The organism is Streptomyces sp. NPDC053048, assembly GCF_044547045.1.
GTDB lineage: Bacteria > Actinomycetota > Actinomycetes > Streptomycetales > Streptomycetaceae > Streptomyces.
Genome location: NZ_JBITZS010000015.1, coordinates 56,772 through 112,450, shown reverse-complemented (window position 1 = coordinate 112,450; position 55,679 = coordinate 56,772). Strand labels below are relative to the sequence as shown.

General features: G+C 68.4%; 57 protein-coding genes, 2 tRNA genes and 1 pseudogene (2 of these 60 cut by a window edge). 49 read left to right on the top strand and 11 right to left on the bottom strand.

Features of this window, described 5'->3' with window-relative positions:
* The 3 genes from ACIG36_RS31925 to ACIG36_RS31915 all read left to right on the top strand — a co-directional run.
* Positions 1 to 336, top strand: the 3' portion of a protein-coding gene (locus ACIG36_RS31925) for an aldehyde dehydrogenase family protein (protein ID WP_399935580.1). Its footprint begins 1,245 nt before the window's first position; only the last 336 of its 1,581 coding nucleotides appear in the window; its start codon lies beyond the left edge, outside the window; its stop codon occupies positions 334 to 336.
* Between the two features lie 92 nt (positions 337 to 428).
* A complete protein-coding gene (locus tag ACIG36_RS31920; RefSeq protein ID WP_399935577.1) occupies positions 429 to 995 on the top strand; it encodes a DinB family protein in 567 nt (188 codons plus the stop codon).
* A 57-nt stretch (positions 996 to 1,052) separates the two neighbouring features.
* Positions 1,053 to 1,643 carry a PadR family transcriptional regulator gene (locus ACIG36_RS31915; protein ID WP_399935575.1) on the top strand — a complete coding sequence of 197 codons (591 nt, stop codon included), beginning with the start codon at positions 1,053 to 1,055 and terminating at the stop codon, positions 1,641 to 1,643.
* Positions 1,644 to 2,224: 581 nt separating this feature from the next.
* Here ACIG36_RS31915 and ACIG36_RS31910 read toward each other — a convergent pair.
* The 3 genes from ACIG36_RS31910 to ACIG36_RS31900 form a co-directional block, all read right to left on the bottom strand.
* Complete coding sequence (locus ACIG36_RS31910) at positions 2,225 to 3,055, bottom strand: hypothetical protein (protein WP_399935572.1); 831 nt, start codon at positions 3,053 to 3,055, stop codon at positions 2,225 to 2,227.
* A 237-nt stretch (positions 3,056 to 3,292) separates the two neighbouring features.
* Positions 3,293 to 3,502 carry a DUF397 domain-containing protein gene (locus ACIG36_RS31905; protein ID WP_399935569.1) on the bottom strand — a complete coding sequence of 70 codons (210 nt, stop codon included), beginning with the start codon at positions 3,500 to 3,502 and terminating at the stop codon, positions 3,293 to 3,295.
* A complete protein-coding gene (locus tag ACIG36_RS31900) occupies positions 3,499 to 4,281 on the bottom strand; it encodes a Scr1 family TA system antitoxin-like transcriptional regulator (RefSeq protein WP_399935630.1) in 783 nt (260 codons plus the stop codon). Before ACIG36_RS31900 ends, ACIG36_RS31905 begins: the two co-directional genes overlap by 4 nt.
* 155 nt (positions 4,282 to 4,436) lie before the next feature.
* On the opposite strand from ACIG36_RS31900, the gene ACIG36_RS31895 reads away from it, so the two are divergent.
* On the top strand, positions 4,437 to 4,856 hold the full coding sequence (locus ACIG36_RS31895) for an ATP-binding protein (protein WP_399935566.1): 420 nt from the start codon (positions 4,437 to 4,439) through the stop codon (positions 4,854 to 4,856).
* 13 nt (positions 4,857 to 4,869) lie between these two features.
* On the opposite strand, the gene ACIG36_RS31890 is transcribed toward ACIG36_RS31895, so the two are convergent.
* Positions 4,870 to 5,844, bottom strand: a complete 975-nt coding sequence (locus tag ACIG36_RS31890) for a GNAT family N-acetyltransferase (protein WP_399935563.1) — start codon at positions 5,842 to 5,844, stop codon at positions 4,870 to 4,872.
* 52 nt (positions 5,845 to 5,896) lie between these two features.
* On the opposite strand from ACIG36_RS31890, the gene ACIG36_RS31885 reads away from it, so the two are divergent.
* Positions 5,897 to 6,490: a TetR/AcrR family transcriptional regulator gene (locus ACIG36_RS31885; RefSeq protein ID WP_399935561.1), complete on the top strand. Its 594-nt coding sequence runs from the start codon at positions 5,897 to 5,899 to the stop codon at positions 6,488 to 6,490.
* Here the strand turns inward: ACIG36_RS31885 and ACIG36_RS31880 are convergent.
* Both ACIG36_RS31880 and ACIG36_RS31875 read right to left on the bottom strand, forming a co-directional pair.
* A complete protein-coding gene (locus ACIG36_RS31880; protein WP_399935558.1) occupies positions 6,487 to 6,645 on the bottom strand; it encodes a hypothetical protein in 159 nt (52 codons plus the stop codon). The genes ACIG36_RS31885 and ACIG36_RS31880 overlap by 4 nt on opposite strands.
* Positions 6,646 to 6,851: 206 nt before the next feature.
* A complete protein-coding gene (locus ACIG36_RS31875; protein ID WP_399935555.1) occupies positions 6,852 to 7,220 on the bottom strand; it encodes a YbjQ family protein in 369 nt (122 codons plus the stop codon).
* Positions 7,221 to 7,425: 205 nt separating this feature from the next.
* Between ACIG36_RS31875 and ACIG36_RS31870 the strand changes: the two are divergent.
* Both ACIG36_RS31870 and ACIG36_RS31865 read left to right on the top strand, forming a co-directional pair.
* Positions 7,426 to 8,064 (top strand): annotated as a pseudogene (locus ACIG36_RS31870) (DedA family protein); the annotation flags it as partial.
* A gap of 575 nt (positions 8,065 to 8,639) precedes the next feature.
* Positions 8,640 to 10,415: a threonine/serine exporter ThrE family protein gene (locus ACIG36_RS31865; protein WP_399935553.1), complete on the top strand. Its 1,776-nt coding sequence runs from the start codon at positions 8,640 to 8,642 to the stop codon at positions 10,413 to 10,415.
* Between the two features lie 88 nt (positions 10,416 to 10,503).
* Here the strand turns inward: ACIG36_RS31865 and ACIG36_RS31860 are convergent, their stop codons facing one another.
* A complete protein-coding gene (locus ACIG36_RS31860) occupies positions 10,504 to 11,001 on the bottom strand; it encodes an inorganic diphosphatase (RefSeq protein WP_071962293.1) in 498 nt (165 codons plus the stop codon).
* 83 nt (positions 11,002 to 11,084) lie between these two features.
* Between ACIG36_RS31860 and dacB the strand changes: the two genes are divergently transcribed.
* The 6 genes from dacB (at position 11,085) to folE (ending at position 18,859) form a co-directional block, all read left to right on the top strand.
* Positions 11,085 to 12,557, top strand: a complete 1,473-nt coding sequence (gene dacB, locus ACIG36_RS31855; protein WP_399935550.1) for a D-alanyl-D-alanine carboxypeptidase/D-alanyl-D-alanine-endopeptidase — start codon at positions 11,085 to 11,087, stop codon at positions 12,555 to 12,557.
* A 317-nt stretch (positions 12,558 to 12,874) separates the two neighbouring features.
* Entirely contained in the window at positions 12,875 to 13,993 is a 1,119-nt protein-coding gene (locus ACIG36_RS31850; protein ID WP_399935547.1) for a zinc-dependent metalloprotease, read from the top strand.
* Positions 13,994 to 14,205: 212 nt separating this feature from the next.
* Positions 14,206 to 15,228, top strand: a complete 1,023-nt coding sequence (tilS, locus tag ACIG36_RS31845) for a tRNA lysidine(34) synthetase TilS (RefSeq protein ID WP_399935544.1) — start codon at positions 14,206 to 14,208, stop codon at positions 15,226 to 15,228.
* Positions 15,229 to 15,262: 34 nt separating this feature from the next.
* Positions 15,263 to 15,802 (top strand): hypoxanthine phosphoribosyltransferase, encoded by a 540-nt coding sequence (hpt, locus tag ACIG36_RS31840; RefSeq protein WP_004940393.1) that lies wholly within the window; start codon positions 15,263 to 15,265, stop codon positions 15,800 to 15,802.
* A gap of 253 nt (positions 15,803 to 16,055) precedes the next feature.
* Positions 16,056 to 18,086, top strand: coding sequence for an ATP-dependent zinc metalloprotease FtsH (ftsH, locus tag ACIG36_RS31835; RefSeq protein ID WP_399935541.1), 2,031 nt, complete (start codon positions 16,056 to 16,058; stop codon positions 18,084 to 18,086).
* A gap of 167 nt (positions 18,087 to 18,253) precedes the next feature.
* On the top strand, positions 18,254 to 18,859 hold the full coding sequence (gene folE, locus ACIG36_RS31830) for a GTP cyclohydrolase I FolE (RefSeq protein ID WP_399935538.1): 606 nt from the start codon (positions 18,254 to 18,256) through the stop codon (positions 18,857 to 18,859).
* Positions 18,860 to 18,932: 73 nt separating this feature from the next.
* On the opposite strand, the gene ACIG36_RS31825 is transcribed toward folE, so the two are convergent.
* Positions 18,933 to 20,042 carry an alpha/beta hydrolase gene (locus ACIG36_RS31825; RefSeq protein ID WP_399935535.1) on the bottom strand — a complete coding sequence of 370 codons (1,110 nt, stop codon included), beginning with the start codon at positions 20,040 to 20,042 and terminating at the stop codon, positions 18,933 to 18,935.
* Positions 20,043 to 20,213: 171 nt separating this feature from the next.
* Between ACIG36_RS31825 and ACIG36_RS31820 the strand changes: the two genes are divergently transcribed.
* The 6 genes from ACIG36_RS31820 to ACIG36_RS31795 all read left to right on the top strand — a co-directional run bounded on the left by ACIG36_RS31820 (position 20,214) and on the right by ACIG36_RS31795 (position 25,438).
* Complete coding sequence (locus ACIG36_RS31820) at positions 20,214 to 22,070, top strand: phosphatidylglycerol lysyltransferase domain-containing protein (RefSeq protein ID WP_399935532.1); 1,857 nt, start codon at positions 20,214 to 20,216, stop codon at positions 22,068 to 22,070.
* A gap of 151 nt (positions 22,071 to 22,221) precedes the next feature.
* Positions 22,222 to 23,127, top strand: a complete 906-nt coding sequence (folP, locus tag ACIG36_RS31815) for a dihydropteroate synthase (protein WP_399935530.1) — start codon at positions 22,222 to 22,224, stop codon at positions 23,125 to 23,127.
* Positions 23,124 to 23,621, top strand: a complete 498-nt coding sequence (locus ACIG36_RS31810) for a nuclear transport factor 2 family protein (protein ID WP_399935527.1) — start codon at positions 23,124 to 23,126, stop codon at positions 23,619 to 23,621. The genes folP and ACIG36_RS31810 overlap by 4 nt, the downstream gene beginning before the upstream one ends.
* A gap of 309 nt (positions 23,622 to 23,930) precedes the next feature.
* Positions 23,931 to 24,290 (top strand): dihydroneopterin aldolase, encoded by a 360-nt coding sequence (folB, locus tag ACIG36_RS31805; RefSeq protein ID WP_399935524.1) that lies wholly within the window; start codon positions 23,931 to 23,933, stop codon positions 24,288 to 24,290.
* Positions 24,287 to 24,880 carry a 2-amino-4-hydroxy-6-hydroxymethyldihydropteridine diphosphokinase gene (gene folK / locus ACIG36_RS31800; protein ID WP_399935521.1) on the top strand — a complete coding sequence of 198 codons (594 nt, stop codon included), beginning with the start codon at positions 24,287 to 24,289 and terminating at the stop codon, positions 24,878 to 24,880. Before folB ends, folK begins: the two co-directional genes overlap by 4 nt.
* A 63-nt stretch (positions 24,881 to 24,943) precedes the next feature.
* On the top strand, positions 24,944 to 25,438 hold the full coding sequence (locus tag ACIG36_RS31795; protein ID WP_399935627.1) for a DUF3180 domain-containing protein: 495 nt from the start codon (positions 24,944 to 24,946) through the stop codon (positions 25,436 to 25,438).
* Positions 25,439 to 25,645: 207 nt separating this feature from the next.
* On the opposite strand, the gene ACIG36_RS31790 is transcribed toward ACIG36_RS31795, so the two are convergent.
* Positions 25,646 to 26,791, bottom strand: a complete 1,146-nt coding sequence (locus tag ACIG36_RS31790; RefSeq protein WP_399935519.1) for an ABC transporter ATP-binding protein — start codon at positions 26,789 to 26,791, stop codon at positions 25,646 to 25,648.
* A 131-nt stretch (positions 26,792 to 26,922) separates the two neighbouring features.
* On the opposite strand from ACIG36_RS31790, the gene ACIG36_RS31785 reads away from it, so the two are divergent.
* The 4 genes from ACIG36_RS31785 to ACIG36_RS31770 all read left to right on the top strand — a co-directional run bounded on the left by ACIG36_RS31785 (position 26,923) and on the right by ACIG36_RS31770 (position 30,458).
* Complete coding sequence (locus ACIG36_RS31785) at positions 26,923 to 27,639, top strand: ABC transporter permease (protein ID WP_399935517.1); 717 nt, start codon at positions 26,923 to 26,925, stop codon at positions 27,637 to 27,639.
* Positions 27,639 to 28,334: an ABC transporter permease gene (locus tag ACIG36_RS31780; RefSeq protein ID WP_399935514.1), complete on the top strand. Its 696-nt coding sequence runs from the start codon at positions 27,639 to 27,641 to the stop codon at positions 28,332 to 28,334. Before ACIG36_RS31785 ends, ACIG36_RS31780 begins: the two co-directional genes overlap by 1 nt.
* Before the next feature lie 16 nt (positions 28,335 to 28,350).
* Complete coding sequence (locus ACIG36_RS31775) at positions 28,351 to 29,334, top strand: ABC transporter substrate-binding protein (protein WP_399935511.1); 984 nt, start codon at positions 28,351 to 28,353, stop codon at positions 29,332 to 29,334.
* 83 nt (positions 29,335 to 29,417) lie between these two features.
* On the top strand, positions 29,418 to 30,458 hold the full coding sequence (locus ACIG36_RS31770) for a hypothetical protein (RefSeq protein ID WP_399935509.1): 1,041 nt from the start codon (positions 29,418 to 29,420) through the stop codon (positions 30,456 to 30,458).
* A 44-nt stretch (positions 30,459 to 30,502) separates the two neighbouring features.
* Here the strand turns inward: ACIG36_RS31770 and ACIG36_RS31765 are convergent, their stop codons facing one another.
* Complete coding sequence (locus ACIG36_RS31765; protein WP_399935506.1) at positions 30,503 to 31,645, bottom strand: NADH-quinone oxidoreductase subunit D; 1,143 nt, start codon at positions 31,643 to 31,645, stop codon at positions 30,503 to 30,505.
* Between the two features lie 83 nt (positions 31,646 to 31,728).
* Positions 31,729 to 32,760 (bottom strand): SAM-dependent methyltransferase, encoded by a 1,032-nt coding sequence (locus ACIG36_RS31760; RefSeq protein ID WP_399935504.1) that lies wholly within the window; start codon positions 32,758 to 32,760, stop codon positions 31,729 to 31,731.
* A 121-nt stretch (positions 32,761 to 32,881) separates the two neighbouring features.
* Here ACIG36_RS31760 and ACIG36_RS31755 point away from each other — a divergent pair, with 121 nt between their 5' ends.
* From ACIG36_RS31755 to ACIG36_RS31630, 26 genes are all read left to right on the top strand, one after another.
* Complete coding sequence (locus tag ACIG36_RS31755) at positions 32,882 to 34,081, top strand: sensor histidine kinase (protein WP_399935500.1); 1,200 nt, start codon at positions 32,882 to 32,884, stop codon at positions 34,079 to 34,081.
* Positions 34,082 to 34,281: 200 nt separating this feature from the next.
* Positions 34,282 to 35,967, top strand: coding sequence for a recombinase family protein (locus ACIG36_RS31750; protein ID WP_399935497.1), 1,686 nt, complete (start codon positions 34,282 to 34,284; stop codon positions 35,965 to 35,967).
* Positions 35,968 to 36,139: 172 nt separating this feature from the next.
* Positions 36,140 to 36,472, top strand: a complete 333-nt coding sequence (locus ACIG36_RS31745; RefSeq protein ID WP_399935494.1) for a hypothetical protein — start codon at positions 36,140 to 36,142, stop codon at positions 36,470 to 36,472.
* Positions 36,473 to 36,969: 497 nt separating this feature from the next.
* Positions 36,970 to 37,040: transfer RNA gene (locus tag ACIG36_RS31740), tRNA-Ala, on the top strand.
* A gap of 5 nt (positions 37,041 to 37,045) precedes the next feature.
* Positions 37,046 to 37,118 (top strand) — tRNA-Leu (locus tag ACIG36_RS31735).
* A gap of 75 nt (positions 37,119 to 37,193) precedes the next feature.
* Positions 37,194 to 37,547, top strand: coding sequence for an HNH endonuclease (locus tag ACIG36_RS31730; protein ID WP_399935491.1), 354 nt, complete (start codon positions 37,194 to 37,196; stop codon positions 37,545 to 37,547).
* Positions 37,548 to 37,787: 240 nt separating this feature from the next.
* Positions 37,788 to 38,183, top strand: coding sequence for a phage terminase small subunit P27 family (locus ACIG36_RS31725; protein WP_399935624.1), 396 nt, complete (start codon positions 37,788 to 37,790; stop codon positions 38,181 to 38,183).
* Between the two features lie 40 nt (positions 38,184 to 38,223).
* A complete protein-coding gene (locus ACIG36_RS31720) occupies positions 38,224 to 39,786 on the top strand; it encodes a terminase large subunit domain-containing protein (protein ID WP_399935489.1) in 1,563 nt (520 codons plus the stop codon).
* 65 nt (positions 39,787 to 39,851) lie between these two features.
* Complete coding sequence (locus tag ACIG36_RS31715) at positions 39,852 to 41,213, top strand: phage portal protein (RefSeq protein ID WP_399935487.1); 1,362 nt, start codon at positions 39,852 to 39,854, stop codon at positions 41,211 to 41,213.
* Complete coding sequence (locus ACIG36_RS31710) at positions 41,176 to 41,793, top strand: HK97 family phage prohead protease (protein ID WP_399935484.1); 618 nt, start codon at positions 41,176 to 41,178, stop codon at positions 41,791 to 41,793. The genes ACIG36_RS31715 and ACIG36_RS31710 overlap by 38 nt, the downstream gene beginning before the upstream one ends.
* Positions 41,793 to 42,971, top strand: coding sequence for a phage major capsid protein (locus ACIG36_RS31705; protein WP_399935481.1), 1,179 nt, complete (start codon positions 41,793 to 41,795; stop codon positions 42,969 to 42,971). Before ACIG36_RS31710 ends, ACIG36_RS31705 begins: the two co-directional genes overlap by 1 nt.
* Positions 42,972 to 43,045: 74 nt before the next feature.
* Positions 43,046 to 43,411, top strand: a complete 366-nt coding sequence (locus tag ACIG36_RS31700) for a hypothetical protein (protein WP_399935479.1) — start codon at positions 43,046 to 43,048, stop codon at positions 43,409 to 43,411.
* Between the two features lie 9 nt (positions 43,412 to 43,420).
* Positions 43,421 to 43,852 (top strand): hypothetical protein, encoded by a 432-nt coding sequence (locus ACIG36_RS31695; RefSeq protein ID WP_399935477.1) that lies wholly within the window; start codon positions 43,421 to 43,423, stop codon positions 43,850 to 43,852.
* 10 nt (positions 43,853 to 43,862) lie between these two features.
* Positions 43,863 to 44,864: a phage tail tube protein gene (locus tag ACIG36_RS31690; RefSeq protein ID WP_399935475.1), complete on the top strand. Its 1,002-nt coding sequence runs from the start codon at positions 43,863 to 43,865 to the stop codon at positions 44,862 to 44,864.
* Positions 44,865 to 44,907: 43 nt separating this feature from the next.
* A complete protein-coding gene (locus tag ACIG36_RS31685; protein ID WP_399935472.1) occupies positions 44,908 to 45,336 on the top strand; it encodes an HK97-gp10 family putative phage morphogenesis protein in 429 nt (142 codons plus the stop codon).
* Positions 45,337 to 45,338: 2 nt separating this feature from the next.
* Positions 45,339 to 45,611 carry a hypothetical protein gene (locus ACIG36_RS31680; RefSeq protein ID WP_399935470.1) on the top strand — a complete coding sequence of 91 codons (273 nt, stop codon included), beginning with the start codon at positions 45,339 to 45,341 and terminating at the stop codon, positions 45,609 to 45,611.
* A gap of 275 nt (positions 45,612 to 45,886) precedes the next feature.
* On the top strand, positions 45,887 to 48,217 hold the full coding sequence (locus ACIG36_RS31675) for a phage tail tape measure protein (RefSeq protein ID WP_399935468.1): 2,331 nt from the start codon (positions 45,887 to 45,889) through the stop codon (positions 48,215 to 48,217).
* Positions 48,218 to 48,265: 48 nt separating this feature from the next.
* Positions 48,266 to 49,063, top strand: coding sequence for a hypothetical protein (locus ACIG36_RS31670; protein ID WP_399935465.1), 798 nt, complete (start codon positions 48,266 to 48,268; stop codon positions 49,061 to 49,063).
* Positions 49,064 to 49,113: 50 nt separating this feature from the next.
* The gene (locus ACIG36_RS31665) at positions 49,114 to 50,136 is read left to right on the top strand and encodes a hypothetical protein (protein WP_399935463.1); all 1,023 of its coding nucleotides are present in this window, start codon (positions 49,114 to 49,116) and stop codon (positions 50,134 to 50,136) included.
* A 136-nt stretch (positions 50,137 to 50,272) separates the two neighbouring features.
* Positions 50,273 to 50,929, top strand: a complete 657-nt coding sequence (locus ACIG36_RS31660; RefSeq protein WP_399935460.1) for a hypothetical protein — start codon at positions 50,273 to 50,275, stop codon at positions 50,927 to 50,929.
* 12 nt (positions 50,930 to 50,941) lie between these two features.
* Positions 50,942 to 51,184 (top strand): hypothetical protein, encoded by a 243-nt coding sequence (locus ACIG36_RS31655; RefSeq protein ID WP_399935458.1) that lies wholly within the window; start codon positions 50,942 to 50,944, stop codon positions 51,182 to 51,184.
* A 176-nt stretch (positions 51,185 to 51,360) separates the two neighbouring features.
* A complete protein-coding gene (locus ACIG36_RS31650; protein WP_399935456.1) occupies positions 51,361 to 53,022 on the top strand; it encodes a hypothetical protein in 1,662 nt (553 codons plus the stop codon).
* A gap of 86 nt (positions 53,023 to 53,108) precedes the next feature.
* Positions 53,109 to 53,876 carry a peptidoglycan-binding protein gene (locus ACIG36_RS31645; protein ID WP_399935453.1) on the top strand — a complete coding sequence of 256 codons (768 nt, stop codon included), beginning with the start codon at positions 53,109 to 53,111 and terminating at the stop codon, positions 53,874 to 53,876.
* Positions 53,877 to 53,983: 107 nt separating this feature from the next.
* Complete coding sequence (locus ACIG36_RS31640; protein WP_399935450.1) at positions 53,984 to 54,202, top strand: hypothetical protein; 219 nt, start codon at positions 53,984 to 53,986, stop codon at positions 54,200 to 54,202.
* Between the two features lie 63 nt (positions 54,203 to 54,265).
* Positions 54,266 to 54,829, top strand: coding sequence for a hypothetical protein (locus ACIG36_RS31635; protein ID WP_399935448.1), 564 nt, complete (start codon positions 54,266 to 54,268; stop codon positions 54,827 to 54,829).
* A gap of 173 nt (positions 54,830 to 55,002) precedes the next feature.
* Positions 55,003 to 55,679 carry the 5' end (the start) of a hypothetical protein gene (locus ACIG36_RS31630; RefSeq protein WP_399935445.1) on the top strand. 682 nt of this gene lie beyond the right edge of the window, so only the first 677 of its 1,359 coding nucleotides appear in the window; the start codon lies at positions 55,003 to 55,005; its stop codon lies off the right edge, out of view.

The window sequence follows — 55,679 nt, the reverse complement described above, 5'->3', positions numbered from 1 at the left end:
TCCCCGATCCTGGGGCAGGAGATCTTCGGCCCGGTGGCGCTGATCATCCCCTTCGACGGCGAGGAGGAGGCGGTCCGGCTGGCGAACGCGACGCCGTACGGGCTGAGCGGCGCCGTCCACACGGGGGACGTGGAGCGGGGCGTACGGGTCGCCAAGCGCATCCACTCGGGCATGGTGCACGTCAACGACGCCACGGTGCACGACGAGGCGATCGTGCCGTTCGGGGGCGAGAAGCACTCGGGGGTGGGCCGGCTGAACGGGGACTCGATGGTGGAGGCGTTCACGACGACGAAGTGGATCTCGATCCAGCACGGGAGGAGCAGATTCCCGTTCTAGGGGTGGCGATATAGGACGGGAACTGTCCGCCATGACTCCTACGGTGAACCCGTTGCTAGGGAACGGACCGACGAGAGAAACGGCGGAGCCTCATGCCTACTCATGTTGTGGAGAAGAACGTCGCCGACGAGTGCGGCACCCTGCTGGCCTTCCTCGACGCCCAGCGCGGCGGCGTCCGCCGCTCGGTGCTGGGGCTGACGGACGAGCAGGCCTCGACCCGGCCGAGTGCGAGCGAGCTGTCGCTGCGCGCGCTGCTCAAGCACGTGATCGGGGCCGAGCGCGAATGGGTCGAGCGGGCGCGCGGCATGGCGCCCGAGAGCTTCGAGGAGTCCATGGCGGGCTGGGAGGAGGGCTGGCGGCCGAGCGAGGAGGAGACGGTCGCGGTGCTCCTGGCCCGCTGGGACGAGGTGGCGGCGCGGACCGAGCGGTTCGTCCGCTCGGCCGCGCTGGAGGACACCTTCCCTCTGCCGGAGGCACCCTGGCTCCCGCAGGCCTCGCGGGTATCGATGCGCTGGCTGCTGCTCCACCTGATCGAGGAGATCGCGCGCCACGCGGGCCACGCGGACATCGTCCGTGAGTCGATCGACGGGAAGACGGCGTTCGAGCTGGTGGACGAGGAGGCGCGGGTCCGGGAGCGGGGGGAAGCGGGCCGCGTCTAGGCTGGCGCCAGGCACAGGGGCACACCCGGCGCACGAGGTCAAGGAGGCTGAGGCAAGATGTCGGCCATCCGGCTGCTGGTGCTGGGCGCGGTGCGCCGGCGCGGGCGGGCCCACGGCTACCAGGTCCGCGCGGATCTGGAGTTCTGGGGCGCCCAGGAATGGTCCAACGCCAAGCCGGGGTCGATCTACCACGCCCTGAAGGCGATGGCGAAGCAGGAGCTCCTCTTCGCCCACGACATCGCCCCGAGCGAGGCGGGCGGCCCGCCGCGCACCGAGTACGAGCTGACGGAGCCGGGGGAGCGGGAGTACTTCCGCCTGCTGCGCGAGGCCCTGTGCTCGGTCGACCCGAAGGCCGACGTCCTGACGGCGGGCGTGGGCTTCCTCGTCGACCTGCCGCGCGCGGAGGCGATCACCCTGCTGAAAAGGCGCCTGGCCGGCCTGGAGGACTGGCGCGAGGACATCCGCGCCCGCTGGACCCCGTCCGAGCACGAGGACTGGGGTCACATCGCGGAGATCGGCGGCATGTGGCTTCACACGGCATCCGCCGCCACGGACTGGACCCGCGGCCTCGTCGCCCGCCTGGAGGGCGGGGCGTACGTGATGGCGGGCGAGGGCGACCCGTGGGCGGGGTTCGCCGAGGGCGATTAGCGCGGATGTCAAGGCCTGCTGGCCGCGAGGGCTGGGTGGCGGTACGGTATGGCTCAACGGTCGCCCTTGAGGGGGTGCCGTGCTCGGCAACGCTTGCGGTTGGGTGGTCAACCACCGGAGGCGTGAGCAACCGAAAGAAGTGGCCCTCGCCGTGGCCGAATTCCATGACGAGGGCCTGAACCGTCAGGACGGCTCATTGACCGGGAGTCCTCAATCCTGCTGAGGACTGCCGGTCACCGTCCTGCGAACCACCCCCTCACTTTCTGCGCGATGCGCTTCCAGATCGACGGGCGGATCTTCCGGTGACGCCCCACGGGCGCCCCCCTTCATGCAGCGCGGCCAAATCCGGTGACCGCCACCGGAGGAACCCGGTATCGGGTCCTCCGCGAACCCGACGTCGTCGGCTCCTCTTTGAAGGGGGGCGCGCTCGGCGCGCCGTCGATGACTTTACACCCGTACTGCGGTGCTGCGAGTCGACATAGGTCTAAGCCAACTTAGTGATCTGGCAAGGCGGTTAAGGCGGCACAGTGTGTCGATTCCGGTCCGACTCCGACCGTTCCTGGCCACGTCGACGAGGGCGCCTAGGATCGTGCGCGGCGGGCGAGGAAGCGGGAACGGCCCGTGCGGTGGGCCGCCTTGGCGGCGGCGGCCTGGGCGCGGATGTCCACCGGGGTGGTCCGGTCGTGTGGATCCGGCGCGCCGTGGCAGAGGCGGCAGAGGCCGTCGGTGAAGGCTTCGGGGCGGCCCGGCGTGCCGCAGTTGATGCATTCCGGTAGGCCTACGGCCCGAGTTGCGGGCGAGCGGGGCGGCTCCGGAGGGAGCTTCTTGAGCAGGCGCCCGCGGGTGAAGGCCGCCGGGACGTGGACCTCGGCTGGGAGATCGGCCGTGAGGGCGTGGACGAGCTGCGCCTTCGGGATGCCGCGTGCCAGCCAGGCCGCCGCCAGCGGCTCCAGGTCCTCGCATTCCGCCGCCGAAAGCGGCAGGCGGGGGTCGGTACGGGCGACGGTCGCCAGGGCCTCGTAGGCCTCCGAATGGGGTGGTGCCGTTGAGACGGCCGTCTGCGGCTCTTCGGGTACGTCGCCCTTCAGGAAGCGCTTCCACCAGGCGTCGCTGCGCGGCGTGCGCGAGAAGTACGAGCGGAACACCCACTGCGTGCGGCCGTCGCCGACGGTTTCGCGCCTGCGGAAGAGGTGACCGGCCTGGGCGAGGGCGTTGAGCGCCGAGCGGATCGCCTGCTGGCCGTAGGCCGCCAGCTCCTTGGCCAGCGTCTTCACGTCGATCGCCGCGCCTTCGGGCAGACGGTCGATGTGGGCGGCGATGTGCGCTTCGCGATCGGGCAGGTGAGCGAAGGTCCGCCGGTCGCGGGGTGCCTGGTCCGGTGCGGAGCGTTTTCCGTAGCCGGGTGCGGCCATTGGGGGAGTGTGGGGGCGCGGGGCAACGATAGAGTTGGCGGCAGCCACGTGATCGAGTCCTGTTCGATCTAGATGGTCAGACCCCCGTTTCGGTGTTGGCGCACCGGCGGGGGTTGCTTGTTGCTGCGCACGCTACACGCCGAGCGCGCGCTGTCGCGACTCGGTTGCGCAAAGTCATCTGCGTGTGCTTGCGCGGGGGTTGGGAGGGTGGGTGGGGTTTAACCCACCGCCCATTCCTTAGAGAAGGCGCTCGAGGCCCGACGCCCGAAGCTCGGCTATGAACGATCCCCATGTTCTTGCAGGAACGGCTAGTTGGGGGCTGCCTCCCCGAAGCTCGAGCTTCGAGTCGCGGACGTGGGTGGTGCCCGATCCGGTTGCCACCTCGATGCAGTTACCGCCCTCTGTGCCGCTGTAACTGGACTTGAACCAAGCCAGCTTGGTGCTCATGTTTCCTCCGCCAGCTTTCTGATGAACCGTGCCGACTCGTCGGGGCTGAGGGCCTGCCGGGCGATCATGGCATGGCGCTGCATGACGATGCTGATCTTCTCGGGGTCTGCGAACAATGTGCCGGTCGTCTGGCCTTCTTCGTAGACGAGATGCTCGTGTTCCGGCGTCTCCAGCAGGACGAATGGGCCGTTGAGGCCTGAGTGCGCGCCGCCGTTCGGCATGACCTGGACCGTCACATTTCGTCGCTCCCCCTGGGTCAGGATGTGGAGCAACTGCTGCTTGTGAGCTCCGTGGCTGCTGAGGGGGTGGCGCAGTGGCGTCTCGCTGATCACGAAGCTGAACGATGTGGTCTGCTTCTCCAGCAGGGCTTTCCGTGCTTCTCGGGCCACGACTCGTTCGTCGATCGTTTCGTCGTCCAGCGGAGGCCAGTGAGCATTGAACAGTGTCCGCATCGACTCCTCGGTCTGAAGCAGGCCGGGAACGAGTTGGGTCTCGTATGAACTGTGGACGATCGCCTCGGCCTCGTACCTCATGAAGTCCAGCGAGAAGTGCGGAAACTTCTCTGGCTTCAGGTAATCGGCGGCCGCTGCCAACTTCCCATGCGCCCCGCACATCTCGTCCGCCACCTCGAGCAGCCGGACCGTCGGCCGTCGCCGCCCCTGCTCGATCGACTTGACCGTCTCGTACCCGTACCCGGCCTCCTTGGCCAGCTCCTCCCGGCTGACGCCGGCGTGCGTGCGCCAGAGCTTGATCTGGTTGCCGCAGTACCGCCAGGCCATCGGTGGCTGGGAGCTCTCGTTCGTCACCGCACTGCCCCTCCCGGTGCGTGGCGGGTACAAACCACGTCTGTACCCACGTCGTTACTCCCGATCCTGCGCGCGGACCAGCACGGTTTCAGCCTGAACGCCGAAACTCACCGCTTCCGAGGACGTCAATGAAGGCAGTACGACCCGGCATCCCGCTGAACTACGTCGGCTGGTGCTTCCCGTGTCACCCCCGCAGTGTCGGCCGTTCCCGCAGGTTGTTGCGGGAGGAGGTGCGGGGCTGGCCGGTCGCCGCCGGGACGGCGGAGGTGGCGGTGCTGCTGTTGAGCGAGCTGATGACGAATGCGTGCAGGGCGTCGCGGGTGTCGCGGGAACGCGAGATCAAGGCGCTGTGCACCGTCGACAGGGAGAGGCTGCGCATCGAGGTGGCCGACGCCGCGCCCGGCATCCCGCGGCTGCGGCGGGCGGGGGAGGACGAGGAGACCGGGCGGGGGCTGGCGCTGGTGGCGGCGCTCGCGGACGCGTGGGACGTGGACCTGCGGCCGCGAGGCACCGGCAAGACGGTCTGGTGCGAGCTGCGGCTCCCCTAGGAGCCGCTCCTTCCTAGGCCCTCGCGGGGGCGTCGTCGTCCCAGGCCAGGGAGGACATCCTCCAGCCCGCGGGGGTGCGCAGGAACTGGGTGGTCTTGTGGCCGCGGCCCTCGAACCACTCGCCGTTGTGGTAGCCGGACTTGCGGTACTCGCTGAACCGGTGGGCGATCGACCCGAAGATCTCGGTGCGCTCGGCCACCTCCCACTCGGAGAACTCCGTCAGGGTCCCGTCGGTGAGCATCTTCTGGCGTGGTGCGATGAAGCTGTCGAGGTCGTAGATCACGGGTTCGTCGCCGACGTTCGCGATGATCCGCCCCTGCGGTACGAAGACGTCACGGATGACGCCGAGGTCCGGCCGTCTGCCGCCGGTGTTGGTGAAGGCGCCCACGAACACACCCATCAGCCGGTCGAGTTCGGTGTGGACGGTGACCTCGGACGCGCCATCGCCGGTCGGCCACTCCTCGGCGAGGACCGACCACACCTCGATGTCACGCCGTTCGCCCCGGTGGACGGAGTGCCGCCGCAGCACACCGTCGCGGCTCATGCCGAGCCGGCGGGCGACCGCGATGCTGCGGGCGTTGCCCGAGGAGGCCCACCATTCGACCCGGCTCATCCCGCGCTGTGCGAAGGCCCAGTCGATCAGCGCCCGGCAGGCCCGCGTGACCAGCCCCTGCCCCTCTCCCGCCGGCTCCAGCCAGCAGCCGACCTCGCACAGCCCGGAGGTGTCGTCGAAGCGGGTGAACATGACGCCGCCGACGAGGGTGCCGTCCAGCCAGATGCCGTGGATCCGGGCGTCGTCCGTGGCCTGCCGGTCGGCGTAGCGCTGGAGGGTGGCCGTGGCGGAGGCGAGGTCGGTGCTGAGGGAGGCCCAGGGTATCCACGGGTCGACGGTGGCCCGTGCGCGGTCGATGTGGGCCAGGAACTCCGGCGCCTGCCAGGGTTCCAGGGGGCGGAGCTGAGCATGGTCGCCGAGCGGCAGGGTGAACATGGGGCCTCGCTCTCCAGGTGCGTAACAACTGTTCGGTACGTAAGCTAGCAGCATGCCGCCCGCACCTGGAGACCGTGAAGCCCGCCGCAAGGATGTGTCCGAGGCGGTGTGGCGTGTCCTCGCCGACAAGGGGTTCGGCGGGCTGACCCTGCGCGCCGTCGCCACCGTGATGGGCGTCTCGACCGGGATGCTCATGCACTACTTCCCGACCAAACGGGCCCTCGTTACGCACGCCCTGGATCTGCTGGAGAAGGACACTGCGCAGCGGGCCCGCAGAGCGCGCCCGGCGCCGGGGCTCGCGACCGTGCGCGCAATGCTCCTCGACATCCTGCCGCTGACCCCGGGCGACACCGCACGCAACCGCATTTGGGTCAGCTCCTGGGACCTCTCTCTCGCCGACGACGCCCTCGCCGCGGAGCAGGCCGGCCGTTACACCCGGCTGCGCTCGACAATCCGCCCCCACCTGGAAGCCGCGCGCGACGCGGGCGAGCTCCCCGCGACCGCCGACCCGGAGCAACTCACCGCCACCGCCGTCGCCTTCACCCATGGCCTCGTCGTCCAGGCCCTCTTCGACCCCGACCGCTTCGCCGTGGACGTGCAGACCGCGATGGTCGACTCCTTCCTCGCCTCGCTCGCCCGCCCCTAGTGACAGATGTGCCGCCGCGTTCCGTCCCGTACCTCGGTGATCGGGGTGACGCACCCGGCGGGGCACGGCGCCGGGACGGCGGCGGCGTTGATCCTGCGCTCCGGCGGGGCGTTGCACACGGAGCAGTACCAGGTGGGGCGTTGCCCTGGGGTCACGTCCCAGAACATGGGGTTCTGACACCGGCCGCAGTGCGCCATGGGCGGGTTTCCGAGCACGGCGGCATGCTCTCCGGGCGCCCGACTCGTCGTCCCGGCTTCGGCCGCGTGTTCACCCGTACGGAAGGGATCGCACGGTCAGACCTTGATCAGGTCGCGGAGATCGATCGGGATATCGCCCCGCCCGCTTCCCCCCCGACTCCCACTCACGCCTGCGGGGCGATCACCACAGCCGTGCCGTACGCACAGACCTCGGTGCCGACGTCCGCCGCCTCCGTCACATCGAAGCGGAACATCAGCACCGCGTTGGCTCCACGCGCGCGTGCCTGCTCGACGAGGCGCTCCATGGCCTGGTTGCGGGTCTGGACCAGGGTCTTGGTCAGGCCCTTGAGCTCGCCGCCGATCAGCGACTTCAGTCCGGCGCCGATCTGGCTGCCCACGTGGCGCGAGCGGACGGTCAGGCCGAAGACCTCGCCGATGACCCGCTCCACCCGGTAGCCGGGCACGTCGTTGGTCGTGACGACCAACACATCGGACTTCTCGTGCTGGCCGCCGCCGTACTCGTCGATGCCCATCGCATCCACCTCCGGTTGTCTGTGCAGTTTTGCCGTTCCTTGTCCGTGACGCACCCTGGGACGGTGGGGTTGCGCCGTTCGGGTGGAACCGAGGGACACGCGGCCGCGTTGATAGCTTTGGGCCGCACACCGCCCTTCCCCGCCTGTGGCGGGGCCTCGCACGAGCCTGTGCCCTCGACCCAGGAGCCTGTCACCCGTGACCCCCATGACCACTCTCGCGCTCGGGCCCCAGTGGCTGGACGCGAACTATCTGATCGAGCAATTCGGTCTGATCGGCGTGCTGGCCATCGTCTTCGCGGAGTCCGGCCTCCTGATCGGGTTCTTCCTCCCCGGCGACTCACTGCTCTTCACCACGGGCCTGCTGGTCACCACCGACCAGATCGACAAGCCGCTGTGGCTGGTCTGCACGCTGGTGGTGGCCGCCGCGATCCTCGGTGACCAGGCCGGCTACCTCTTCGGCCGCAAGGTCGGGCCCGCGCTGTTCAAGCGCCCGGACTCCAAGCTCTTCAAGCAGGAGAACGTGGAGAAGGCCCACGAGTTCTTCGAGAAGTACGGCCCGAAGTCGCTGGTCCTGGCCCGCTTCGTCCCGGTGATCCGGACGTTCACGCCGATCATCGCCGGCGTGAGCCGGATGAACTACCGCTCCTTCCTCATCTTCAACATCATCGGCGGCCTCCTGTGGGGCGCCGGCGTGACGATGCTGGGCGCGGCGCTGGGCAAGGTCGAGTTCGTCCACAAGAACATCGAGGCGATGCTGATCGCGATCGTGCTGATCTCGGTGCTGCCGATCGCCATCGAGTTCCTGCGCGCCCGCTCCAAGGCGAAGAAGGCCGGTGCGGACGCGGAGGCGGTCGCCGAGGCCGTTCCGGCCGCCCCCGCCGCCCCGGCCGCCCCGGCGGGCGGTTACGACGAATTCGGCTTCCCGGTCGCTCAGGGCGGCTACGGTCAGCAGGGCGGCTACGGCCCCCAGGGCGGTTACGGGCAGCAGCATCAGCACGGTGGCTACAGCCCCCAGGGTGGCTACGGTCAGCACCAGGGTGGCTACGGTCAGCACCAGGGTGGCTACGGTCAGCAGCAGGGCGGCTACGGCGACCAGGCCGGTCACGGCGGTCAGGGTGGTCAGGGGGGCTACGACGCCCCCGGCGGTTACGGTACCCCCGGCGGCTACGCCGACCAGGGCCACTACGACAACCCCGGCGACCACGCCCCCGACGAGGACGGCCACGGCGGCCACGGCCACGGCGGCCACGGATACCCGCCGCCCGGCCCGCCCGGCCCCCGCGGCCGTCACGCCCGCCGCTGAACCAGAACCAGAGCCCCAAAGCAACAGGCGCCGAACGGCAGCCCCCGCAGCCCCGCTGCTGAGGCTGCCGTTCCGCATTTCCGGCCCCCGGTGCGCGCCCGTAGGGCGCATCAGGCATGGTGGCCGTAACAGGAGGGCGTCAAGGGACTGGCGAGGAGCGCGCGGTGGCGGATCGGCAGTGGGGCGGTGGCGGTTCGAAACCGGCGAAACCTGTGAAACCTGCGGATTCGGCGGACCCGGCGGACCCGGCCGAGGACCGCAAGCCGCAGTCCGACGAGGCGCACAGCGCCTTCACCCCGCCGCTGGGCGTCCCGCTGCCGCCCCCGCCCGAGGACGAGCACCCCACCTCCGAGTTCGCGCTGCCCGAAGGCGTGGCCGCCGAGCCCGAGAGCGGGCCCGAGGGGTCGGCGTTCATTGCGCCGGGCACCGGGCCGCGTCCCGTGCCGCCGCCCGCGCCGCCCGCCTTCACCCCGCCCTACGGCATACCCAAGGTCAGCCTCATCAAGGAGGAGGCGCCCTGGCAGGACCGCATGCGCACCATGCTGCGCATGCCGCTCGCCGAGCGGCCGATCCCCGACCGTCCCGGCAAGCAGGAGGAGGAGACGGGCCCGGCCGTCCCGCGCGTCCTGGACCTGACGCTGCGCATCGGCGAGCTGCTGCTCGCCGGCGGCGAGGGCGCCGAGGACGTGGAGGCGGCGATGTTCGGCGTCGCGCACGCCTACGGGCTCGGGCGCTGCGAGCCGACCGTGACGTTCACGCTGCTGACCGTCAGCTACCAGCCGTCGCTCGTCGACGACCCGGTCACCGCCAACCGCACGGTCCGCCGCCGCGGCACCGACTACACCCGCCTCAACGCCGTCTACCGGCTCGTCCACGACATCACCTCGCAGGGGCTCACCCTCGAGGAGGCGTACGGGCGGCTGGCCGAGATACGCCGTAACCGCCACCCCTACCCGGGCTGGGCGCTGACGCTGGCGTCCGGGCTGCTCGCGGGCGCGGCGAGCATGCTGGTGGGCGGTGGTCCGGTGGTGTTCCTCGCGGCGGCCGTCGGGGCGATGCTCGGCGACCGGCTGGCGTGGCTGGCGGCGGGGCGCGGGCTGCCGGAGTTCTACCAGTTCGTCGCCGCCGCGATGCCGCCCGCGGCGATGGGCGTGGCGCTGAGCGCCCTGCACGCGTACGTGGACGTGCAGGCCTCGGCGGTGATCACGGGCGGGCTGTTCGCGCTGATCCCCGGACGGGCCCTGGTGGCGGGCGTGCAGGACGGCCTGACCGGCTTCTACATCACCGCGGCCGCCCGGCTGCTGGAGGTCGGCTACCTGATTGTCGGCATCGTCTGCGGTGTGCTCGTGGTGCTCTACGGGGGCGTGCACGTCGGCGGCGGGACGCTCAACCCCGAGGCGGCGCTCGAGCACCAGGACCGGCCCGTCATCCAGATCATCGCGGCGATGATGCTGGCCTTCGCCTTCGCGGTGCTACTCCAGCAGGAACGTCACACCGTGTGGGTCACCACGCTCAACGGCGGCGTCGCCTGGGTGATCTACGGGGCGCTCGCCACCACGATGGGCGCCGACCCGGTGCCGGCCACGGCCGTGGCGGCGGGGCTGGTGGGTCTCTTCGGGCAGCTGCTCGCGCGTTACCGGCACGCCTCGGCGCTGCCGTACATCACGGCGGCCATCGGTCCGCTGCTTCCGGGTAGCGCCGTGTACTTCGCCCTGCTGAACTTCGCGAAGAACGAGCTCAACACCGGCATCTCCAGCCTCACCAGGGCGGCGGCCCTGGCGCTGGCGATCGCCATCGGGGTGAATCTCGGGTCCGAGATGGCCCGGCTGTTCCTGAAGGTGCCCGGCGAGGCGGCCGGGCGCAGGGCAGCGAAGCGGACGCGCGGCTTCTGACCCCGTTCGGGGGAAGCCGCGCGTCACGCTTCACCCGGAGGCTCGCACCACGCGCGCGTGGTGCGAGCCTCCGGGCTCGGTGTCACACTCAGTGGTGCGAGCCGCCCGCGGCCTCGAGGCGCTTGTACGAGGCCTCGATCTCGGCCTCGGCCTCGGCGCGGCCGACCCAGTCGGCGCCCTCGACGGACTTGCCGGGCTCGAGGTCCTTGTAGACCTCGAAGAAGTGCTGGATCTCCAGGCGGTCGAACTCCGACACGTGGTGGATGTCGCGCAGGTGCTCCACGCGCGGGTCGTTCGCCGGGACGCACAGCAGCTTGTCGTCGCCGCCGGCCTCGTCCGTCATGCGGAACATGCCGATGGCGCGGCACTTGATGAGGCAGCCGGGGAACGTCGGCTCGTCGAGGATGACCATCGCGTCCAGCGGGTCGCCGTCCTCGCCGAGGGTGTTCTCGACGAAGCCGTAGTCGGCCGGGTAGGAGGTCGAGGTGAAGAGTCGGCGGTCCAGACGGATGCGACCGGTCTCGTGGTCCACCTCGTACTTGTTCCGCGAACCCTTCGGGATCTCGATGGTGACGTCGAACTCCACGGGTGGCTCCTTCATGATCAACACATACGTCTGGTGATTAAGTGTCCCCCACGTAGGTGTGTGGTGGCGAAAGGGGCTGGTCCGTGGTGCCTGAAGCCGGGCCTTGGCAGATCGGCTGGTGGCGGGACGCCCCCCGGGCGCAGCGCCGGACCGTACAGTTCGCCGCCGCGTCCGCCGTGGCCGGTGTGGTGATCGCGACCGGTGCGGTGGCGGCCGCCGGCCCCTGGGACGGAGGCCAGCGTAAGGCCGAACGGGCCCGCGCCGCCGCATGGGTGCGCCCCGGGAACGGTGAGGACGGCGCCGGGCGGGCCGGGCAGGAGGCCGGGGCGCCGCCGGTGCTGGGGGCGCTGCGGGGTGCCGGGGGCGGCGGCGCGGCGGCGCGGGGCGAGGGCCTGGCCGGGGCGCTGGAGCCGCTGCTGGGGGACTCGGCGCTGGGTTCGGAGCACGCCGCGTCCGTCGTGGACGCGGCCAGCGGGCGGCAGTTGTACGGGTCCGGGGAGGACACCTCGTACACCCCGGCGTCGACGATCAAGCTGGCCACGGCGGCGGCCGCGCTCGCCGCGCTGGGGCCCGAGCACCGGATCGAGACCACGGTCGTCGCCGGGACGGACGGGATCGTGCTGGTGGGCGGGGGTGACCCCACGCTCACCGCGCTGCCGCCCGGCAAGGACGGAGGGCCGCGCTCCGCGTCGCTGGCGGACCTGGCCGACGCGACGGCGCGCTCGCTCAAGGCGCGCGGGACCACCCGTACCCGGCTCGCGTACGACGCCTCGCGGTACTCGGGGCCCGCGCAGCACCCCATCGGCACCAACGACAACATCGCGCCCGTCAGCGCGCTCATGATCGACGAGGGCAGGCTCGACGACTCCGACCGCGGCCCAGCCGGGCGGACGTCCGATCCGGCGGGCGACGCGGCGCGCGCCTTCGCCGGCCTGCTGCGGGACCGGGGCGTGGACGTCGAGGGCGAGCCGGCCGAGGGCCGGGCGGACGGGAAGGCGGCCCGCGTCGCCGCCGTGGCGTCGCCGCCACTGGCCGACCTGGTCGAGCGGACGCTGACCAACAGCGACAACGACATCGCGGAGGCGCTGGCGCGCCAGACCGCGCTCGCCTCCGGGCAGCCGGCGAGCTTCGAGGGCGCGGCGAAGGCCGTCATGGGGCGGCTGGCTGGCCTGGGCCTGCCGATGGAGGGCGTGCGCATCGCCGACGGCAGCGGCCTGGACCGCGCCGACCAGGTCACGGCGCGCTTCCTGACCGGGCTGCTGGCGCGGACGGCGGCACCGGACGCGGCGCGGCTGCGGCCGGTGCTGACCGGGCTGCCGGTGGCGGGCTTCAGCGGCACCCTGCGGGACCGCTATCCGCGGGAGAGTGCCGGGCGGGCGACCGTGCGTGCCAAGACGGGCACGCTGACGGGGGTGAACACGCTGGCCGGGACGGCGGTGACGCCGTCGGGGCGGCTGCTGGCCTTTGCGTTCCTGGCGTCGGACACCAGCTCCGCCGACGCGGCGCAGCAGGCCCTCGACCGCCTGGCGGCGGCGGTGGCCGTTTCGGGCGGCTGACGGTCCTGGGGCGGGGCCGGGGCGGTGCCGGATCGGACGGGTGGCCCGGCACCGCGGTGCGGGGGCCGGTGCGGCCCGGTGGTCCGGTTGTGCCCACCCGTTCCGCCCTGCGGAACGACTGCCCACAACCGGCTGCGGGCACACCCCCGCCCGGGGCCCGGGGCGGAGCCCCGGAGGTTGTTCCGCCGGGGTGCTCAGCCCCCACGCAGTGGTCCGGCGGTGCCGAGCCGGCACCGGGGCCCGGGGCGGAGTCCCGGTGCCAGGTCCCAACGGGGAAGCCCTCTACGGAAGCTGTGCGCAGCACGTACGGTGAAGGCATGACGAGCGTCGGTGGCACGGAGATGGTCGACTGGAAGCTCGCGGTGGCGACCGCGACCCGGCTGGTACGGCCGGGGCCGGAGGTCAGCCGGGACGAGGCGCGTGCGGTGGTCGCGGAGCTGCGGCGGCACGCGCGGGCATCGGAGGAGCACGTACGGGGCTTCACCCGCATGGCGTTGGCCGAGCGCAGCGGAGACGGTACGCCCGTGCTCGTCGTCGACCGGGCGGGCTGGATCAAGGCCAACGTCGCCGGGTTCCGGGCCGTGCTCGGGCCGCTGCTGGCGAAGATGCAGGACCGCCGCGCGGGCGTGCCCGGCGGGGCCGTGCTGGGGGCCGTCGGCGGCAAGGTGACCGGCGTGGAACTGGGGATGCTGCTGTCCTTCCTGGCCTCCCGGGTCCTGGGGCAGTACGAGACGTTCGCGCCGATCACTCGCGACCTGCCCGGTTCCCCGGACGGCGGCGGGCGGCTGCTGCTGGTCGCCCCCAACATCGTCCACGTCGAGCGCGAGCTCGACGTGGATCCGCACGACTTCCGGCTGTGGGTGTGCCTGCACGAGGAGACCCACCGCACGCAGTTCTCGGCCGTGCCCTGGCTGCGGGACCACATCGAGGGCGAGATCCAGACCTTCCTCGCGGAGACCGAGGTCGACCCGGCCACCCTGCTCGAGCGCGTCCGGGAGGCGGCGCAGTCGCTGGCCGGGGGCAGGCCCCCGGAGGAGGGCCGCAGCATCGTCGAGCTGGTCCAGACGCCGGGCCAGCGGGAGATCCTGGCCCGGCTGACGGCCGTGATGTCGCTCCTCGAGGGGCACGCCGACTACGTGATGGACGGCGTCGGCCCCCAGGTGGTGCCGTCCGTCACCGAGATCCGGGAGAAGTTCCAGAAGCGGCGCGCCAGCGGCGCGGGCCGGCTGGACGCGGCCCTGCGCAAGCTACTGGGCCTGGACGCCAAGCTGCGGCAGTACCGTGATGGCGAGCGGTTCGTCCGGGCCGTCGTCGACGAGGTCGGCATGGACGGCTTCAACCGGGTCTGGACATCGCCGAACACGCTCCCGACCAAGAGTGAGATCGCCAAACCGGCGGACTGGGTCGCACGGGTGCACGGGCGGACCGACGCGTGACCCCGGCACGCCCGGTGCCGGATGAACGCTCCCGTAATCACCCGTCCGAGGGACCGTGTGCCAAGGGTGGGCGTGCGATGCTCGGGTAAAGGCTCGTCTCTGTCACCATCGACGCACACAGCGTGACGGAAACGGCTGATACTCGGAGTCGGCAAGGCCCCGGCGCCGGCTCCGGCACCCCCCTTTCGAATGGAACGATTGGACACACGGACATGGGTCCACACCCCGCGGTCGCGGCGATACGCCTGGCGGTCCGCCGCGTTCTCCACGACGTTCTCACCCTCGCTCCGCCCGCCTCCGTACCCACCGCGGCCGGCGACCGCCCGCCGCTCGTCCTCGCCGCCTGCTCCGGTGGCGCCGACTCCATGGCCCTCGCCTCCGCCCTCGCCTTCGAGGCCCCCCGTCTCGGAGTCCGGGCCGGCGGCGTGACCGTGGACCACGGCCTGCAGCCGGGCTCCGACCTCCGCGCCGCCGAGGTCGTCAGCCGCCTCACCGCCCTCGGGCTCGACCCCGTCGAGGCCGTGCGGGTCGACGTCGGACGTGAGGGCGGCCCCGAGGCCGCCGCCCGCGACGCCCGCTACGCCGCGCTGGACGCCGTCGCCGAGCGCCACGGCGCCGCCGCGGTCCTGCTCGGCCACACCCGCGACGACCAGGCCGAGACGGTCCTGCTGGCGCTCGCCCGCGGCTCCGGCGTCCGCTCGCTGTCCGGCATGGCCACCGCCTCCGGCGTCGGCGGCCGCTACCGCCGGCCCTTCCTCGGCCTCGACCGGCAGACCGCCCGCAAGGCCTGCATGGTCCAGTCCCTGCCCGTCTGGGACGACCCGCACAACGCCGACCCCGCCTACACCCGCTCCCGGGTCCGCCACGAGGCCCTGCCCGTCCTGGAGAAGGCCCTGGGCAAGGGCGTCGTCGAGGCCCTGGCCCGCACCGCCCAGCTCTCCCGCGACGACGCCGACGCCCTCGACTCCTGGGCCGCCGCCGTCGAGCCGTCCGTCCGGGACGACGCCGGCGACCTGGAGGTCGCCAAGCTCTTCGCGCTGCCTCCCGCCGTCCGCCGCCGGGTGCTGCGCCGCGCGGCCATCGAGGCGGGCTCCCCGGCGGGCTCGCTCTTCGCCCGGCACCTCGAGGAGGTCGACCGGCTGATCACCGGATGGCGCGGTCAGGGGGCCATCAACCTCCCCGGGCGCGTCGCGGTGCGCAGGCAGGGTGGCAGACTGGTCCTCCGGCAATCGTGAACGAGCGAGAGTGGCGCGGGTGGACGACAAGGACATGGGCACCGACCTGAAGTCGGTGCTCATCACCAAGGAAGAGATCGACGCGAAGCTGGCCGAGCTGGCCGCGAAGATCGATGCGGAGTACGCGGGCAAGGACCTGCTCATCGTCGGTGTCCTCAAGGGCGCGGTGATGGTGATGGCGGACCTGGCGCGTGCGCTGTCCAACCCGGTCACCATGGACTGGATGGCCGTGTCCTCCTACGGCGCGGGCACCCAGTCCTCCGGGGTGGTCCGCATCCTCAAGGACCTCGACACCGACATCAAGGGCAAGCACGTCCTGATCGTCGAGGACATCATCGACTCCGGCCTGACCCTGTCGTGGCTGCTGTCGAACCTCGGCTCCCGCGAGCCGGCGTCGCTCAATGTCGTGACGCTGCTGCGCAAGCCGGAGGCGGCGAAGGTCGCCATCGACGTGAAGTGGGTCGGCTTCGACATCCCGAACGAGTTCGTCGTCGGTTATGGTCTCGATTTCGCGGAGAAGTACCGCAACCTGCCCTTCGTGGGCACGCTCGCGCCGCACGTCTACGGCGGCTGAGCGCACACTGGTACGGCGGACGGGACTTTCCGGCGTGCGGGAACCGTTTTCGGTTTCCCGCCGTTGGAGCATGCGAGGGCGGGTTTGTTGACCGTCCTTGGCGGCGTCGGGTGACAATGCTGGGGTACCGTCCGAAGGTCAGTCTTTTCAATCTTTTCAAGGTCGAGCACGACACCGCACGCACAGGCACCCCGAACCGGGGTCGCCGTGCCTCACTGTGGCAGGAGGGACGGGGCGCTCGCGCCCCGTATGGATGGACGTGAAGCGCTACTTCCGTGGGCCGGTCATGTGGATCGTGCTGGCCGTCCTCGCCGTGGTCGTGTTGATGCAGGTCGTCGGCTCGTCCGGCGGCTACAAGTCGGTGGACACCAGCCAGGTCGTACACGCGATCGACAAGAACCAGGTGAAATCCGCCGAGCTGACGACCGGCGACGAGAACAAGATCAAGGTCGAGCTCAAGAGCGGCGTCAAGATCAAGGGCTCGAGCAAGGTCCAGGCGAACTACATCGGCGACCAGGGCGTCGAGATCTCCAAGGATCTCCAGGCCAAGGCCGATGACGACGACTCGAGCACGCTGCCCGACGGCTACAACGTCTCGACGTCGAAGCAGAACCCCTTCCTCGGGGTGCTGCTCTCGCTGCTGCCGTTCGTCCTCATCGTCGTCGTCTTCCTGTTCCTGATGAACCAGATGCAGGGCGGCGGCTCCCGGGTGATGAACTTCGGGAAGTCCAAGGCCAAGCTGATCACCAAGGACACCCCGAAGACGACGTTCGCCGACGTGGCCGGCTCGGACGAGGCGGTCGAGGAGCTCCACGAGATCAAGGAGTTCCTGCAGGAGCCCGCGAAGTTCCAGGCCGTCGGCGCCAAGATCCCCAAGGGCGTGCTGCTGTACGGCCCGCCCGGTACGGGCAAGACGCTGCTCGCGCGCGCCGTCGCCGGCGAGGCGGGCGTGCCGTTCTACTCGATCTCCGGCTCCGACTTCGTCGAGATGTTCGTGGGTGTCGGTGCCTCCCGGGTCCGCGACCTCTTCGAGCAGGCCAAGGCCAACGCCCCGGCCATCGTCTTCGTCGACGAGATCGACGCCGTCGGCCGGCACCGCGGCGCGGGCCTCGGCGGCGGTCACGACGAGCGTGAGCAGACGCTGAACCAGCTGCTCGTCGAGATGGACGGCTTCGACGTCAAGGGCGGCGTCATCCTGATCGCCGCCACCAACCGCCCGGACATCCTCGACCCGGCGCTGCTGCGTCCGGGCCGCTTCGACCGGCAGATCGCCGTCGACCGTCCGGACATGCAGGGCCGTCTGGAGATCCTCAAGGTTCACCAGAAGGGCAAGCCGGTCGCGCCCGACGTCGACCTGGCCGCCGTCGCCCGCCGCACCCCCGGCTTCACGGGTGCCGATCTGTCGAACGTGCTGAACGAGGCCGCCCTGCTGACGGCCCGCAGCGACCGGAAGCTGATCGACAACCACATGCTGGACGAGGCGATCGACCGCGTCGTGGCCGGACCGCAGAAGCGGACCCGGATCATGAGCGACAAGGAGAAGAAGATCACCGCGTACCACGAGGGCGGACACGCCCTGGTCGCGGCGGCCTCCCCGAACTCCGACCCGGTCCACAAGATCACGATCCTGTCCCGGGGCCGCGCGCTCGGCTACACCATGGTCCTGCCCGACGAGGACAAGTACTCCACCACCCGCAACGAGATGCTCGACCAGCTGGCCTACATGCTGGGCGGCCGCGCGGCGGAGGAGCTGGTCTTCCACGACCCGACCACGGGCGCGGCGAACGACATCGAGAAGGCCACCGCCACGGCCCGCGCGATGGTCACCCAGTACGGCATGACCGAGCGCCTCGGTGCGATCAAGTTCGGCTCCGACAACTCCGAGCCCTTCCTGGGCCGCGAGATGGCGCACCAGCGCGACTACTCGGAAGAGGTCGCCGCGCTGGTGGACGAAGAGGTCAAGAAGCTCATCGAGACCGCGCACAACGAGGCGTGGGAGATCCTGGTCGAGAACCGCGACATCCTCGACAACCTGGTTCTGGCCCTCCTGGAGAAGGAGACGCTGAACAAGGAGGAGATCGCCGAGATCTTCAAGCACGTCGTGAAGCGCCCGGCCCGCCCCGCGTGGACCGGCTCCTCGCGCCGTACGCCCTCCAGCCGCCCGCCGGTGCTCTCCCCGAAGGAGCTCGCCCCGACCACCAACGCGGCCGCCGGCAACGGCGTCGTGCCCGCGGTCGACACGGTCGAGCTGCCGAAGGACACCCCGAGCACCCCGGAGAGCTGACACCAGCCGCTCCGCGCAGCCGGTAGCCGGTCCCGCACAGGGCCCGGAATGGATGCCGCGCCACCCAGGTTTTAGCCTTGGGGGGCGCGGCATCGCGCATATTCACGCGCTTCACGCGCCTGGGGCCGCACACGCGGCGCGTACGCACGAGAGAACGAGGCAAGCCCATGACCGACCCGGTGACGCTGGACGCCGAGGGCTCCATCGGCGAATTCGACGAGAAGCGGGCCGAGAACGCCGTCCGTGAGCTGCTGATAGCCGTCGGCGAGGACCCGGACCGGGAGGGCCTGCGGGAGACGCCGGCGCGGGTGGCGCGCGCGTACAAGGAGATATTCGCCGGCCTGTGGCAGGAGCCGGCGGACGTGCTGACCACCACCTTCGACCTCGGCCACGACGAGATGGTCCTGGTGCGCGACATCGAGGTGTACAGCACCTGCGAGCACCACCTGGTGCCGTTCCACGGCGTGGCGCACGTGGGCTACATCCCCTCGACCAGCGGAAAGATCACCGGCCTGTCGAAGCTGGCCCGGCTGGTGGACGTCTACGCCCGCCGCCCGCAGGTGCAGGAGCGGCTGACCACGCAGGTCGCGGACTCGCTGATGGAGATCCTGGAGCCGCGCGGCGTCGTCGTGGTCATCGAGTGCGAGCACATGTGCATGTCCATGCGCGGCATCCGCAAGCCCGGCGCCAAGACGCTGACGTCCGCGGTCCGCGGCCAGCTGCGCGACCCCGCGACGCGCGCCGAGGCCATGAGCCTGATCATGTCCCGCTGAGGACATCTTTCGGCCGTCCGGCCCCGGGTATGCGAAAGGGCCCGCACGACGGCGGGCCCCGGGCAGGCGGTGGCTAGGCGCTGAGGCGGCTGCCCATCCACTTCAGGGTGGGGTTCAGCTCACGGCGCCAGGTGTTGAAGTTGTGGCCGCCGCTGTCCAGGATGATCGAGGAGACCCGGGCCGAGCCCTTGGCCATCTCGATGAACTTCAGCGTGTCCTTGTAGTTGTGCTCGCCCTGCTTGCTGCTGGTGACCAGCACCGAGATGGGCGGGGTCTCCTTGTTCTTGAGGCGCCAGAACACGTCGTTCTCGTTCTCCAGCTGCTTGCTGCCGCCGAAGAGGGAACCGGTCGTCGGGTCCTGGAGGGCCTTGAAGTAGCCGGAGAGCGAGGCTGCGGCGCCGAAGGCGTCGGGGTTGCGCATCGCGATCTTCAGCGCGCAGTAGCCGCCGGTCGAGTTGCCGATGATGCCCCAGTTCGCGGCCTTGTCGCCCACGCGGTAGTGCTCCGTGATGGCCTTGCGCAGGTCCTTGGTGAAGAAGGTCTCGGCCTGCGGGCCGTTGGGTATGTTGATGCACTCCGTGTCGCGCTGGCCCACCACGGACGGGCGCAGCATCACCAGGATGGTGGGCTGCATCTGCTTGGCCTTCGCGAGCTTGTGCGCGCGCACGGGGTAGTCCAGGCCCTTGATCAGGGCCTCGGCGGTGCCGGGGAAGCCGGTCAGGACGATCGAGGCCGGAAAGTTCTTCTTCGCGTACTCCGGCTGGAAGTACTCCGGGGGCAGGTAGACGTACGCCGGGCCGCTGATCTTGGAGTCCACGCCGCTGACGCTGATCTTCTCGATCTTGCCGCCGACCCGCGGCACGTCGCCGCGCGGCACCTTGACCGCCTGGGCGCTGACGACCTGGAGGCGCTTGGCGCCCGCGCTGTGGTCGACGACCACGCCCTCGTTCTTGACCTGACCGAAGAGATCGGCCCAGGAGCCGTAGAAGCCGAAGGACTGGTTCGCCCACAGGCCGATGGCGGCGAACAGCGACAGCTGTGTGGCCAGCATCATGCCCACGCGGGCCAGGACGGAGCCGATGCTCTTCCTGCCCAGTCGGGGCCAGAGCCAAATGGTCAGTGCGAACAGCACTACCGCGGCCGCTATGGCCAGCAGCAGTACTGCCATGCTGGTGAGACCCATGAGGTGCTTTCTGCCGAGCGACCCGGCGCCCGAGTCGCGGAATGGTTACTTCTTTCCGGGCTCGGCCCCCCGCGGAACCTCAACCCCGAAACCGTCGTCCTACAGGGCGCACATTGTCCGGGCGCTGCCGCCGAACGGCGCAGGTCCTCTCGACATGGACGACGGGAAGAGATGTCTGTCAGGGTAGATGGCAAAAAGTCCGATGGGGTTCCTTCGGGGCCCAAGTGGCTGTCGGGGCTTGCGCGTATCGCCAAGGGGCCAAAGCCGGAGAACGTTCCGGTGGTCGTGGGCACGGTCGCTGCCCTCATCGGCCTGCTGGACATCCTCGCCGGGGTCGTCCCCAGGTACCGCTGGAGCAAGGTCCACTCCCTCACCGAGGTGCTGCCCGGCAGCGTGACCCAGCTGGCCGCGGCCGGCTCGATCATCATGGGCATCCTGCTGCTGATGCTCGCGCACGGCCTCAAGCGGGCCAAGAAGCGGGCCTGGCTGGCCGCCGTCGTGGTGCTCCCGGTCGGTGCGGTCGCGCAGCTGCTCTACCGCCACTCCTACATCGGCGCGATCTTCTCCCTGCTGCTGTTCATCTACCTCGTGTGGCACAGCAAGTCCTTCTACGCGCTGCCCGACCCGCGCAGCCGCTGGAAGGCGCTGGCCAACTTCATCCTGCTGGGCGCCTTCAGCTTCGGCCTCGGCTGGGTGATCGTCGGCTCGCACCCCAACCAGATGGTCGGCGACCCGCCGGTGCTCGAGCAGATCGAGCACGTCATCTGGGGTCTGTTCGGTTTCGAGGGTTCGATCCGCTACACCGGCGGCGTCGACTACACCGTCGGCTACTCGCTCGGCGCCCTCGGCCTGCTGACCGTGGCCACCACCGCCTACCTGGCCTTCCGCCCCGAGCACCCGGCCGCCGTCCTCACCGAGGACGACGAGGACCGGCTGCGCGAGTTGCTGGCCAAGCACGGCGCCCGCGACTCGCTCGGCCACTTCGCGCTGCGCCGCGACAAGAGCGTGGTCTTCTCGCCGTCCGGCAAGGCCGCCGTCACCTACCGCGTCGTCTCCGGCGTGATGCTGGCCAGCGGTGACCCGATCGGTGACGTCGAGGCCTGGCCCGGCGCGATAGAGCAGTTCATGCTGCTCGCCAAGAAGCACTCCTGGACCCCGGCCGTCAACGGCTGCAGCGAGACCGGTGGCGAGGTCTGGACCCGTGAGACCGGGCTCGACGCGCTGGAGATGGGCGACGAGGCCATCGTCGACGTGGCCGACTTCACGCTGACCGGCCGTTCCATGCGCAACGTCCGCCAGATGGTCAAGCGCATCGAGCGCAACGGCTACACCACCCAGGTCCGCCGGGTGGGCGACCTGAGCCCCGAGGAGCTGGCGGTCGTCCAGCAGGCCGCCAACGCCTGGCGCGACACCGAGACCGAGCGCGGCTTCTCCATGGCCCTCGGCCGCATCGGCGACCCCAAGGACCTCGACGCCGTCATCGCCACCGCCCACAAGGCCCCGGAGGAGGGCGAGGAGCCCGGCCCCTTCGGCGACCTCAAGGCCATGCAGCACTTCGTGCCGTGGGGGAAGGACGGCATGTCGCTGGAGCTGATGCGCCGCGACCGCAGCGCCGACCCGGGCATGAACGAGCTGCTGATCGTCGCCTCCCTGCAGGCCGCGCCGGACCTGAAGATCAAGCACGTCTCGCTGAACTTCGCGATGTTCCGCTCGGCCCTCGAGCGCGGCGAGCGCCTGGGCGCCGGCCCGGTGCTGCGCGGCTGGCGCGGGCTGCTGCTGTTCCTCTCGCGCTGGTTCCAGATCGAGTCGCTGTACAAGTTCAACGAGAAGTTCCGGCCCCGCTGGGAGCCGCGCTTCATCGTCTTCCCGACCAGCCGCGACCTGCCCCGCATCGGCTTCGCGATGATGCAGGCCGAGGGCTTCCTGGAGCTGCCGCGCCTGCTGCGCCGCCGCCCGACCGAGCCCAAGCCGAGCATGGACGAGGGCAGCGGCGTCTCCGAGCAGCGCGAGGTCACGCGCGCGGCCTGACGCCCCCGGCGCGCCCGACGCGCCCGCCACGCACCCGATGCCCTCCCGGACCCTGTCCGGGAGGGCATCGGCGTTCCGGGTCCCCTCCCGTCCGCCGGGCGGCCTCCACGCGGGCGGTACCAGGCCGCTCGTACGCCCTAGGCTGGTTGGTATGAGTACGTTGCGTGGCCGTGTCGGGCCGGTCGGACTGCCCGAGTGGGACCGGTGTGCGGTGATGGGCGTGGTGAACGTCACGCCCGATTCGTTCTCGGACGGCGGGCACTGGTTCGACACCGCTCTCGCCGTCAAACGGGGCGTGGAGCTGGTGGCCGGCGGCGCCGACCTGGTCGACGTGGGCGGGGAGTCCACCCGCCCGGGTGCCGTGCGCGTCGACGAGGACGAGGAGCTGCGCCGGGTGATCCCGGTGGTCCGCGAGCTGGCGGGCGAGGGGGTGGTGGTGTCGGTGGACACCATGCGCGCCTCCGTCGCCGAGGCCGCCGTGGAGGCGGGCGCGGTGCTGGTCAACGACGTCAGCGGCGGCCTGGCCGACCCGGCGATGGTGCCCGTGGTGGCGGCGGCCGGGGTGCCGTTCGTGGTCATGCACTGGCGGGGCTTCAGCGAGGACATGAACAGCCGGGCGGTCTACGGGCCCGATGTGACCGGCGAGGTCGTCGCGGAGCTGCGGCGGCGCGTCGACGAGGTCGTCGACGGCGGCATCGACCCGTCCCGCCTGGTGGTCGACCCGGGCCTGGGCTTCGCCAAGATGGCCGGGCACGACCTGGCCCTGGTGGCCCGGCTGGGCCGGTTCCGCCGGGAGCTGGGGCTGCCGATGCTGGTGGCCGCCTCCCGCAAGCGCTTCCTGGGCCGGGTGCTGGCCGGCCCCGACGCCGACCCGCCGCCCGCCCGCGAGCGGGACGCCGCGACGGCCGCCGTCTCCACGCTCGCCGCGCACGAGGGCGCGTGGGCGGTGCGGGTGCACGAGGTGCGGGCGAGCGCGGACGCCGTACGGGTCGTACGGGCCGTCGAGGAGGCCGCCGCGGCCGCGGACGCCGCCGAGGCCGCCGAGGCCGCGGAGTGAGCGCCGCGCGGACCGACAGCGAGCGGGTCGAGCTGGCGAACACCGCCCTCTACGAGGCGGTGGAGCGCGGCGACACCGCGGCCATGGACCGGCTGTGGCTGAACGATCCCCGCACCGACGTCTCGTGCGTGCACCCGGGCTGGCCGGTGCTGCGCGGGCGCAACGAGGTGCTGCGCTCGTACGCGCTGATCATGGCCTCCACCGACTACATCCAGTTCTTCCTGACGGACGTCGAGGTGTCGGTCTCCGGCGACACCGCCCTGGTGACCTGCACGGAGAACATCCTCAGCGGCGCCCCGGCGGAGAACGAGGGCGAGCTGGGGCCGCTGGTGGGGCAGCTCGTCGTGGCGACCAACGTCTTCCGGCGGGCCGGCGACGAGTGGAAGGTGTGGTCGCACCACGGCTCGCCGGTGCTGGCCGGGCGCGAGGACGAGGAGGAGGACGAGGACGAGGACTCCGGGGGGCCCGGCGGCGGCGCCCAGCCGACAGGCTGAGCCGACGAGCTGAGCCGACGGGGTGACGGGGCGGTACGGCACGTCAGCGTGAAGGGTATGTGACCACTCGTTCGAGCTGCTTGCGGCCCGGGTAGGGGTGGATCGCGGGTCTCCGGGTAAGCGCGGCGGGAGCCGGCTAGCACCGTCGGCGCCCGTTGTCCATAGCACCCGTGGACGGGCACTGTCGGTGCCCGCAGGTAGATTCGAATGCGGGCAACCCGGTCGCAGGCCGGGACGGGAGCCCTGCCGGCCGCCGGCCGGTACGTTCCCAAACCGGCCCAATACCGACAACCAGCAGGAGTGATTCGTGTGGATCGTGTCGCGCTGCGCGGCTTGAAGGCTCGCGGGCACCACGGGGTCTTCCCCCGGGAACGCGAGGAGGGCCAGACCTTCATCGTGGACCTGGTGCTGAGCATGGACACGCGGGCTGCCGCGGCCGACGACGACCTCGCGAAGACCGTGCACTACGGCATCGTGGCGGAGGAGGTCGTCGACATCGTCCAGGGCGAGCCGGTCGACCTCATCGAGACGCTCGCCGAGCGGATCGCCGAACAGTGCCTCAAGCATGATCCGGTGCGGGAGGTCGAGGTGGTCGTGCACAAGCCCGACGCCCCGATCACCGTGCCGTTCGACGACGTGACCATCACTATTACCCGGAGCCGAGTATGAGCAGCAGCGACCCGACCGTGCAGCCGGTGCCCGCCTCCGTGGTGGCGCAGGTGGACGCCGCCGACGTGACGTTGAGCAATCCCAAACGCGCCGTGATCTCGATCGGCAGCAACCTGGGCAACCGCCTGGAGATCCTGCAGGGCGCGATCGACGCGCTGGAGGACACGCCCGGCCTGCGGGTCAAGGCCGTCTCCCCGGTGTACGAGACCGAGCCCTGGGGCGTCGAGCCCGGCTCGCAGCCGTCGTACTTCAACGCGGTGGTCCTGGTGAAGACCACCCTTCCGCCGGACTCCCTGCTCGAGCGCGGTCACGCGATCGAGGAGGCCTTCGAGCGGGTCCGGGAGCAGCGCTGGGGTGCGCGCACGCTGGATGTGGACATCGTCACGTACCAGGACGTCGTCTCCGACGACCCCGGCCTGACCCTGCCGCACCCGCGCGCCCACGAGCGCGCCTTCGTGCTGGTGCCGTGGCACGACGTGGACCCGGAGGCCGAGGTTCCGGGGCGTGGTCCGGTGGTGGAGCTGCTGGCCGAGATCGGCAATGCCGGTGTGCAGCCGCGGGCCGACCTGGAACTCCGGCTGCCGGAGTAGCCGTTGTAGCCGTTCGGCGTGTGGAGTGATTGAGGAAGATCGACGATGAGGGGCGACGGCTCGGTGAAGCAACTTCGGATCGGGGTGCTGGTCGGGCTGTTCGCCGTGGCCGGGGTCCTCTCGTGGGCGGGCGCCCGCCTGTGGGACTCGTTCGGCACGCTGCCGAGCGTGCCGGTGGCGGCGCCGATCGTGCTGGCCGTCATCGCGGCGGCGCTGACGGCGACGGCCCTGTCGCTGCGGGCGCGCCTGCGCGCCCAGCGTGAGCGCCGGCCCGGCGCGAAGGGCGTCGACCCGCTGCTGGCCGCACGGGCCGTGGTCTTCGGACAGGCCAGTGCGCTGGTCGCGGCCCTGGTGGCGGGCATGTACGGCGGCGTCGGCGTCTTCCACCTCATCGCCGGCCTGGACGTGGACGTCCGCCGCGACCAGGCCATCTACGCGGGGGCGTCCGTTCTGGCCGGTGCGTGCGTGGTGGCTGCCGCCTTCTTCATGGAACGCGTCTGCAAGCTCCCGGAGGACGAGGACGACGACGGGAGCGGGGCCGGCACGTCGAGGGCGTGATTCTTCCCCCACCCCGCCCCTTCCCGTAAGGCCTCAAGCGCCGGCCGGGCTGGATTGGACCGCGCTGCGCGCGGCGGCCTCAAACGCCGGCCGGGCTGGATTGGCCGGTTTGTGGGCAGTCGTTCCGCAGGGCTGGGGGCACCTCCCAGCGGTAGCTGGGGGAGGGTGGGCACAAACCGGCCACCGGCCCGCAGCCGGGCACGTGCCTCAGGCCCCCGGAACCGTCACGACCTCCGCCTCGCTGATCGATCGTCGAAGCGCGGCGTGCAGCCGCCCCGGCGTGAGTACCCCCAGGTAGTGGTCCCCGGCGTCCCCGTCCAGCACGGCGATCCACCCGGCATCATGCTGCAGCATCGTGCTGAACGCCTGCTTCAGGGACGCCCCCAGCGGCAGCCACGCATCCATGCGCCGCGCACGCTCCCGCACCCGTACCGACTCCTCGCCGGAGGCCACCGCGTCCGCCGAGATCCAGCCGTGCAGCCGCCCCGCGTCGTCCACGACGACCGCCCAGCGGGCGTCCTCGTCCTCGAGCCGCCTCGCCGCCGAGGACAGCCGGTCGTCCAGCCGGACCACCGGCGGCTGCTCGAGGTCCCCGGCCTCGATCGGCGTCACCGACAGCCGCTTCAGCCCCCGGTCGGCCCCGACGAAGTCGGCGACGTACGGCGTCGCGGGCGCGCCGAGCACCGCCGCCGGTGCGTCCAACTGTTCGATGCGTCCGCTTCCGTAGACCGCGATGCGGTCACCGAGGCGGACGGCCTCCTCGATGTCGTGTGTGACGAACAGCACGGTCTTGCGCACCTGTGACTGCAGTCGCAGGAACTCGCTCTGCAGCCGCTCACGCACCACGGGGTCGACCGCGCCGAACGGTTCGTCCATCAGGAGGACGGGCGGGTCCGCGGCCAGCGCCCGCGCGACGCCGACCCGCTGGCGCTGGCCGCCGGAGAGCTGGTCGGGGTAGCGGTCGCCGTAGACGGCCGGGTCGAGCCCGACGAGGTCCAGCAGCTCCGCGGCCCGCGCGCGGGCCCGCTTGCGCTGCCAGCCCAGCAGGTGCGGCACGGTCGCGGTGTTGTCGAGCACCGTTTTGTGCGGGAAGAGCCCGACCTGCTGGATGACGTAGCCGATGCGGCGGCGCAGCTCGACGGGGTCGACGGCGGAGATGTCCTCGCCGTTGACGAGGATCCGCCCGCTGGTCGGCTCGATCAGCCGGTTGACCATCTTCATCGTGGTGGTCTTGCCGCACCCGGACGGCCCGACGAGCGTGACGAGCTCGCCCTCCGCCACCTCGAAGGACAGGTCGTCCACGGCGGTGGTGCCGTCGGCGTAGCGCTTGGTGACGTGCTCGAAGCGGATCATGGTTCCCCATTGTTGCCGGACTCCCGCTCGAACAATGTTGCCGGTAGATGACCGCCGGAGGCGAATGTCAGTGCCCCGGGTTAGGGTCGCCAGTGACCGACCGTGAAGGCCGAGGGGGAGGTGAGGCACGGATGGCGGAGTCCAACTGCTTGATCGCCAACGACTGGCTCTGCGGCGAATACCTGCGGACGCGTGGCCAGGAACTGACGGACGCGACGCTCCAGCACGTCGGCATCACACTGGCCTCGGTCGCCATAGGGCTGCTCGTGGCCTTCCCGCTCGCCCTGCTCGCCCGCAGGTGGCGGGGCGTCGCCGGGCCGGTCCTCGGGGCGACCACGATTCTCTACACCGTGCCGTCGCTGGCCATGTTCTCGCTGCTGGTGCCCGTGTTCGGGCTGTCGGCGGCGGTCGTGGTGACGGGCCTGGTGCTGTATTCGCTGACGATCCTCGTGCGCAACATATTGGCGGGCCTGGCGTCGGTGCCGCAGGAGGCCCGGGAGGCCGCGCGCGGCATGGGGTACGGGCCGGTGCGGCTGCTGTTCGGGGTCGAACTGCCGCTCGCCCTGCCCGCCCTGATGGCGGGTCTGCGGATCGCCACCGTCTCGACCGTCTCGCTGACGACCGTCGGCGCGATCATCGGCTACGGGGGCCTGGGCAACCTCATCTACGAGGGCATGCGTAGCTACTTCAAGGCGCAGGTGCTCACCGCGTCCGTGCTGTGCGTGGTGCTGGCGGTGGCCGCGGACGTCGCGTTGCTGCTGGTGCAGCGGCTGCTGACGCCCTGGGCGCGACCGAAGAAGCGCCGGGTGAGGTCCCGGCGGCTCGCGGCCGGCCGGGCGGTGGCCTGATGGGATCCGTCGTCGAGCGGACGTGGGAGTGGCTGACCACCGCTGCCCACTGGAGCGGTACGGACGGCGTCTGGCACCGGCTGGGCGAGCACCTGTTCCTGACGGTGGTGTGCCTGCTGGTCTCGTGCGCGATAGCGCTGCCCGTGGCCGTGGTGCTGGGGCACCTGGGCAAGGGCGGGGCGCTGGCGGTGAACATCGCCAACGCGGGGCGGGCGGTACCCACGTTCGCGGTGCTGGTGCTGTTGCTGCTCAGCCCACTGGGTACATACGGCTCCTGGCCGACCGTCATCGCGCTGGTCCTCTTCGCGATACCCCCGCTGCTGACCAACGCCTATGTGGGGATGCGCGGGGTGGACCGGGACATGGTGGAGGCCGCCCGGGGCATGGGCATGACGGGCGGTCAGGTGATCCGCCGGGTCGAGCTGCCCCTGGCCTTCCCTCTGATCGTGACCGGGGTGCGGACGGCGGCCGTGCAGGTCGTGGCCACCACCACGCTCGCCGCACTGCCCGGCGGCGGAGGCCTCGGCCGGATCATCACGGCCGGCTTCCGGCTCACCGACACCGCGCAGGTGGTGGCCGGCGCGCTGCTGGTCGCCGTGCTGGCGCTGCTGGTGGAGGGCGCCTTCGTGCTGCTGCAGCGGTTTCTGGACCCGATGCGCGGGCATGTGACGACTGTTCAAGATCGACTCGTCTGACCGGATGGAGACCCCCATGCCCCGCAACCCGCGTCGTGCGCGGACCACCCGTGCCCTGCTGGCGGTGGCCGGCGTCACCGCCCTGACAGCGGGGCTGTCCGCGTGCGGCGGCGACAGCCTGGAGAAGTCCGGCGGCGGGTCCGGCGGCTCGGCGAAGCCGGGGCAGGAATCGCTGGTCATCGGGTCCGCTTCCTTCACCGAATCGAAGGTGCTGGCGGAGATATACGCGCGGCTGCTGCAGGACGCCGGATATTCCACGTCGATCAAGACCGCGGACGCCCGTGAGCTCTACGAGCCCGAGCTCGAGAAGGGCCAGATCGACGTCGTTCCGGAGTATGCCGCGACGCTCGCCGAATTCCTGAACAAGAAGCAGAACGGGAAGGACGCGCCCCCGGTCGCTTCCGCCGATGCCGGGGCCACCGTGAGGGCGCTGCGGAAACTCGCCGAGCCGCGCGGGCTGAAGGTGCTCGACGCGGGCCGGGCGGTCGACCAGAACGCCTTCGCGGTGACGGCGGAGTTCGCGAGGAAACACCAGCTCAAGACGCTTTCCGATCTTGGAAAGTCGAAGCAGCGGGTCAAGCTCGCGGCGGGTGACGAATGCCCCCAGCGGCCCTTCTGCCAGCCGGGCCTGGAGAAGACCTACGGCATCGACATCAGCGGCATCGACCCGCTCGAGGTCGGCAGCACCCAGGCCAAGCAGGCGGTCAAGGACGGCAAGGACCAGCTGCTGCTGACCACCACCACGGACGCCACGCTCGAACAGTTCGGACTGGTGATCCTGGAGGACGACAAGAAGCTGCAGAACTCCGACAACGTCCTGCCCGTGGTGAATGCCGAGAAGGCCGGTTCGCAGAAGATCGCGGACGCGCTCGGCAAGCTCAACCGGGTGTTGACCACGGACGATCTCACCGAACTCAACAAGAAGGTCGACGCGCAGCGCCTCAAGCCCGCCGACGTCGCGGCGCAGTACCTCAAGGAGAAGCGGCTTCTGACGAAGTGACGGCGTAGGGGAGAAGTAAGATCAAGGGAACAGTTTGGTGGTGGAGTCCCACAGTCGTGGCAACGCACGGTAAGTTTCAGGCCATGCCACGAGGACGCCACCGCCATTCCGCACCCCTGCACCGGCTTCTTCCACCGTTGACGGTCGCGGCGACATCGGTCGCCTGCGCCTCCGGTGCCCTGGTGGTGGGTGAAACGGCCGTCATACGGGGGCTCGCCGTGGCCGCCGCGGCCGCCACCGTCGTCGGCTCGGTGCTGATGCGCCGCTGGGACCGCGCCGCGGGCAAGCGCGTCGCCCAGCTCACCGCCGCGCGCACACGCGACGAGTGGAAGACCGAGGAGCGCATAGCCGAGCTGGAGACGGACCTCGAGGAGACCCGGCTGGCCCGCACCAGAACCGAGTCCAAGCTCCGCGCCAAGCGCGCCGAGCTCGCCCGTCTGCGCACCGAGCACGCCGACCTGCTGCGCCGCTACGCCGCCGCCGAGACCGGACGGGCCAGCGCGCTCGAGGGCCGCCGCCTGCTCGCGAAGGGCGGCGCCAAGGGGCCCGCCAAGGCGCTGGAGGCGGCCGGTACGGGCACCCCGAACGGTTCCCTCGACGCCGCCGCCTACCGCAAGGCCGCCGACGCCCTGCGCGACCTGGAGCGCAACGCCGCCGCGCAGCGTGCCGCGGCCGAGGCGGCCGCGAAGGTGGCGGAGACCGGGCGCGCCGCCGTCCCGGCGGCGCAGGCCGTCACGCCCAAGGCGGAGGGCACCGGGCCCGAGCCGAAGACCAAGGCCAAGGCCACGACCAGGGCCGGCACCAAGACCAACGCCGCCAAGCCCGAGCCCGGCACCGAGGTCGTCAAGGCGACGGCGCCCGCCGCCCCCGCCAAGCCCGCCGCCGGCGCCCCGGCGCTGCCCGCCGCCAGGCGTCCCGCCTCGCGCGCGCAGGGCGGGTTCGACTTCTTCGGCAACAGCGCCAAGAAGGCCCTGCCCGCCAAGCCCGTCGAGGAGCAGGACCTCGCGGACGTCGTCGGCGAGGAAGCCCTCGCCGACGCCGCGGACGACGACGTCATCGACCTCACCGCGCACGACGAGACCGAGCAGATCGACGTCGCCGAGCTGCGCACCGCCATCTCGTAGGGCCGGCCCGCACGGGCCGGCCCCTCGGGGACCCTATGTGTCGATTATTTGTCGATGTCGCCGACGACGAAGAACAGCGAGCCCAGGATCGCGACCATGTCGGCGACGAGCGTCCCCGGCAGCAGCTCGGTCAACGCCTGGATGTTGTTGAACGAGGCCGAGCGCAGCTTGAGGCGATAGGGCGTCTTGTCGCCCTTGGACACCAGGTAGTAGCCGTTGAGGCCCAGCGGGTTCTCGGTCCAGACGTAGGTGGCGCCCTCGGGTGCCTTGAGGACCTTCGGCAGACGCTGGTTGATCGGGCCGGGCGGCAGCTCGGCCATCCGGTCCAGGCAGGCGTCCGCCAGGTCCAGCGAGTTGTGGGTCTGGTCCAGCAGGCACTCGAAGCGGGCCAGGCAGTCGCCCTCCTCGCGGGTGACGACCTTCAGCGTGTCGCCCAGCTCGCCGTAGGCGAGGTACGGCTCGTCGCGCCGCAGGTCGAAGTCGACGCCGGAGGCGCGGGCGATCGGCCCGCTCACCCCGTACGCGTGCACCGTCTCCGGCGACAGGACGCCGACGCCGCGCGTACGGCCCCGGAAGATCTCGTTGCCGAGCACCAGCCGGTCGTAGACGTCCATGCGGGAGCGGACCTGCGCCACCGCGTGCCGGGCCCGGCCGAGCCAGCCCGCGGGCAGGTCCTCCTTCAGGCCGCCGACGCGGTTGAACATGTAGTGCATCCGGCCGCCGGAGATCTCCTCCATCACCGTCTGCAGCTCCTCGCGCTCGTGGAACGCGTGGAAGACGGGGGTGATGCCGCCGAGCTCCAGCGGATAGGAGCCGAGGAACATCAGGTGGTTGAGCACCCGGTTCAGCTCGGCCAGCAGCGTGCGGGTCCACACCGCGCGCTCGGGGACCTCCATGCCCAGCATCCGCTCGACGGCGATGACGACGCCGAGCTCGTTGGAGAACGCCGACAGCCAGTCGTGGCGGTTGGCGAGCATGATGATCTGCCGGTAGTCGCGCGCCTCGAACAGCTTCTCCGCACCCCGGTGCATATAGCCGATGACCGGCTCGGCGTGCCGGACCCGCTCGCCGTCCAGGACGAGGCGCAGCCGCAGCACACCGTGGGTGGACGGGTGCTGAGGCCCGATGTTGAGCACCATGTCCGTGCTCTCGGCCGCGCCGCCGATGCCGACTGTCGTCTCCGTCATGGGGACAGTCTCGCCCCCACCCCGCCCCTTCCCGAAACCGGGGGCGAGCCCCCGGGCCCCGGACCGCGCTGCGCGCGGCGGCCTCAAGCGCCGGCCGGGCCGATAATCAGCCCGGCCGGCGCAAGACCCACCGGCTGCACCAGCCACCCGAACGCCCCCAGCCCCGCCGGTGACGTCAGCTCGGTGGCCTCGCCCGCCGTGCTCAGCGCTCGCACATACGCGGCGGGGTCGCTCGAGGCGAGTGACAGCGGGGGGCGCGAGCCGTCCACGCCCAGTGCCCGCAGGGCCTCGCGCTGCGTCGTCACCGAGCCGCCCGGCAGGGCGCACGCGTCCAGGGCCACATGGGCGGTGATGTCGCACGAGCCGTCCGGCACCGGCCGGACCTCGCGGCCCTCGCGGAAGCCGGTGAGGGTGCCGAAGGGCGGGCGCGTCGCGCGGTGGTGGGCGTAGTCGGCCGCCACCGCCAGGCCGGACCGCAGCGTGCCGACCGCCCGGGACCACGCGGCGTCGCGCGGGTGGCCGATCTCGGCGCGCGAGCCGGGCGGCGCGCCCTCCAGCGGCCACCAGCGGGCCAGCCAGCCGGCGTCCTCGCCGGTGACCGGGTCGCCCAGCAGCTCCTCGCCGTCCGGTCGTACGAGCACCTGGCGCGGGGTGCCGCCGCCGTCGGTCTCGGCGACGTCGAGCGGCACGTTGTCCAGCCACTCGTTGGCGAAGAGCAGGCCGTCGACGCCGTCCGGGGGCGCGTCCAGCCAGGTCACCCGGGGGTCGAGGCCGTCCGGCCGGTCGGCGAGCTCCACCGCGTACGGGCGCAGCCGCCCGGCCAGTTCCGCCGGGCAGCGCTCGAGCACCCCGCTCACCAGCTCGCCGCGGCCTGCCCCCACATCGGTGAACGCCAGCTCCGCCGGGTGGCCGAGGGCCGCGTCGACGCGGCACAGCAGCTCCACCACCGCCCCGGCGTACAGGGGGGAGGCATGGACGGACGTACGGAAGTGACCCGCGGGGCCCTCGGGGCGGCGGTAGAAGCCGTCCGGGCCGTACAGGGCGTCCTCGGTGGCCTCCCGCCACGTTCTCGTTCCGTTCGTCGCGCCGCTCGTCGCGCTCGTTCCGCTCGCCATAGGCACACGGTAAGCGGGCGCGGGCGGCACCCGCCCTCCACCTTGGGGAGTAGACGGAAAGCGGCCGGATCGATCGCCGGGCTGACCCCCGCCCGGATCCGGCGTGCCTACGCTGGGTGACGTGCACCGCCTCTACGACTTTCTCCGCAGGCACCCGACGGGTGTGGACAGCTTCTGGGCCCTGCTGCTCCTCGGGATGAGCGGCCTGGCCGTCGTCTCGGAAAGCAGCGGGCGCGGGCAGCTGGCCGCCGCCGTCCTCGCGGCGGTCGCGCTGTCCGCGGTGGTCGCCCTGCGGCGGCGGTGGCCCGAGAAGATGCTGCTGCTGGCGACGGCGGCGGGGCTGCTCCAGCTGGCGACCGACGTGGGCCCCAACGTGTGGGACTTCGCCATGCTGGTGATCATCTACACGGTGGCGTCCGGCAACACCCGCTGGGCCTCCCGCTACGCACTGATCGGCGGCCTGCTGGCGCCCCTGATCGCCACGGTCCGCTGGCCGGACCCGACCGACCGATCGCCGGGCAGCTCGCTCATCGCGATCGCGTTCATGACCGTCCCGTTCGTCCTGGCCTGGGTCCTCGGCGACTCGGTCCGCACCCGCCGCGCCTACTGGGCGCAGCTGGAGGAGCGGGCCACCCGCCTGGAGAAGGAGCGCGAGCAGCAGGCGCAGATCGCCGTCACCGCCGAGCGCGCCCGCATCGCCCGCGAGCTGCACGACGTGGTCGCGCACAACGTGTCGGTGATGGTCGTGCAGGCGGACGGCGCCGCCTACGTCCTGGACTCCTCGCCCGAGCAGGCCAAGCAGGCCCTGGAGACGATCTCCGGCACCGGCCGCCAGGCTCTGGCCGAGATGCGGCGGCTGCTGGGCGTGCTGCGCACGGACGACGCTTCCGAGGGCGGCGAGTACGTCCCGCAGCCGGACGTGGAGCAGATCTCCGAGCTGGTCGAGCAGGTCCGCAGCGCCGGGCTGCCGGTGGAGTTCCGGGTCGAGGGCGCGCCCCGGCCGCTGCCCAGCGGCGTGGAGCTGACCGCCTACCGGATCGTGCAGGAGGCGCTGACCAACACGCGCAAGCACGGCGGCCCCGACGTGGGCGCCAGCGTGCGGCTGACCTACTTCGACGACGGGCTGGGCCTGCTCGTCGAGGACGACGGCCGCGGCGCGCAGCACGAGCTGTACGAGTCGGGCGGGGCGGACGGCATGGGCCACGGCCTGATCGGCATGCGCGAGCGCGTCGGCATGGTCGGGGGCACGCTGGACGCGGGGCCGCGCCCCGGCGGCGGCTTCCGCATCAGCGTCCTGCTGCCGATCAAATCCGGCCGTTGACCCGCGCACTCCGTACCCTGACCGCACCACTGCTCCACCGCACCACTACTTCGAGGAGAGGGCCCCTATGTCCATCCGCGTGATGCTCGTCGAGGACCAGGTAACACATACACACCGGGGCTGACCTGCGCTTTTAGCTCAGGCAACAACAGCGCTCCCCCTGAGGTACGTGTTACCTACCGCAGGAGGGACATCACGCGATGCCTGAGCTTCTGTACGCCTGCACCATCTGTGGTGAGGCCGAAGACCAACAAGTTGATCTCTACACCCGGAAGTCGCGCCGTCTGCGGAAGGACGACCACCGACGGGACCAGAGCACCGACGCACAGACGGAGCAGGGGCACCGCTGGGCGCACCGCAACGGGTACGCAGTCCGCAAGGTCTGGAAGGACCTACAGAGCGCCTTCAAGGACGTCAAGCGCTCCGACTTTGACAAGGCCCTGGCGGCACTGGCGAACAAGGAAGTACCGGCGCTGTGGTGCTATCTGATCGACCGGTTCAGCCGTCGCGGCGCGGAAGACCTGTTGAAGGTCATCGGTAAGGCACGCGTCGTTTTCGAACTAGACGGCCTTGATTCCAGTGAACCGCGTGACCGGCGCTGGATTATCAATCGTGCCGAAGAGGCGCGCGAGTATTCGCAGATCCTGTCTCAGCGAGTAGGGGACACCAAAGGAGACCAGCGCGACGCCGGTTTGTGGATCTCAGGTCGTGCCCCGTGGGGCTACGTCGTCTCGAAAGACCGGCGACTTGCCCCGGACGATGAGCCGTACCTGTGCCACGTTGCCACGCGGAAAGAGTGGTCCCGTGCTGCCCTGCTGCGGGAGACGTTCCGCAAGGTGGCTGACGGTGAATCGTCGCGTGGAATTGCCCGCTGGCTGGATTCCATCGGAGTACCCCGACCGACCGGCGGACTGGGGTGGCGGTACCCGGTCGTTGCGCGCATGATTCGCCATCCCGCGTACATCGGCTGGCAGACGGTACAGGTCGGTTCCCGTCCGGTCCTGTATCGAAATGAGGCGGGGGAGCGCGTAGCCCTCAAGGGCCAGGATGGAAAGCCGGTCGCTCTAGTGACTGAGGCGGTGCAACGAAGGGCACTCGCCGTGCTCAAGGGGCTGGGGGTTCTGAATTCCAATGACCCTCGTTGGGCGCCCAAGAAGAAGCCCGCAGGGACGCAAACGGATAAGCCCAGTGAGGACCAGGGGGAGGAGCCTAAGAAGGACACCAGCCCAAAGCACCTTCTCACGGGGCTTTCCCGATGCGATGGGTGCAACTTGTCGGCCCCATTCCAAGGCAAGTCCTACGCATGCGGCGGTGTGCTCAGTAACCGAAATTGCAAGGGGCGCGCATCGGCAACGGGCACGAACCTTGAGGGATACGTGTTCGAAGCCTGGCTTGCCCGGCTGGCTCACGCCGAACCCGATGACTCGATCCTTATCGCCGTCTCTGAGCGTTGGGCAGCGCGCGCGCAGCCGGAGGAAACCGAAGAGGCGCAAGCCGCTCGTGAGGCGCTGAAAATGGCGGAAGCGGACCTTGAACAACTGGTCAAGTCTCGCAAGAAGTACAAGGGCCCCGCGCAGCGCTTCTACTTCCAGGAACTCGACGAGGCGACTGAGGCCGTGGAGAAGGCCAAGCAGGAAGCGGCCAAGCATGGGGTTGCCAACACGGTGAAGCTGCCGTTCCTCAGTACGGACCCCAAGGACATCAAGAAGGCGTGGGCTGACGCGGACCTTCCCCTTCGGCGGGACCTGCTCCGACTGGCCATTGACCGTGTGACGATCAAGAAGGCGCCGCGTCGGGGACTCAGGTTCGATGGGAAGTCCCGCGTTGTCATCACGTGGGCGACGTCCGGCGAGAAGGCGCCAGTGGACGCGGAGCTTGCCGCGTAGACGACTGGAAGGTGTCCCGGCGGACCCCATTTCCGCCGGGGCTCTCCCAGTGTGGCAGAGACGGCCACGGAGAGACCCTAGGAGTGCCTGAGACGGCCCCGGTGAGGCAAGACCTTGCCGGGGCCTTCTCATGCCCGCAGACAGCCGCCGAGGGGCGCCCTACGCTGGCCCCATGGACCGCGAATACGTCATCAGGGATACCGAGTTCACCCGCTGGTTACTCGACAAGGCCCGTGCGGCAGGGTGGGACGTGGACGACGACCAGGAGGCCCGGAACACCCTCCGTCTCACGGCAGCGCTCATCAGGACCAGTGGGGTTGCGGTGGTGGACGCGGCGCGACTGGCCGAAGCGCTCGGGGTGTCGGTCGCCGACATCGAGCAAGCGGCAGCGGGAGAGCTGACGGAGAACGAAGCGGCAGCGCGCTTGCTGGACCGGCCGGACATGGCGGAGCTGGACGCGCACCTAGACTCGGTGGCGTGGCCGGACGGCCAGCAAGGCGCCTGACGGCCCCTGAGAGCGCCTGAGACAACTTCCGGGCAGGCGGGGGCGGATGAGCCCGCGCGATGCCCCCAGGCGGCCCCTGAGCCCTTCGGGGTTCGGGGGCTCTTCTTCGGTCTTGCTATTGTCATGCTCACGTAAGAAACCGAGGGTGATTGAGCCTGTGCAGAGAGTAGCGATCGACTGTCATTCAGCGAGGTTGGGTGCGGTGAAGCGGTGGTTTGACCCATGACTCAGATATCCCTAAAGAAACCCTCTAGGAAAACAGGGATCGGCCCTCAATCACCGAATCACCGCACCGTGACCGGCGTCACTCAGCCCGCCAGTCAAAAGTCAGGCAGGGTGCGCGCTCTCGGGGAACCCTCCCGCTCTAGTAATAGTAGAGAGCGGGGGTTACCGCGCACCCCTTCCGGAATGGCGGACTGAGCATCCCCGCTCTCGACTTCTTGGGGCTCGCCTGCGATCCCTTGGCGTGGTGGGTAGCTCCCACGGAATCGCCTAAAGCGTCTGTAGTTCAGCGGCCTAGAACGACTCCGGGCAGGAGTCAACCCCGGTTCGAATCCGGGCGGACGCAAGCTAGCCCGCCTAGGCAAACGGCAAAGCCGTCGCGCTTAGACCGCGAAGTGTCCCGGTTCGAATCCGGGGGCGGGTACCTGTAGACCACCGACTCACGTGAGTCGGTGGTATCGCTTGAGGGTAGGGGGGTGCCCCTGGATGGGGGTGGCTCATGCGTACCCGGTGCCTTGACTGTCGAGAGTGGGCTACGCGCAAGGGGCGATGCCTGGTGCATCACAAGGCGTATGAGAGTGGTCGGTCGTATCGGTCGCACCGCAAGCGGCGTGAGGCTATCGCTCGTGGGCGTAATGCGGCGGCCATCCTGCGCAAGGCTCTGCGTAAGGCTGGTCGCGGCGTGTGCGCGTCGTGCGGCCTGAGCTTCCTGGCGTCAGCTATCGACGTGGACCACATAACCCCTCTCGCTAAGGGTGGCGAAGACGTGGCGGCCAATGTGCAGTACCTGTGCAAGCCGTGTCACAAGGCAAAGACCCGAAAAGACTTCGGCTTTACGTCTCCACCTTTCTGACGGAGGGGCGGGGCGTTCCCGAAGTTCGGCCGACGTGCCGTCTGGCGATCCCGGCCCAAGCTCGGAAAGCGTGCGCTAGGTGTGACGCCATTTTTGGTGGGCCTGGCCCGTGTCGTTGCTGGGTAAGCCCGCATTCGGACCCGCGAGAAAGGCACCCGTTAAGGGGTCGGCAAGGCCCGTGAAGGTGGTGTCAACGTGTCCCGAAGCAAGAGCCCCGACGTACGGACCGGTAATGCCAATGTGGCTGCCGAGGCTGCCGCCCCCGTGGTCTACGAGGGGCGAGCCCCCCGCGTGCCCGCTGGACTCAAGCGCATCGGTCGCGAGGTTTGGCGGAACGTCTGGTCGGCGGGTAGCGGGGCCTACTCTCCGGAGACTGACCGGAACATCATCTTGCGGTACTGCGAGCTTCACGACCGGCGTGCGGAACTTCTTGCCGCCGTTGCCAATGACGGGCTTATGACCGTGGGCTCTACCGGTCAGCCTGCCGTTCACCCGGCCATGCGTTACGTGGAATCGACGGAGAAGGAACTCCGCGCGATTGAAACCGTCATCGGCTTCACGCCCGAAGCGCGTATGCGGCTGGGCATTGTGGCGGCTGAGGCGCGACGCGTTGCGGCTGGCCCCGAAGATTTTTGACCACCGACTCACGTGAGTCGGTGCCTTGACGGGGGTGCGCATGTCCGGCATTGATCCCGTCATCGCGCGCCACATTCCGGCAGATGCGCCGTTCCCTTCTGAGGGGTACCGGGTCGCCAACTGGGTTGAACAGTTCTGCCGTCTTACCGGCTCTTTCGCTGGCCAGCCGTTCCGGCTTCTGGGCTGGCAGCGTGACCTACTCATTGACGCGTACAAACTGCGGCAAGACACCTTCGGCCGGTGGGTGCGCAAGCACCGCATGGCCGTCGTGTGCATTGCCCGCAAGAACGGCAAGAGCACGCTTGCGGCGGCCATCATGCTTTACCACTTGATAGCCGACCGGGCAGACGCTCAGCGTCAGATCATCGCTGCCGCTAATGACCGCAATCAGGCTCGCATGGTTTTCGATGCGGCAAAGCAGATGGTCAACGCTTCCCCGAAGCTGTCGGCCGTCTGTGAAGTGCAGCGCGACGTAATCCGCTTCAAGGACTGCACTTATCGCGTGGTCTCGGCAGACGCCGGGCGGCAGCAGGGTCTCAACCCGTCCGCCGTCAGTCTTGATGAGTACGCGTTCAGCAAGACGGCCGATCTCTTCGACGCGCTGACGCTGGGCAGCGCTGCCCGTAACCAGCCCATGACTTGGGTGGTGAGTACCGCCGGGCCTGATCCGGATGGCCCCTTTGCCAAGCTCTGTGAGCAAGGCGAGCGGGTCACCTCCGGTGAGGCGGAAGACCCGACGCTGTTCTACCGGTCATGGGGCCCGCGCATCGGGGACACGGTGGACCACCTAGACCCGGACGTGTGGCGAGCGTGCAATCCCTCATTCGACATTCTCAACGAAGAGGATTTCAAAGCTGCCGCCCAGCGCAGTACGGAAGCTAGCTTCCGCATCTACCGTCTGTCTCAGTTCGTCCGTGGCGCGTCTACGTGGCTGCCTCACGGCCTGTGGGACTCCCTTGCGGTAGACGATGCGCTGAACCCCGGTGACGCCGTTGTGTTGGGCTTTGACGGCTCTTGGAAGGGTGACAGCACGGCCCTTGTCGCCTGCCGCGTCAGTGACCTTCGGGTGTTCGTCTTGGGCCACTGGGAGGCTCCGGCCGACGATGCGCATTGGCGCGTGCCCATGGCCGACGTGCGTGACGCCCTCCGCTCCGCGCTGGACACCTACCACGTGCGGAACCTGGTGGCTGATCCGTACCGCTGGGAAGAGACGCTAGACAACCTTGAGGCTGATGGCTGGCCCGTTGAGGCTTTCCCTACCAACTCACTCAAGCGCATGGTCCCGGCGACTCAGATCGTCTACGACGCATGCCGCGACGGCCGTCTGACGCACGACGGGGACCCGGCCCTTGCCCGGCACATCGGTAATGCCGTGCTGCGTGAGGACAAGAACGGCGCGCGCGTCACGAAGGAGCACGCGAGTTCGCGCCGGAAGATCGACCTTGCCATTGCGATGATCCTCGCCGTTCACGGCGCGGTGATGTTCCGGGAAGAGCACCCCCACTTGATTGAGACGGCGATCGTCGCCACGTGGGAGGACAGAGACGGCCGCGTGTTCAACGTGGGCGCCCCGGAGTTCGATCAGTTTCTAGATGACGACTAGCAGGGCTCCGAACCACTGACTCACGTGAGTCGGTGGTCAGGTGAGTCACGCGGGGGGTGGCTCACATGGGCTTTTGGCGTGCGCTCTTCCGGGGGGCGCCTCGGGAAGTCGAGAGGCGGGCTCAGTGGGACCCGGTAACCGACCTGTTCCCGCTGCCCGGTGTGGTGTCGTCGTCCGGACAGAAGGTGGATGCGAACAGTGCGCTCACGGTCTCCGCCGTCTTCGCGTGCGTCCGCCTGCTGAGTGAGACGATTTGCACGCTGCCCGTGGCTACCTACTCCCGTAGGGGAGGGGTCCGGAAAGAGGTCAAGTCGCCTACATGGCTTGACTATCCGAACGCTGAGCCGGGCGGGCTTGGCCGCATCGACCTTCTGTCTCAGGTCGTGCTGTCCCTCTTGCTGGACGGTAACGCTTACCTTGCCGTCCTCTGGGACGGGCCCAACATCGTAGGGCTTGAGGTACTGGACCCGAGCCGCATCGACACGCACACGGTCGTGGTGGACGGTAAGCGCCGCAAGGTCTTCTATGTGGCCGACTATGACGACGACGGCAACGAAGTCGCCCTAGGTTGGTTCACCACTCGCGAGGTTCTTCACATTCCCGGAATGATGTTGCCCGGCGAGTTCACCGGTGTGTCACCCATCGCGTTCGCGCGTGAGTCCATCGGGCTCGCCATGGCCGCGCAGACCTACGGGGCGAAGTTCTTCGCGAACGGCGCCATGCCGGGGGCGCTCATCGAAGTGCCTGGCGCAATGTCCGAAGAGGGGCTAGCGCGGGCGCGTGAAGCGTGGCGGCTGGCCAACAGTGGGGCGGAGAATGCGCACCGTGTTGCGCTGCTGACCGAAGGGGCCAAGTTCTCTAAGGTGGCGCTCTCGCCGGATGAAGCGCAGTTCTTGCAGACCCGACAATTTCAGGTTCCGGAGATTTCCCGGATATTCGGCGTTCCGCCTCACCTGATTGCCGACGCGACGAACTCAACTAGCTGGGGCTCCGGGCTCGCTGAGCAGAACCAAGCCTTTGCAATGTTCAGCCTTCGCCCGTGGCTTGAGCGGATCGAAGCGGGGTTCACTCGCCTGCTCTTCGCTGAGACGGCGGACCGGCAGAAGTTCATCAAGTTCTCTCTTGACGGCATTCAGCGCGGCGCCCCGGCTGAGCGCATGAACATGTACTCAATCGGCTTGCAGCAAGGCATTTACAGCATTGACGAAGTGCGCGCTTGGGAAGACCTAGAGCCCCTGCCCGACGGTAAGGGCGAAGCGCACCGCGTGCCACTGAACCTCGCTGACGTGACGGCCGACGAAGAGCCTGCCAAGCCTGCCGCCATTGAGCCCCCGCCCGCAGACGCACCCCCGGCAAACGACGGGGACGACAAAGAGGGGGAAACACCCGATGACGACGGAGCGGAGGAACCTAGCCCGACCGGCTGAGGTTCGCGCCGATGGCGACGCCGTGACCATGCGCGGATACGCCTACCGGTTCAACGAGCTGAGCCACAACCTAGGCGGATTCCGGGAACGGATCATGCCCGGTGCGGGGGCCGACTCACTCAGGGCTAATGACGTGCTCGCCACGTTCAACCACGACATCAACAACGTTCTTGGGCGGGCGAGTTCGGGCACGCTGCGGACCGGCGAAGACGCCGAAGGCGGCTGGTATGAGATCGACCTACCCAACACCACGGTCGGCCGTGACCTAGCCGAACTGCTCAAGCGCGGGGACGTACGCGGCTCCTCGTTCACGTTTTGTGTGAACGACGGGGGCCAGCGAGTCCATGACGAACTTGACGAAGAGTCCGGGCTACCCATCCGCGAGATCACCAGCATGGACGTCGTGGAAGTCGGCCCGGTTCTCAACCCCGCATACCCGACCACTGACGCCGGACTCAGCCGCTCCATCGCGCTGACTCTCGGCATTGCCGAACAGACCACCGACTCACGTGAGTCGGTGACCGATCATCCGGCGCGTGCCCTAGTCCGCGCGCTTCTACACAAGGGGGGTGTCCAGTAGTGGACGCACAGACTCTGAGCGCGAACTTTGAGGCTCGCGAGCGGGCCCACGCTGAACTTCGGTCCCTAGCCGAAGAGTTCGCCGGTAAGGACATGGACGCTGCGGCGCGCGAGAAGGAGACTCAGCTACTCGATGCCATTGCCGACTACGACGGCCGCGTGAAGCGTGGCGTTGAGGCCATCAAGGCATCTGAGTCGGTGAGCGCGCTCATGGCCGGACTCAAGGGCACCGGCAGCAAGCGTGAGACTCAGGACAAGCTAGCCGAGGCGGCTGCACAGCTTCGGTCGCTGGGACTTCACCAGTCGCTCACCTTCGCCCCGGAGAAGCGGGCCGTTGTCGATACCAACACCGGCAAGAACGTCATCCCGCGAACCCTCTTCGGTCAGCTTCTCGCTGAGGCTGTAGAGCGCTCCACCGTCATGCGTAACGGCGCGTCGATCCTCACCACGTCGGGGGGCGAGTCCATCGACTTCACGGTTGTGACCGGTCGCGCGTCTGCGGGCATCGTCGCCGAGAACGCCAACATTCCCGAGAGCACGCCGACCACCGTTCAGCGGTCCGTGGGTGCTTTCAAGTACGCGTATGCCTCGGTGGTCTCCACTGAGTTCGTACAGGATCAGGCGCTAGACCTGGTGGGCTTCCTGGTTGGCGACGCTGGCCCCGCGCTGGGGCACGGCATGGGGCAGCACTTCCTATCCGGCACCGGCACCGGCCAGCCTAAGGGCATCCTGAACGCCGCTCCCGCTGCCGCCGCTACCTGGCAGGCGGGCGCGAAGGACAACACCGTTTCCGACGCGCTCATTGACCTGTTCTATGAGCTTCCGTCGTCCTACCGGACCAACGCCGTCTACGTCGTGTCCGACCGGACGGCCGCGCTCATGCGCAAGCTCAAGGACGCCAACGGTCAGTACCTGTGGCAGTCGGCGCTAACGGCCGGTGCCCCGGACACCTTCAACGGCAAGGTTGTGGCCACCGATGTTGCCGTGCCTGATGACAAGGTTCTGTTCGTGGACCTGAGCAAGTACAAGGTCCGCCTTGCCGGTCCGCTCCGCGTTGAGCGCTCCGTCGATGCCAAGTTCACCACGGATCAGATCGTCTACCGGTTCATCCAGCGGGCGGACGGTCTTCTCGTGGATGAGCGGTCGGCGAAGGTTCTGACCGTTACCCCCAAGCCGTAAGGCCCGGAGGGGAGTTGAGGGGAGACCACCGACTCACGTGAGTCGGTGGTCTCCCTTGCGCTGAGGGGGTGCACATGTCTTACGCGACCGTTGAAGAGGTTCGGGCGCTGGATGGCATGGAAGATGTGGGGCTCTTCCCGAACGAGACGCTGACAGACGCGATTGCGTACGCCGTTGAGACGGTCGAAAGCTACTGCGGGCGGAAGTGGGAGGGGACCGACGCGCCCCCGGAAACGATCCGTTGGTGTGTGCGGACGCTCGCCCGCCAATACTGCCTTGATCTCGTATCCCGCGTGCCAGACCGGGCGCTACAGCTTCAAAGCGAGTTCGGGTCAATCCAGTTGGCGCAAGCCGGGGGTACGTGGCGGCCAACCAGCCTGCCGGAAGTCAACGCACAGCTAAACCGGTACCGGGTGCGACTCCCGTTCATCTTCATCTGAGGGGTGGTCGTGGCGCTGATCTTCGATGCTAAGGCTGCCCTATTCGACCGGCTCAAGGCGGCCACGCCGACCGGGGTGCAATGCACCTTCGCTGAGACCGGCAAGAGCGATCGGCGGCAACAGGTATGGCTGGGCGCGTCCACGGACGACGAACTACAGCCGGTCGCCTTCCGGCAGGGGCCGCGCAAGCCAACGGCCGTCACGGGCTACGTGGACGTTCATGCGCTGGTCATCACACCCGGCGACCCGATGGGCGCTGAGAGGGCCGTCTACGGCCTTCGTGACGCCATTACGGAAGCCTGCCGCTCCGTCGATCCGGCGAGCGTGCCGGGGCTACTCGACGTACGGCCTGAGTCCTCCGAGACGGAGACGGCCGAGACCACTGACGGCGCATATGCCGCGCTAACCGTCCGCGTGAGGATTCGCGGCCGGGTCACCTAGGGGGGAACGCATGGCGCTTGATGCCGCTATCGGCATAGGCAAGGAAACGACTTACGGCACCGCCGCCACGTCCACGCTGGGCTATGAGGGCAAGTCGGATAGCTGGAAGACCACCCGAGAGTTCATCGAAAGCGTGGGGTTCCGCGCCGGACAGCAGACGGCGCGGGCCGACCGGCGAAATGTCGTCAACATGGGTGGTGAGGGCGAACTAGAGGTTGATCTACTGGACGCCGGGGCCGCTGCCCTTCTCTCCGCTTCCTTCGACATCTACAACGGCGGAGTCCCCAACGCGTCCACGGGCCTTACCACTCATGTCTTTGAGACTGGCGCCAACAGCGCGTCTCCCTCGTTCACGGCTCAGATGATCCGGCCGACCACCGATGGCAAGTCGGTCGCTTACAAGCACGTCGGTTGCGTGGTCACTGAGTGGGAACTGACCGCTGAGGTAGAGAACGCCGTCACACTAACGGCCACGTTCGACTTTCAGGACGTAAGCCATTCGAGCAAGCCCGCTGACGCGCTACCGATCGTCTACCCGGAAGAGTCGTACGTCTACGACTGGACCCGTACGGCTATCGCGCTGACCATCGACGGTAACGCCGTCACGGTGGACGCCAACAAGCTTGAGCTAACCGCCGATCGGGGCATGAAGGTTGATCGGCGCTTCCTGCGTGGCAACCCACTCAAGAAGACCCCCGTGCGCGCGGCCATGCCGACATACGAAGGCACGCTAGAAGGCGAGTTCACCAGCGACGCCGTGAAGATGTATGAAGCGTTCATCGGCGGCAAGGTGGCTTCCCTGGCCATCGACTTCACGGGTATCACTCCGGGCGCGTCGATGAAGATCGAGTGCCCCGCCATCCAGTTCACGGGGGACAGTCCCGAAGCGTCCGTTGACGATGTGACGGTTACCGAACTCCCCTTCCGCATCCTGGACCCCGGAGACGGCCGGTCGGCAATCAAGGTCACCTACGTAGACCCGACCCCCGGTTTCGTTCCGCCCGCACCGTAGCGAGACCACCGACTCACGTGAGTCGGTGATTGAGGGGGAGCACGTGCCGGGCTCGCGCTTCTCGGTTCAGGTCGAAGGTCTGAACCGGCTAAAGAGAACCCTTCGCCAACTCAAGGACAAGGACCTTTCCAAGAGGGTCCGCGAAGTCAACAAAGAGGCAGCGGAGATAGTCAAGCCGGACGCTCAGCGCGGCGTTCCGCAGCACACGCGCACGCCGAAGGACAGCAAGAAGTACCGGCCCGGCAAGCTCGCCAAGTCGGTGAAGGTCGTTGCGTCGGCCAACTCCGCTGCCATCAAGACGGGTACCGCATCCCGCGCCCCGTACGCCGGGGCAATTCACTTCGGCTATCCGAAGAGGGGCATCAGCCCTAACCGGTTCCTTTACCGGGCCATGGCTCGCAATAGCGAGAAGGTTTCCGAGACGTACGAGCGTGAGATTTCCGCCGTACTCCGAGAGAAATTGGAGAGCTGAATATGGGTGCCAAGAAGAACGCTGCCGATCTCGGTGATGTGCTGTCGCTGGACATCGACAGCCTTTCCATAGATGAAATTGAGATCATCGAAGACATCATTGACGGGCCCCTTGACCAGCTCGCCAAGCCTGGCGCGCGAAAGGCGAAGCTACTTCGCGCAATGGCCGTCGTCATCAAGCGGCGTGAGGACCCCACCTTTTCTGCTGAGGATGCGGGGAAGCTGCGTATTGAGTTCAAGAAGAAGCCGAAGGACCCTACCGCGCTCAGCGAGTGATCACGTGCGCGCGACTCGTCGGCCACTACCGGGGGCTCACGTGGTCGGACGTGCGCGCGCTCTCGCTGAGGGACTTCAACACGCTGGCGGACCAGATGGTTGCCGACATTGACGCGCAGCAGAAACAGGAGCGGCGTATCTCGCGCGGTCGCTCGGGGGGCCCGGTGTCGGGGGAGCGTCGAACGCCCGTCATGACGTGATTCTCACTCTGCGTATACCAAAATGCCCACGCCGGCGGGCCGCGGGATATACGGAGCGTAACAACGGGGGGTTCCGTGGCTAAGCCGATCACTATTACCTTGCTGGGCGATCTGGACGACCTGAGTCGGTCGCTGAATGAGGGCACGCAGGATGTGACCCGGTTCGCCGATCAGGTTGAGGACGCACTACGAGCGGCCACCGAAGAGGCGGGACGGCTGGGGGATGAGGTAGCTAGCGGCGCAGACGACGCGGCAGATTCGGTGGGCGGGCTCGCCGAGAGGTTCGGTGGGCTCGCTGCCGCCGCCGGTGTGGCCGTGGGCGCTGGCCTCTTCGCCGGAATCAACGAGGCTATGGACCGGGAGAAAGGGAGCGATCTTCTCGCCGCTCAACTCGGTGCGAGCCCCGATGAGGCCAAGCGACTTGGTGAAGCGGCAGGCGACATCTATACGTCCGGCTGGGGTGAATCCGTGGCCGACGCGAATGCGGCCCTAAAGGCACTGTGGCAACAGGGGCTAGTTCCGGCCGGTGCTACCGCCGACGAAATGACAAGGGTCGGCAAGAGCGCCATGGACGTTGCCAGCGTCCTAGGCGAAGAGGTGGGCCCGACCGCAAATGCAGTCGGGCAGATGCTCAAGACCGGAATGGCCAAGGATGCCCAAGAAGCCTTTGACATTCTCGTCAGGGGCGCTCAAGTCGGCGGCAACAAAGCCGAAGACTTGCTAGACACCTTCAACGAGTATTCGACGCAATTCCGCAAAGTCGGCCTTGACGGCAAGACCGCCATGGGCCTGATCCAACAGGGACTACAGGGCGGAGCACGGGACGCGGACCTAGTGGCGGACTCCATCAAGGAGTTCTCCATTCGCGCCATCGACGGAAGCAAGACGACGGCAGACGGCTTCAAAGCCATCGGCCTCAACGCCGACGACATGCGCGCCAAGATAGCCGCCGGGGGCCCGTCTGCCGAGAAGGCGCTGGGGCTCACACTGGACCGGCTACGGGCCATCAAGGACCCGGCGGAGCGTTCGGCAGCAGCCGTGAACCTCTTCGGCACTCAGGCCGAAGACATGGGCGACGCGCTCTATTCGCTGGACGTGGACACGGCTGTTGCGTCACTGGGCAAGGTGGACGGTGCCGCGAAGGCGGCCGGTGACACCATGCACGACAACGCGTCTCAGAAGATCACCGCCTTTTGGCGTGGTCTCCAGACGCTTGCCGTTGACGTGATCGGCGGGACCGTGCTTCCGGCGATTGAGGGTCTGGCCGAGGGGCTAGCAGAGGCAGCGGATTGGATCGATGAGCACAAGACTCCGATTCTCACGCTGGCGGGTGTGATTACCGCTGTCCTGTTGCCCGCGCTGATTCAGTGGGGTGTCACGTCGGCTACGTCTGCCGTCGCTGTGGTGACCGGCTGGATAACGACGGCGACGACGGCGACCACTTCGGCGCTGACTCAGGTCACGGCATCGTGGGCGGTGGTCGGCGGCTGGATCAAGGCGGCTGGTCAAGCCGTCATCTCCGGCGCAATCATCGTCGGGCAGTGGCTTGCCGGTGCTGGCGCAGCGATCGTCAACGGCGCGATCATGATCGGTCAGTGGATTCTCATGGGGACACAGGCCACCATCCAAGCCTTGCGGATGGCCGCCGCTTGGGTAATCGCCATGGGCCCCATTCCGCTTGTCATAGCCGCCATTGCGGGCCTTGCGCTGCTGATCTGGAAGAACTGGGACAAGGTCAAGACGTGGACGCTTGAGGCGTGGGATTGGGTGTGGAGCAAGGTTAAGACCGTGCTCGGGTGGCTCAAGGATTTGTTCCTCACGTTCACGGGTGCGGCGCTCTTGGCTAAGCACTGGGACACCATCAAGACGAAGACGGCCGAGGCATTCACATGGGTCCGAGAAAAGGCGAAGGCCGGATTGGATGCCGTGGTTGGGTTCTTCCGGGACTTGCCGGGGAGAATCCTCGGATTCGCGGGAAGCGTCGGGAATGCCGCGCTCAGCATCGGCTCCACGATCATCAAGCAACTTGGTGCCGGTCTCTCCAAGCTCGCGGGATTCGGCGCCGATATCGGTAGGGCCGTGGCGAGTGCCATCAAAAGCAGCATCAACGGAATCATCGACCTTCTCAACGGAGCGATTCCGAACAGCCTCGGTTGGGGTCCGGCGTCCATCGACATCCCCGACAATCCGATCCCCCGCATTCGCGCCATGGGTGGCCCGGCGTCCGGCTGGACGCGCGTGGGTGAGCGCGGCCCGGAAGAGGTCTTCTTGCCGAGAGGGTCGACGGTGGTGCCGAATCATGCGACCGCCGGGGGTGGTGGCGTGGTGGTCAATGTGACCAGCAACGCCGACCCGTTCGCGATCGGGCGCGAAGTGGCTTGGGCCCTTCGGGTTGCGCCCCGATAGACCACCGACTCACGTGAGTCGGTGGTCCGTACTCAATAGGGGGAATCGGTGGCGGAGTTGGACGACTGGATATGCGAGTACAACGGGCTGGTCATGGGGGCGCCCGACTCCGCCATCTCCCTTGCGGCCGTTGACGGCTTGCTCTCGCTGCCCGACATGCGGACCGCAGACCTAACCCTTGTCCAGCGTCACGGGCTCTACCCCGGTGACGACTACATGAACGGCCGGTCGGTGACGCTCACGCTTGAGGTCTACGGGCGGACGCGCGAGGAGTTCACGGAAGCCCTGAGTGCCATCTACGCGGCCTTTGCTCCTGCCGAGAGGGAAAGTCCCCTACGGTTCCACTTCCCCGGCGTAGCGGGCGACAGGACGGCATTCGTGAACGTCCGCCCCCGCAAGCGGACTGCGCCCCTTGATCTGAACTTCGCGCACCGAGTGTGCAACGTCGTGGTCGAAGTCTTCGCCACCGATCCGCACATCTACGGTGACGCGCTGGTCTCGCTGAACCTGTCAAGCCCGTGGGCAGGGTCGGACCCCAAGCTGCGGTTCCGGCAGGTGGGTTCCGTTCCCGCGCTGCCCGTGATCAAGCTTGACGGCGCGAAGAACATCAAGCTGACGGACGAGATATCGGGTCACTTCTTCGGGCTCGCCTACGACGGCAACGTGACCATCGACAGTGCCGCCCAGACGGCTATAAGCGATACCGGCACCCACATTGAGGACCGGATTACACCGGGCTCCACATGGCCCGAATACGCCTTCGGTGACCATCGGCTGAGTCTCTACAGCGAAGCGACGACACGGGCGACGGTGGCTACCTTCACGTGGCGGAACAGGTGGGTGTAATGGTGAGTGCCGCATACTCCGTCATTCAGACAGACCTAAAGACCGGCAACGTGATAGCCACGCTGCCGGTTACGGGAATCCAGTTCACGCACTCGCTGAACGCTGCCGGAACCGCCACCGTGGGAATGCCGCTCTTTGCGCCGGAAGCCGACCCGACTTCATTGATTCCGGGGATCAGCGGACTCGTGATCCTCCGAGACGGCCAACCGATTTGGGGCGGCATCCTGTGGGCCCTCTCCGCAGACATCGCGGCGGGGACCCTCGCCCTGAGTGCTTCCGGCTACCACTCGCACTATCAAGGACGCTTCTTCGTGAGCGGCTGGACGGCAAAGGACCGGGAGCAAGCAACGATACTCAAAGACTGGTTCGCCTACTTCAACGCCGACAACGGCATTGCGACGGACACCAGCCTTGTGCAGCCGACCGGCAACAAGCGAACGATTCAGTGGACGCGATGGGAACTCAAGAATGCCGCTGAGGCGATAGAGGACCTTGCCGATAACGTCGGCGGTTTCAATTTCCGCTACATGCCGTACTGGATCACGGCGGGTAAGAGGGTCGGGCACCGAATCGTCATATCCCAGCGTGGCGGCTCAGCAACCACCCATTCGCTTGCCCACCGTGCGAACTGCAATGTGACCGGCGTCAGCTACGACAGCACCGCCCTATGCACGGTGGCCTACTCGACCGGAGCCGACCGGGGGAACGGGCAGCGCCTTGTAGGCATCCGAGAAAACAAGGAACTCGCCGGGCGCATGCCTGAGCGCGTCAAAGTCGCCGCCTACCCGGACATGAAGGGAACCATCCCGCTCCTCAGTAAATCGCAGGCGACCATCAACGCCGGTGCTGTACCCGTAGCGATTCCTGAGCTGACGCTCTACCCGGACCAATTCAGCCCCCTGGACTTCGCGCCCGGAGACTACACAGCCGTTGATGTGGACGCGGGTTACGTGGCGCTCTACGACGAATTTGTTGTCACGGAATGCGCGACCACCGTGGACGCGAACGGAAGCGAGAGCATCAGGCTCGCGCTCGCGAGTAAGGAGCTGTGGAGCAATGCCAACCCAAGCTAACGCGGTACCCCCTTCGCTGGTCAACGAACTCGCGGAAATCAAACGGCGCCTATCCGCCGTTGAACGAGCACCCGCACCGGAAACCCTATTCGACCGGTACCCGCCCGTTGAGTGGGGAGCGCAGCAGCGTCCCCAAGTGGTGTCCAACAAGTGGTCATCGGTGTCGATCGCGAACGCGACGGGGCTGGTATTCGACCGGGTTGAATGCAAGTTCATCACGGATTTCATGCTCACCGACAAGCGTGAAGCGGAGGTCCGGCTAGCCGCATTCAAGCATTTCGGAAACGCTCAACGCGAGATCGTCAGCGCATCGGCCACAGTGAACCTGATCGGCTCCACCACGCGCCAAGTCGGCGTGGGGGTGATCCGCTGGCTTCACGGAATTCCGTACGGCTGGGACTACGCGGACGACACCACCGTCTATACCATTGAGCTACAGCACCGGTACAAGAGCGGGCCGGAGCACCCCAAGGGGCGCACCATCTATGCGATTGCCGCGCCGGAAGGGTCAGCCGTCAGCGGCAATATCCTCAACTGGGGCTACAAGCAGGATGACGAGGGTAGGTGGTGGTGGATTCCCACGTACCGGTCAGGGAGCGCGTGGGCTCCGGACTTCGTCACAGTGCCAAACTCCGATGAGGGCACGTACAGCATTTCGCCCATGCACTACTGCGTAGGGCTACCGGAAAGCCGCATCCCCGAGGCTAGCGCCAAAGGTTGGTTTTGGTTCCGAGGTGGAGGCATTACCTACGGTCGCGATCCGGATATCACGGAACCGTATTTCAGCGTTTAGGGGATTGGCCTCATGGACTTCACGCGCCTATACGGTGCGACTGAAATCGTCATACCCATTCTTGTCTTCCTGGCCGTCTCGCTGCACAAGTTCCGCACCGGAATGGAAGCGTCATGGAAGGAAGAGGCGGAAGCGTATCGAAGCAAGGTAGAGCGACAGTCGGAAGAGCTGGCCGCACTGCACGCCGAAGTTCGCGCGCTGAGGCGCGAGAATGCAGAGCTGCGGACTCAGGTCGCTGAGCTTCTGAATCGCTAGCCACGACAACACGCACACGGCAGACCACCGACTCACGTGAGTCGGTGGTCTCTTCATGAGGGGGTCACGTGCCGCTAGCGCTTCCCGCCAACATTCCTACCGTCACCGTCCACGGCACGTACGTGGGGCCGGATGGGCGACCGCTTGCCGGAACCGTCACGTTCTCTGCTCCTTCCATGCTCACCTTCCCGGACTCCGACCTGTTCGTTGCTGGCCCCGTGGTTGCGACGCTGGATGAGAACGGCCGCTTTCAGGTGAAGCTACCGGCGACCGACGCGCCGAACATGCAGCCGTCCGGCTGGTCTTACGTCGTCAAGGAGAATCTTTCGGGCGTGATCGGCGGGCGCACATTCAGCGTGCTTCTGCCGAAGGTCGTGCCGGACGTTGACCTTGCCGATATTGCCCCCGCCGACCCGACCACGCCCAACTACGTGCCCGTAGCGGGCTCGCAGATATTCACCGGCACAGTCGCCCCCACTTCCACGTTGGGGCGCGATGGCGACTTCTATACGCAGTACGAAACGCGAACCCTGCTAGGGGTCACGTCCACCACGGTCACGATGTGGACCAGGGCGGCGGGCGCGTGGGGCAGGCTGGGCGACGTGGTGCGCGGGGCCGCGTGGTACGTCAACAGCGCGTCCATCCCCGTCGCCGACACCAAGCCCGGTGACTTCCTGCTCAGGTCCGACACGGGCGACGTGTGGCAACGTGACGGCTCCGGCTGGGGGAACCCCGTTGCGAACCTCAAGGGACCCAAGGGGGAGACTGGCGCGACCGGGGCGACAGGTGCGGCCGGTCCGCAAGGCCCCAAGGGGGAAGACAGCACCGTGCCCGGCCCGCAGGGGGCGAAGGGCGACACCGGCCCTCAGGGGCCCGCTGGACCGATCGGCCCGCAAGGCCCCAAGGGTGACCCCGGAGCAGGCTCCGTCAACAGTGTGAACGGGGATTTGGGCCCCGAGATCGTTCTAGACGCTGCCGACGTGGGCGCTATCCCGGCGGCCGACAAGGGAGTTGCGGGCGGAGTCGCAACGCTGGACGGCACGGGAAAGGTACCAGCGGCGCAACTCTCCACCCCGTCCAACGTGGTGACCACGGTCAACGGCAAGCCCGGCCCGACCGTGACCCTTGCGGCGGCCGATGTGTCCGCGCTCGCCACCACGGCACGCGGAGCCGTCAACGGCGTTGCCTCGCTGGATAGTTCGGGGTTGGTTCCCGCAGCTCAGCTACCCGCCATCGGAGGGGCACGGAACACGTGGACGCCGGAGGCGCTGGGCTTTGCCGCGTGGTCTGCCGACCCGGCACACGTGTCCAACCCCACCACTGTCAAGGCGGCAGTGGTCAAGCGCATCTACTTCGCCGGAATCAACATCACGGAACCGACTTCCGTAAACGCTGTGGTCATCTTCGCCCGTGGATGGGCTGGTTCAACGGCCGTGCCTGCCGCGCGCTTCTACGCCGGTATCTACAACGAGTCGGGCTCACGCATCGCCACCACGGGCCAGATATCGAGCCTCGCCGCTGCCGGTCAGATTCCCGGCACCGCCCCCGGTGCCACCAACAACCACATCGGAGCCGTGCCACTCAAGCTGACCACCACGCCGACACTACAGCCGGGCAGGTACTGGACCGCCTTCCTGCTGTCGGCAGGATCGGCCACAGATTTCTACTACACGCACATTCAGAATGAGTCGCCTTCGGCTCCGGCGAACTTCTTTCTAGGCGCGGCGTTTCACCGCGCGTGGTGCATCGACAACCAAACGTCCCTGCCGACCACAGTCGCTCAGTCCACAGGTGAAGTCGGCCTAGATCCCGCAATCATGGCGCTCGCCACCGTCTGACCACCGACTCACGTGAGTCGGTGGTCCCCCAGCCCCGTCCGGGCGCTACCGGTCGGGGCTCTGTCATATCAGAGAGGGAAACGTGCATGTCGAATGCGAACGAGATTCTCCGAATCGCTAGAGGCGAAGTCGGCTATCACGAGGGACGCTCCAACGGGCACTGGAACAACTATCAGCGCTATTCCCCCGCCGTGCCGGGACTGGAGTGGTCCCAGAATCAGGCGTGGTGCGCAACCTTCGTTTCCTGGTGCGCAATGACGGCTGGCGTCGCCGACCTGTACCCGCGAACCGCCTCTTGTGCGGTCGGCGTTCAGTGGTTCAAGGACCGGGGGCGCTGGTCGGAGTATCCGGCGATCGGGGCTCAGGTCTTCTACGGAACCGGCGGGCGCACCCATACCGGCCTGGTGTACGACTACGACGACACCTACGTCTACACCTACGAAGGCAACACCAACGCTGACGGCGGAGCTGAAGGTGATGGGGTCTACACGAAGACCCGCCTTCGCCGTAGCGCCTATGTGTACGGCTACGGCTATCCGAAGTTCTCTGAGGGCATCAAGTCGGCCGACCCGGCGTATGCCGGAGAGAAGCCCAAGCCGATTGAGTATGAGCCGTTCCCCGGAGTGGCGTGGTTCAAGAAGAACCCCAACAGCCCCATCGTGACGGCCATGGGCAGGCGCCTCGTGGCCGTGGGGTGCAGCGCCTACCGCAAGGGTCCCGGACCCCAGTGGACCAGTGCCGACCGCGAGAGCTTCCGTAAGTGGCAGCGCAAGCTAGGCGACGCGCCCGCAGAGTGCGACGGATGGCCGGGGCCGAAGCAGTGGGCAGCCCTCAAGGTTCCCCGCGTCTCGTAACGCTCTGTACTTCCCGCGGGCGCCTGTATGTCCGATTCTGACCCCTTCCAGCCGATGCCGGCTCCGGGGTCAATCTATACGCACAGTCACGAAATGGAGATGACCGAATGTCCTTCGTCAAGGATCACGCAACCCGCCTCTACGCGGTGCTGGTCGCCGTGCTCGCGCTGGTCGCGCACTACGTGCCGTCGCTGCCGTCCCCGCTCATCCTGGGCGTTGCTGCGGCCGTGCTCGGTACCGGTGAAGCGGTACAGCGCATGGAGAACGCCAAGACCGCCAGCGCGCTTGAGACGGCCGGAATCGTCGCCCGGCATCGCAAGCCGTAAGGCAGGCAACCACGGCGCTCCCGTGGTTAGGGAAGACACCCTAGCCACGGGAGGTAAGCCCGCATGGGACACCCGCACATCGCTCTCATCGGTCGTGCCCGATCAGGGAAAGACACCATCGCCGTGCGACTGGTAACCCGACATGCATATACGCGAGTTGCCTTCGCTGATCCGCTCAAAGGCATGTGCCTGAGCCTCAACCCGATCGTCGGCTACGAGCCTTCCGGCTACGGCCCCTTGACGACACGGCTGGGCAGCGTCGTCCAGCGGTACGGCTGGGAGCGCGCCAAGGATGAGATTCCCGAAGTCCGGAGCACGCTACAGAGGGTCGGGCAGGCGGTACGTGAACAGGACGCTGAGCATTGGCTCAATCTCGCGTTGGACAAGATCGCCGTGGCCGACGCGTGGAACCTCCCCGTGGTCGTCACAGACTGCCGGTACGCCAACGAAGCGGCAGCGCTCAGAGCGCGCGGTTTCAAGCTAGTGAGGGTCACCCGCCCGAACGTCGCAAACCGAGTGTCCGACCACGAGAGTGAGACGGAGTTGGACGGCTACCCAACCGACGCGGCCATTGCCAACGTGGGCACGGTCGCAGACCTCAACGCCCTTGTAGACGCGCTGATCTGAGCGCACGTCAATCGAACTTAGAAGCCCCCTGCCCGCATTCGTGCTGGTAGGGGGCTTCTCTGCGTTCGGACCACCGACTCACGTGAGTCGGTGCCTTGCGCGCGCGTGCGCGCGTATGCAATTGTTGGCCCCGCAAGGCGCCGCAAGGGGCGGCGCCGGAGCGAGGGGGCGACATGGCTAGCAAGCTCAAGATGAGTGAAGTTCGGGGCGACATCCGCGTCGGGGCGGTCGCTGGCAGCAACACCATCCACGCCATCCGTGAGGAGGATGGCAAGAACGTGGCCTACTGCCCGACCCGCAGCAAGAACCCCATCCGTTCCTGGGGCGCCGCCCATGAGCAGAAGCCGCATCTTGAGCTGTGTACCAAGTGCAGCACCCTCGTTCCGACCGGCCCCGTAGACATCCGCGAAGACCAGGTTGAGATTCCGGGGCTGGGTCGCAAGGTGATCGTTCGAACCGCAACCCCCGTGATCAGTGACGACAAGGAGACCACGAACGTGGCAGTCAAGAGCATGAGCAAGGCGGACCAGGAAAAGGCCACTGAGGAGATCCGGGCGAGCATTGAGCGCCTTCCGGTCTTGATCGGTGAGGGTAAGGATGACGCGGTTAAGGAACTCCATGCGGAGATCAAGACCGCCACGAACAAGATCACCGGCACCGGTGCCGCTGCCCTCAAGGCCGCGATTCGGGCTGAGGTGGAGAAGGTGGCCAAGGAGGCGGCAGAGAAGGCGAAGACCGACAAGGCTGCCAGCAAGGAAGTTGCGGTAAGCAAGGAAACCACCCTTGAAGCGTCCCTTGCCGACAAGGAAATCAGCGGCCTTGTCGCGAAGGGGCAGGAGCGCGTCAGGCA

Coding starts and splice junctions, on each gene's coding strand:
- ACIG36_RS31920 (WP_399935577.1), top strand. CDS start 429: ATGCCTACTCATGTTGTGGAGAAGAACGTCGCCGACGAGTGCGGCACC.
- ACIG36_RS31915 (WP_399935575.1), top strand. CDS start 1,053: ATGTCGGCCATCCGGCTGCTGGTGCTGGGCGCGGTGCGCCGGCGCGGG.
- ACIG36_RS31910 (WP_399935572.1), bottom strand. CDS start 3,055: ATGGCCGCACCCGGCTACGGAAAACGCTCCGCACCGGACCAGGCACCC.
- ACIG36_RS31905 (WP_399935569.1), bottom strand. CDS start 3,502: ATGAGCACCAAGCTGGCTTGGTTCAAGTCCAGTTACAGCGGCACAGAG.
- ACIG36_RS31900 (WP_399935630.1), bottom strand. CDS start 4,281: ATGGCCTGGCGGTACTGCGGCAACCAGATCAAGCTCTGGCGCACGCAC.
- ACIG36_RS31895 (WP_399935566.1), top strand. CDS start 4,437: ATGAAGGCAGTACGACCCGGCATCCCGCTGAACTACGTCGGCTGGTGC.
- ACIG36_RS31890 (WP_399935563.1), bottom strand. CDS start 5,844: ATGTTCACCCTGCCGCTCGGCGACCATGCTCAGCTCCGCCCCCTGGAA.
- ACIG36_RS31885 (WP_399935561.1), top strand. CDS start 5,897: ATGCCGCCCGCACCTGGAGACCGTGAAGCCCGCCGCAAGGATGTGTCC.
- ACIG36_RS31875 (WP_399935555.1), bottom strand. CDS start 7,220: ATGGGCATCGACGAGTACGGCGGCGGCCAGCACGAGAAGTCCGATGTG.
- ACIG36_RS31865 (WP_399935553.1), top strand. CDS start 8,640: ATGGTGGCCGTAACAGGAGGGCGTCAAGGGACTGGCGAGGAGCGCGCG.
- ACIG36_RS31850 (WP_399935547.1), top strand. CDS start 12,875: ATGACGAGCGTCGGTGGCACGGAGATGGTCGACTGGAAGCTCGCGGTG.
- tilS (WP_399935544.1), top strand. CDS start 14,206: ATGGGTCCACACCCCGCGGTCGCGGCGATACGCCTGGCGGTCCGCCGC.
- hpt (WP_004940393.1), top strand. CDS start 15,263: ATGGGCACCGACCTGAAGTCGGTGCTCATCACCAAGGAAGAGATCGAC.
- ftsH (WP_399935541.1), top strand. CDS start 16,056: ATGGACGTGAAGCGCTACTTCCGTGGGCCGGTCATGTGGATCGTGCTG.
- folE (WP_399935538.1), top strand. CDS start 18,254: ATGACCGACCCGGTGACGCTGGACGCCGAGGGCTCCATCGGCGAATTC.
- ACIG36_RS31825 (WP_399935535.1), bottom strand. CDS start 20,042: ATGGGTCTCACCAGCATGGCAGTACTGCTGCTGGCCATAGCGGCCGCG.
- ACIG36_RS31820 (WP_399935532.1), top strand. CDS start 20,214: ATGTCTGTCAGGGTAGATGGCAAAAAGTCCGATGGGGTTCCTTCGGGG.
- folP (WP_399935530.1), top strand. CDS start 22,222: ATGAGTACGTTGCGTGGCCGTGTCGGGCCGGTCGGACTGCCCGAGTGG.
- folK (WP_399935521.1), top strand. CDS start 24,287: ATGAGCAGCAGCGACCCGACCGTGCAGCCGGTGCCCGCCTCCGTGGTG.
- ACIG36_RS31790 (WP_399935519.1), bottom strand. CDS start 26,791: ATGATCCGCTTCGAGCACGTCACCAAGCGCTACGCCGACGGCACCACC.
- ACIG36_RS31785 (WP_399935517.1), top strand. CDS start 26,923: ATGGCGGAGTCCAACTGCTTGATCGCCAACGACTGGCTCTGCGGCGAA.
- ACIG36_RS31780 (WP_399935514.1), top strand. CDS start 27,639: ATGGGATCCGTCGTCGAGCGGACGTGGGAGTGGCTGACCACCGCTGCC.
- ACIG36_RS31775 (WP_399935511.1), top strand. CDS start 28,351: ATGCCCCGCAACCCGCGTCGTGCGCGGACCACCCGTGCCCTGCTGGCG.
- ACIG36_RS31770 (WP_399935509.1), top strand. CDS start 29,418: ATGCCACGAGGACGCCACCGCCATTCCGCACCCCTGCACCGGCTTCTT.
- ACIG36_RS31765 (WP_399935506.1), bottom strand. CDS start 31,645: ATGACGGAGACGACAGTCGGCATCGGCGGCGCGGCCGAGAGCACGGAC.
- ACIG36_RS31760 (WP_399935504.1), bottom strand. CDS start 32,760: ATGGCGAGCGGAACGAGCGCGACGAGCGGCGCGACGAACGGAACGAGA.
- ACIG36_RS31750 (WP_399935497.1), top strand. CDS start 34,282: ATGCCTGAGCTTCTGTACGCCTGCACCATCTGTGGTGAGGCCGAAGAC.
- ACIG36_RS31745 (WP_399935494.1), top strand. CDS start 36,140: ATGGACCGCGAATACGTCATCAGGGATACCGAGTTCACCCGCTGGTTA.
- ACIG36_RS31730 (WP_399935491.1), top strand. CDS start 37,194: ATGCGTACCCGGTGCCTTGACTGTCGAGAGTGGGCTACGCGCAAGGGG.
- ACIG36_RS31720 (WP_399935489.1), top strand. CDS start 38,224: ATGTCCGGCATTGATCCCGTCATCGCGCGCCACATTCCGGCAGATGCG.
- ACIG36_RS31715 (WP_399935487.1), top strand. CDS start 39,852: ATGGGCTTTTGGCGTGCGCTCTTCCGGGGGGCGCCTCGGGAAGTCGAG.
- ACIG36_RS31710 (WP_399935484.1), top strand. CDS start 41,176: ATGACGACGGAGCGGAGGAACCTAGCCCGACCGGCTGAGGTTCGCGCC.
- ACIG36_RS31700 (WP_399935479.1), top strand. CDS start 43,046: ATGTCTTACGCGACCGTTGAAGAGGTTCGGGCGCTGGATGGCATGGAA.
- ACIG36_RS31690 (WP_399935475.1), top strand. CDS start 43,863: ATGGCGCTTGATGCCGCTATCGGCATAGGCAAGGAAACGACTTACGGC.
- ACIG36_RS31680 (WP_399935470.1), top strand. CDS start 45,339: ATGGGTGCCAAGAAGAACGCTGCCGATCTCGGTGATGTGCTGTCGCTG.
- ACIG36_RS31655 (WP_399935458.1), top strand. CDS start 50,942: ATGGACTTCACGCGCCTATACGGTGCGACTGAAATCGTCATACCCATT.
- ACIG36_RS31650 (WP_399935456.1), top strand. CDS start 51,361: ATGCTCACCTTCCCGGACTCCGACCTGTTCGTTGCTGGCCCCGTGGTT.
- ACIG36_RS31645 (WP_399935453.1), top strand. CDS start 53,109: ATGTCGAATGCGAACGAGATTCTCCGAATCGCTAGAGGCGAAGTCGGC.
- ACIG36_RS31640 (WP_399935450.1), top strand. CDS start 53,984: ATGTCCTTCGTCAAGGATCACGCAACCCGCCTCTACGCGGTGCTGGTC.
- ACIG36_RS31635 (WP_399935448.1), top strand. CDS start 54,266: ATGGGACACCCGCACATCGCTCTCATCGGTCGTGCCCGATCAGGGAAA.